This is a genomic window from Halosimplex aquaticum, from assembly GCF_028747785.1.
GTDB lineage: Archaea > Halobacteriota > Halobacteria > Halobacteriales > Haloarculaceae > Halosimplex > Halosimplex aquaticum.
In genome coordinates this window covers 1,514,128-1,569,117 of sequence record NZ_CP118158.1, presented here as the reverse complement: position 1 = coordinate 1,569,117, position 54,990 = coordinate 1,514,128, and the positions used below count along the sequence as shown (strand labels likewise).

Below are 54,990 nucleotides of genomic sequence, written 5' to 3'. Positions count from 1 at the left end.
AGAATGAGCGGACGGCGACGCCCGTCAGGGCGTTCGCCGTCCGCCTCCACCAAACCGGTTGTTCGCTCAGAGAAACAACAACGATTTTAGCTGAATTAGGCGTTCAACGCTCGCATGGCGCGGTCTGGAATTGGGTACATCGGCTAGCTGACAGCGGCTGCGACCCGCCGACGGCGCAGCCGTCAAGGGTCGCCGTCGACGAGACCGCTGTCAAAATTAACGGTGAGTGGTCTTGGCTGTATGCTGCAATAGACATCGAAACAAAGTTGATCCTTGATGTCGCGTTGTTTGGGCGGCATGGCACCGATCCAGCGGCTGCGTTTCTGCAGAAACTCCAAGAGAAACATGATCTCTCGGAGGCTGAGTTTCTCGTCGATCAATTCGGGTACCGGACTGCCCTTGCTCGATTAGGATTAAGCGGTCGGGTCAACTATACCGACCGAAACCGCATCGAGAAGTGGTTTCATACGCTCAAAATGCGGGTCGGCCGCTTCCATAACTCGTGGGTGGGCAGTCGGTCGAGCGTCCGCGAGTGGCTTGAACAGTTTATGCATTACTACAACCGCCACAGACCGCATCAAGCTCTCGATGGAAAGACGCCGATTGAGGAGCTTCAGAACTAGACAGTGCCCCTCAGATTTGTTCACCAAGTAGTAGAATATGTAGCGTCGATGTGGGTGGGTTAGCAGATCGAACGTGTCGTTCAGTTCAGTCGTGTCCAGAGATGCCATCACCTACTGTTTCGGCTGGGTACAGATAACCTCTTTTTTCTGTTAATTTTACCTATTTGATAATCCTGCGCCAAACCAGTGATTGGTTGAGTTTCCCAAGCAAGTTGGGGTGTCCCGGTCGGCGTCACGTCGATAAGTTTTCAATAGCCCAATGGCGGTACCTTACCGAACTACTCGTCATCACTCCCGATTTCGGAGGGAGTCTCCGCGTCTTCGCCAGCCAGTTCCTGATGGAAATGGTTCCACGGTTGAATGTGTTCTTCTGCCAAAATATTGCTACTGACGATGCGCAGGCCGAGCGCGTCCAACTGTTCGGTGCTTTCTTTCACGTCAGAGGTCGCTTCGGCCACGACTTCGACGTGGAGGTTTTCCTCGCCAGACAACATCTCTCGGACGTTGACGACGCCGCTGACTTCGAGAGCTTCTCTCGCCATTTTCGACCGTTGGGAGAGGTCGGTCGAACAGATGAATAGAACGCGCATCGGATACCCCGCTTCTTCGTAATTGATTTCTGGATTGTACCCGAGAATGACACCCTCCGCTTCCAGCTGCTCGATCCGGTTATGGATCGTGGTCCCAGTCACGTCGGTTTCGTCGGCTATATCGGTGTCACTGGCACCACGGGCATCTATCTGCAACAGGTGCAGGATACGGCGGTCGAGATTGTCGAGTGGGTCATCCGCCATATCGTATTTGGAGTGAGTGAGTCAGTTGGGTCCGTTGCGCGTACTGACAAGCAGCGGGAACAGTGCAGTGGGATGCGACATGGCGATGTCCCAAGAGGCGTGGATTAGTCGTCTGTCTCGTCATCTTCAGGGATGAGATCATCGATGTCTCGGGAGTACGCGGGTTTCTCAAGATACTGGCGGACTGCTTCACGCTCCTCGGGTGTTATCCAACTATCCTTCATACAACCCGTTTAGGAACAACGGGACCAAAACCCCCCTCTTCACCCGGATTATTACAAGACAGACCACAGACAATGAATGATCGCTACTTCCACTCTATTGAACATTCAATCACTTATCCGTTGTTTTTCGCGCGCACGCGTGAATGTAACAATTATGCATCAAAGGACAGATCGGGTTGAATAGCGCTTACCGTTCTTTGGGCCAGGGCACCGGGATCGTGATCCTGGATGGAAAGCGCCGCCGCTACGTCTCTAAATGTAGTAGCGGCCGATGATTTAGGTGCTGAGGTAAGCAGTGGATCACCTGTTTCACTCGCATTCCGAACGGCAACACTCTCTGGAATACTCCCAAGAACAGGACCATCGAAGTACCGTTCTGCTCGTTCCCGAAGTTGGTCCATATCCGAATCTGTCGTCACCTTGTTGAAGAGGATGCCGGCCGTCTCGGTGCCGTAGGAGCCGGCGTACTCCTGGACCTTCAGGCCGTCCGAGAGCGCGGGGATGGTGGGTTCGAGCACGACGACGACTCGGTCGGCGAGGACGACCGGGAGGACGGCCGCGCGACTCGACAGCGTGGCCGCCGAATCCAGCAGGATGACGTCGGTGTCGGCGGCGAGCGTGGCGACTACGTCGCGGAGGCGACTGGGATCGGCCGCCTCGAAGTCGGCCAGGCTCGTCCCGCAGGGGACGACCGACATGCCGTGGCGCTCGTAGACGGCCTCCTCGACGGGCGCGCCGCCCTCGACGAGCACGTCGTGCAGCGTCGTCTCGACCGCGGAGAGGTCGGCGTGGAAGAGCAGGTTCGCCATCCCCATGTCCGCGTCGACGACCGTCACGTCGTACTCCTCGGCCAGTGCCATCCCGAGCGCGAGCGTGCTGGTGGTCTTGCCGGTCCCCCCTTTCCCGCTAGCGACCGCGAACGCCTCGACCATTACGTCGCGGTGGTTCCCCCTCCCGTAAAAACGTTCGTGTCAGCGACAGGTCGTCGGATCGGCGTTCCGTCCGGGAGGTAACAGTCAAGGGGGCCATACGACTAAAGGCAGAGTGGATCGATAGTGTGAGGATCTGCGTTAACACCAATGTCTTCAGTGCCGCTGACAAAAATTCACATCCTGTTGCTTTCCGGGCGATCGGATGCGGAACGCGATGAGGCAACTTATGCAATCGAAAAAATCGGCCGTTACGACAGACGACTTGCTAGAGGCCGTCGCCGATTCGCGGCGCCGCGACCTCCTGAGGCATTTGCACGAAAACGAGGTGGACGTGATCGGCGTCGATCAACTGGCCGACGAACTGCGCGCCAGCGACGGCCAGCGGTCCTTCTCGGACGATCTCGAGAGGATCTGTATCCAGTTACGGCACGCCCACCTGCCGAAACTGGCCGACACGGGCGCCCTCGCGTTCGACTCCCGGACCGGTACCGTTCGCTGTTGTCGCGACGAGCGCGTCGAGAAACTCCTCTTGTTCGTCGCCGCAGAGCTCGAATAGGGACGTCAGCGCGACTGTCGCCGGCACGACCTCCTGCCGCACTCAGTCCCCGTCGGAGACCGGTCGAACGAAGATCTCGCCGGTCGCCTCGACGCAGACGTCGACACCCGCGTAGGTGAACGACAGTCCGACCGACGATCCCGCCGTGCGCAGGATCGCGTTCAACGCGTCGCCGTCGACGCTGTCCGTCAACGGGGGGAGCAGCGTCGGTTCGGTGCCGGTCACTGCGGCGACGGCTTCGACGACGGCCACGCTCGGCTCGATACTTCGCTCCGTGTCGTGTCGGACGGTCCACTTCCCGTCCGAGTGCTGGTTGAAATCGGTCATAAGTCCGGCGCCGTCGCCGCGGCCCGCGAGATCCGGGTCCCGCGCAGGCGGACGGGATCGCTCGGATACTCACACCGTTGTGCTTCTCACGGATATTGGTTGTGTGAACATCTGAGTGACAGACGCCGCGAGCCGTGATCGAGCACTTCGACCGGGTGAAAGTGCGGGCAGAGAATCCGACGGGGCATGCCCTACTCGCGGGTTCCGTCGAGTTGCCACGTGAACATCGCGCGCAGGACGACGACCAGGCTGTTGGTCGCCCCGGACCCCCAGATCGCCGTCTCGTCGCGCGGATCCCGCGGGCCGCCGCCGTTCTCGACGAGGACGCTCACCAGCGTCCGCTCCTGGTCGACCATGAGGAGCCGTCCCCCGGGCGTCTCCGACCAGACCCAGATGGACTCGAACAGTTCGACGCCGGGGACGCACTCGCGGAGGCCGTCCTGGACGCTGTTGGAGAGGCCGGCGAGTTTGATCGCGACGCCGCGCTCGCTCGCGGCGGCCAGGCGCTCGACCAGCTCGTCGGTGAGCAGGTCTTCGACGGTCATGAAGACGACCTCCTCCTCGGCGTCGTCGACGAACTCGATCAGCCGCTCGGTGACCGTCTCCCGGCCGGTGACCGTCCAGACCCCGCGCTGCTTGTCGGCTCGCGGGGCCGGTTCGATGTTGTCGAGCGCGTCGGTCAGTCGCCCGACCCGGTGGCGGTAGTAGCGCTCGAAGTGCCGGCCGCTGGTCTCGCCGGAGACCGGCCAGAACCGCTTGGGCGTCGACTGGCGCTCGTCGACCAGCCCGCGCTCCTGTAGCTCCGCCACCGCGTCGTAGACCCGCGTCCTGGGCACGTCGGCGGCATCGCTCACCTCCTGTGCGGTGGCGCCGCCGAGGCTCACCAGCGCCACGAAGGTCCGCGCGGCGTAGGTACTCAAACCGAGTTCTCGCAGCTATTCGATCGCAACGGAGCGGGCCGACTCGGAGGCATCGTGAGACATTGTATCGTCGTGACCGCGGCTTCGAACCCCACCGGAAGGGTGGGGGGGACACGCGGTGACAGCGTGGTTGGGACCCTACTGGTTCCGCGTGCCATCGAACCGTACGGCATAGGGGCATATATTCGTGTTGTGATAATGTGAGTGAATCCGCCGTCCGATGTCGTCCGACCGGGGCCGACGAGAGCGAGCGAGGGCGCCCGATCGATAGCGGAGAGCCAGCGGTATCGTCGGCTATCACGGCTGATATCGGTCGATTCCGCCGCTCGGGCCGCGGATCGGGCCGGTTCCGCCGTGAGTGCTCAAGGGGAAGGCGTATTCACGTGGGGCAGTTACACCCATGTCAGTGACCGGGAGACCGGAATCTGAGGTTGGGACCCTATGGACGATATTTCGAACACGGAACAGGCGATAGAATTGCTACAAGGGCTCGGGCTGAAGGAGTACGAGGCGAAGGCGTTCGTCGCGCTCACGCGGTTGCCGCACGCGACGGCCAAGGAGATAAGCGACATCTCGGAGGTGCCCCGGACCCGCGTCTACGACGCCGTCCGCGTGTTAGAGACGAAGGGGCTCGTCGAGATCCAGCACGCGAACCCCCAGCAGTTCCGCGCCGTCGGGATCGACGAGGCCGCCGAGACGCTGCGCGCCGAGTACGAGTCCAAGACGGAGACGCTCCGCGAGCGACTGCGGGCGATCGAGCCCGCGTCCGCCGACTCGGAGCCGGACTCCACCCACGAAGTGTGGGCGCTGACCGGGCGAACAGCGGCCGGGAACCGGGCGAAACAGCTGCTCGGCGAGGCCGAGCGGGAGATCGTCATCGTCCTCGGCAACGACGCCGTCACCACGGAGTCGCTGCTGGAGGCGCTCGCGGCCGCCCAGCGACGCGGGGTCACGCTCGTCGTCGGGACGGTCTCCGAGGCGTTGCGCGACCGCGTCGAGAACGCCGTCCCGGACGCCGAGGTGTTCGTCTCCGGACTGGAGTGGCTCCACAGGTCGGAGGAAGACGACACCGAGATCACGCGTATCATGCTCGTCGACCGGTCGACGATCCTCGTGAGTACGGCACACGACGCCCCCGGCGCGGACGTCGACGAACAGGCCGTGTTCGGCCGCGGGTTCGACAACGGCTTCGTCACCATCGCCCGCCGACTGATGGCGACGGGCCTGCTGCCCGTCGAAGACCCCGGGATCGACTGACTGCGCGACCGACACCGGTTCCGAGCCGAAGTCGCCACTGGGACGTCGCCGCCCTCCGTTCTCGCGGCTTCGCCGCTCGATATCGCCGCCGAACACTCCGTAGACTGCCGCGGTCTATCGCTCCGGATAGGAGTTTCACAGTATGAAATCGAGAGACGGGAGCCGATCGCGACGTTTCAGACGGTCGGGGTATTACGGTGGTGGCTCTCTTGGGGGAGGTCGCATGACGTCTGATCAGGGTGACGGGTCGGACAGTGGAGTGGAACCAATCGGTCGCACAGCGACCAGACGTGGGGTGTTGCACGCCACGGGCGTCGGGGCCGCGGGTCTCGCGCTCGGCGGACTGACGGGCACCGCGGCTGCCGCCGACGGCGAGACGGCCGAGGGCTGGTGGGCGTCCCACAGTTACGGCTCCGCCGGCGCCTACACCGTCGCGCTCACCGCGACCGACAACACCGACCACTCGACCACCCACGAGGTCGAGATCACCGTCGAGTAGGCCGATAACGACGCGCAGACGATCGCTTGCCACGGGCTGTCGGGACGGTCACCCGACCGCTCCTCTTCTGCCGCGACCGGATTCCGTCGACCGGGAGCGACCGCTCAGTCGCCCGCCGGCGCGGTGTCCGGGGCGACCGTCGGGCGGACGCGGTACAGTCGCTCGGCGAGCGCGACCGACCCCAGCGCGAGCGCGACGAAGACGACGAAACCGGTGGCGTACCCGGATGGACCGTGCAGGTCGACGAAGACGCCGAGCGCCGGCGGGATGACGAACCCGCCGAACGCGCCGAGCCCGCCGACCAGCCCCGAGGCGCCGCCGACGGCCTCCGGGACGTACGCGGGGACGAGCTGGAACACCGCCGCGTTGGCGACGCCGACGCCCGCGGCGAGCAGGAGCGTCGACGCCAGCGCGACGGTGTACCCCCGAGTTCCCACGAGGGCGACGGCCGCCGCGCCGACGGCGACGAAGCTCGCGACCGCCGTGATCTCGCCGCCGACGCGGTCGCTGAGATAGCCTCCGGGGAGCCGGATCAGCGCCGCCGGCAGCGTGAACGCGACGGCCGTCAGCGCCCCCGCCGACTGCACGCCCACGCCGTGGACCGCCGTCCAGTAGGAGGGGAGCCACACGGTCAGCGCGAGGAAGCCGCCGAACGACGTGAAAAACAGCGCTACGAGCGCCCACGTCCGCGGGATGGCGGCCGCGTCGCGGATCGACGCGGCGGCGTCCCCGCCCGGGAACAGCTCCTGCCCGTGGTCGGCCGCGCGCTCCCGCGCCGCGTCGGCGTCCATCCCCCGGTCGCGCAACTGGAACGACGGCGGGTCGACCGCCAGGAACGCGTAGACTATCGTCCCGACGACGAGGAACGCGAACCACGCGAGGTAGGCGGTCGTGAGCCCCAGCGCCGCCAGGGCGATGGGGAGCACGAGCGTGAACAGCCCCGGCGAGCTGTTGCCCAGCCCGGCGTACGCCGCCAGCACCGTCCCCTGTCTCGCGGTCGGGTACCAGTAGGAGGTCTGGGTCGTCCCGACGGAGAACGTCGCGATGCCGCAGCCGCTCAGCGCCCCGAACAGGAACACCAGCGGGTACAGCCCCGCCGTCAGCCCCTCCGGGTAGGCGGTCAGGAGGAGCGCCGACAGGCCTGCCATCCCGAGTATCGACAGCCCCAGGAGAACCAGGAACGGCTGCTTCGCCCCCACGTCGTCGACCCACGCGCCGAACGGGACGCGCAGGAGCGACCCGGTCAGCTGCGGCGCGCCGACGAGCAGGCCGAGCGCAAGCCCGGAGAGGTCCATCGCCGACTCGAACTCGCTGGCGACCGGGCCGTACACCACGACGCCGGCGAACCCGACGAAGAATCCCAGGGTCGCCGACGCCAGCCCGCGGCGCGGGCTCCCGCGTATTCGACTCTCGGTCATGTGTCAGAGGATCGGTCGCCCGTAGACTTCGTTCCGACCTTGTTTGCAATACTCGCACCTAAAAACCAATTCACACCACATTCGGCAACAAATAGAGGTGTGAGTTGTACATTCTCAACCCCCGTACCGCGAGGTCACAGCGAGGGACCGCCCGGGCCTGGGTCAGGGATCGCGGAGCCCCCGTCGCTCGCAGAGCCCGGAACACGCACCGCTCGGTCGGTGCTCGCCCCGAACATCGGTGACCAGTCGGTACTCACCCCGGGCGACAACCGTCCGATCACTCGCTGGTCAGCGAGTCGAGCCCGAGCGCCTCCGCGAACGCGTCGTCGCAGATCCCGGCGACGAGGTCGGCCGCCCGGTCGTAGGGGGATTCCGGGATGGCCCCGGCTGTCGGCCGCTCGACGCCGGCGCCCGCGAACGCCGTCGCGACGAACGCCTCCCGCGCGACCTCGTTCTCGAACAGCCCGTGGAGATAGGTCCCCAGAACCCGATCGGTCGCGGCGCCCCCGTCGGCGTCCGGGAACGGTCGGGTGACGTCCGCATCTGCGAGGAGGCGCGTCTCGCCCATGTGGATCTCGTAGCCCGAGACCGCGCCGTCGGCGCCGGCGAGCGGTCCGGTCCCGTCCAGCCGGCGGGTCACCCGCTCGACCCGTTTGTCCGGCGAGAAGCGCGTTTCGACGGGCAAGAGCCCGATACCTTCGACGGCATCGACGTCGTCGGTGCTCTCGACGCCGGCGTTCGCGATCCGTTCGCCGAGCAGCTGGTACCCGCCGCAGAGGCCGACGACCGGGCCGTCGAACGCCCGCAGTCGCTCGTCGAACCCCGCCTCCCGGAGCGCCCGCAGGTCGTCGACGGTGTTTTTCGTGCCCGGGAGGACGACGGCGTCCGCGCCGCGGCCGGTGTCCGTGCCGACCACGGCTGGGTCGGCGAGATCGGCGTCGAGCGGGAGGTAGACGACGCGGACGCCGGGTTCGCGGGCCAGCGGTTCCAGGTCGGTGAAGTTGGAGATTCGCGGCAGGCGCGGGACGGCGACGGTCACCGCTCGGTCGGCGGGGATGCCGTCGTCGGCGCCGCGAACCGAGCGCTCGTCCGCGGCGGGGAGGTCGACGCTGTCCTCGGCCGGCAGCCCGGGGTCGTCGTGGGGGAGCACGCCCAGGATCGGGACGCCGGTCCGCTCCTCGACCTCCGCGACGGCCGGGTCGAGCAGCGACTCGTCGCCGCGGAACTTCGTGAGGACGGCGCCGGCGACCCGCTCGCGCACGTCGTCGGGGAGGAGTTGCACGGTGCCGACGAGGCTGGCGAACGCGCCCCCGCGCTCGATGTCGACCACGAGCAGGACGGCGGCGTCGGCGAAGCGGGCCGTCTCGACGTTGGCCAGGTCGCGCTCGCGGAGGTTCGGCTCGGCGATCGAACCCGCGCCTTCCGCGACGATCACCTCGTGGTCGGCGGCGAGTCGCTCGTGGGCGCGGCGGGCCGTCTCGCGGGCGCGCTCCCAGTGGTCGTCGTAGTACTCGCCGGCGCCGTAGTGGGCGACCGCCTCGCCGTCGAGGACCAGCTGGGACTCGGCGTCGCCGCGGGGCTTGAGCAGGACCGGGTTGTGGTCGGTCGTCGGCGCGACGCGCGCGGCGCGCGCCTGAACGTACTGCGAGACGCCGATCTCCCCGAAGGCGGCGGTAGTCTCCCCGTCTCCGGTCCCGGCGTCGGCGGGTTCGTCGCTGCCGGCGGCGGCTTCCGCCGTCGGCACCGCGCGGGCGTTGTTGCTCATGTTCTGGGCCTTGAACGGCGCCGCGTCGACGCCCCGGTCGGCCAGCAGGCGACAGAGCCCGGCGGCGACGGTGCTCTTGCCGACGTGGCTGGCCGTGCCCGCGACGAGGATCGTCCGTGCCATCGACTGCCCACACGTCCGTGCGCCACCGTCTCGTGTCTTTCCATGTTCGCCGGTCGCCGGCGGACGCCGGACGCCGAGTGGCGAGCGCCGGACGGTCGATCAGTTCGGCTATCGGTCGCGCGGGAGGGCGGAGAACGGCAGAGAACGAGCGGACAACCGGCGCGAAACGGAGGTGTGGTCCGTCGACGCGGTGGCCGGGATCCGCCGCTCAGCTGCTCTCGGACTGGTCGTCGATGCTCTCGTCGTCGTTCGCCCCGCCGGCTTTGGTGGCCTCGTTGTGCATCTCCTCGATCACCTCTTCGACGATGGCCGTCCCGCCGCCGGGCTGGAAGCCGTAGGAGAACTCGCCCTCGCCGTCGATCGACGTCCCCTGCGTCCAGCGCTCCTGGGGGTCTTCGCGCTGCTCGCGGAACGTGGACATGAACTGGTAACTGTACTCCTCGTGCTCCTTCTCCTGCGGGAAGCTGGCGGGCACGGGCAGGGTCTCGCCCAGTTCTTCGAGGACCGCGTGCCACTGGTTCTGGTGCATCGTGTCGCGGGCGATGAGGTAGGCGAGCATGTCTTTCATTCCCTCGTCGTCCGTCATCTCGTACAGTCGAGTCGCCAGGAGCCGGCCCGTGGCCTCGGCGGCGATGTTGGCGTACATGTCGGCGGCGAGGTTGCCGCTGGCGATGACGTAGTTCCCGTTGAACGGCACGCCGTTGGCGTCGGTCGCCAGCCCGTGGAGCCCGGCGCTGAGCGCCTGCCGGGGCTGTCCGCTCTCCATCATCATCGAGATGAGGGGGTTGCCGTCCGCGATCTCGTCGATGATGCTCTGGGGCGCTCCCTCGAGGTTCTTCGAGATCGCGGTTGCGTACATCTCGATGTGGCCGAACTCCTCCATCGCCGTCGACATCAGCATGTTCCGGTACTTCGCTTTGCTCTTCGGCGTCCCGAACGCCTGGAACATGTACTGCAGGGCGACGCGCATCTCCCCCTCGATGCCGCCGATCCCCTCCTGGAGCATCTTGGCGAACTGCGGGTCCGGTTCCTCGACTTCGACCTCGTACTGTAGTTCGTTGTCGTGGTAGAACATCGGTCTCTCCGTTCTCGTTGTCGCCTCCAACGTCCAAAAACCGTCTTTCGGGTTTCCCCAACATTAGCTGTACTCGCGGACGAACTACAGCCACATTGTCACCTTTGGTGGCCGCGTTCCGAACAGTTAGTCACGCGAACGGAAAACGCGCTGGCGAGCGGAGCGCACTGCCGACACGGACCCGCACGCGGTCCGAGCGTTTCAGCGCCGCGCAGGGTCCGTCTCCCGCAGTGCGCGTCTCCGCTGGGAGGACGACCGGGTGTGCCGCCACGACCAAGTTCTTATACGCGGCCGACTAAATTTGGTGCCAATGGCATCCCCTGGACCGACACGAGACGTCACGAGAGACGATATCCGGGGGTTCTTCATCGAACAGGGTGGGTCGTCGACCCCGTTCTTCACCGAGGAAGTCGCCGAAGCGCTGGAGTGCCCGCCCGAAGCGGCACGCCGCTATCTGGAGGAACTCGCCGATCGGGGAGAGATACAGACGAAGCGGAGCGGCGAGTCGACGCGCGTCTGGTGGGCCCCAGAGGGGTCGTTCGCAGACGACGCGCAACCCGACGAAAAGCAGTTCCGCGACTTCGTGAGCGCCGTCAAAGACTACGCGATCTTCCTGCTCGACCCGGACGGGACGGTCGCGAGCTGGAACCAGGGGGCCGAGCGGATCAAGGGCTACTCGGAGGAGGAGATCGTCGGCCAGCACTTCTCGACGTTCTACACCGACGGCGACGTGGCCAACGGCGTGCCGGACCGGAATCTCGAAGTCGCCGCGGCCGAGGGCCGAGTCGAAGACGAGGGGTGGCGGGTCCGCAGTGACGGCTCGCGGTTCTGGGCGAACGTCACGATCACCGCGAGCCGCGACGACGAGGGCGCCATCCAGGGATTCACGAAGGTCACCCGCGACATGACCGAGCGGCGCGAGTACGAACAGCAGCTAGAGGAGCAGGCCGAGCGACTCGAACGGCAGCGCGACGAACTGGAGCGGGAACTCGACGACATCTTCGAGCGGATCGACGACGCGTTCTACGCCCTCGACGACGAGTTCAGATACGAGTACGTCAACGAACGCGCCGAGAGCTATCTCGGCAAATCGGCGGGGGAACTGCTCGGGCGCCAACCCTGGGAGGTGTTCGGCGCCGACGAGACGGAACCGCTCTTCCAGAAGTTCGAGGCGGCGATGGAGTCCCAGGAACCGACGAGTTTCGAGCGGTACTCCGACTCGATGGGGATCTGGGAGATGGTCCGGGTCTACCCCTCCGAGTCCGGGCTCTCGGTGTACTTCCGCGACATAACCGACCGGAAGCGGCGCGAGGCCGAGCTCGACCGGACGCGCGAACTGCTGGAGAAGGCCGAGCGCATCGCGAACGTCGGCGGCTGGGAGATCGACACGGACACGAGGTCGGTGTTCTGGACGGATCACCTCTTCGAGATACTGGACGTGCCGTACGACGAGGAACCGTCGCTGGACGAAGCCCTGGGCGTCTACCACGAAGACGACCGGCCGATCGTCGAACACGCGGTCGAGGAGGCGCTGGACGCCGGCGAACCGTTCGACGTCGAGGTCCGGTTCACGACGAGCGACGGCGATGTACGCTGGGTCCACGTCAAGGGCGACCCCGAGGTCGAGGACGGGGAGACCGTCGTGCTCCGCGGAGCGATCCAGGACGTCACCGGGCGCAAAGAGCGCGAGCGGGAACTCCGGCGCATCCGCGACCGGATGGAGTTCGCCCTCAACGCCACCGACGCGGTCGTCTGGGACTGGAACGTCGACGAGGACCGAGCGTCGTTCTACCCCTCGGCGGAGTCGCTCTACGGGACCACTGTCGAGGACTGGGACGACTTCGTCGAGGTGATCCACCCGGAGGACAGACAGCAGGCCCGAGAGAGCATCGAGCGGACCCTCGAAACGGGCGAGCCGAAACGCGAGGAGATCCGGATCCTCCGGGACGGGGACGTGCGGTGGATCGAAGCGCCCGGCCACCCCGTACAGGACGGCGACGGCTCGAGGCGAGTGGTCGGCGTGGCCCGCGACATCACCGAGCGCAAGACCTACGAGAGCAGGCTCAAGGAGTCCAACGAGCGCCTCCAGCAGTTCGCCTACGCCGCCTCCCACGACCTGCAGGAGCCGCTGCGGATGGTGTCGAGCTACCTCCGGCTCGTCGACGACCGGTACGGCGACCAGCTCGACGAGGACGGCCGCGAGTTCATCGAGTTCGCCGTCGACGGCGCCGACCGGATGCGCGACATGATCCAGGGGCTGCTCCAGTACTCGCGGGTCGACACCCGCGGCGACCCCTTCGAACCGGTCGACCTCGACGACGTCCTCGTAGACGTCCGCTCGGACCTCCAGGTGAAGGTCGCGGAGAGCGACGCCGACGTCACGGTGGCGGAGTTGCCGACCGTCCACGGCGACGGCGGCCAGTTGCGCCAGCTGTTCCAGAACCTGCTCGACAACGCCATCGAGTACAGCGGCGACGGCCCGCCGCGGGTCCACGTCTCGGCCGAGCGAGCCGGCGACTGGTGGGAGGTCTCGGTCAGCGACGAGGGCATCGGCGTCGACCCCGAGGACGCCGACCGGGTCTTCGAAGTGTTCCAGAGCCTCCACAGCCAGGGCGACTACGACGGGACCGGGATCGGCCTCGCGCTGTGTGAGCGGATCGTCGAGCGCCACGGCGGCGACATCTGGCTCGACTCCGAACCCGGCGAGGGGACCACGGTTACGTGTACGCTTCCGGCGGTAGAGGACGCCACGGAGTGAAACGACGGGGCCCTCGCACCCCGATCCGGCCGACCGTCGTCGCGCCTGCCTGGTCGCCGAGCGCCCCTGGCGACGCGGCCGGTCGTCGACGGCGCCCGCGCCGATAGTGCGCGACCCAACCGAACAGTCGATTCACTTACGGTTCGTTGCCGCCAGGAACCAGTGGAGACCCGGCATGTCAGACGAGTTCTACGACGCCCTGGCCGACGACTGGAGCGAGTACGCGCAGGTCCCCTGGCGCGAGCAGGTGCTCTGGCCCGTGCTCGACGAACTGCTGCCCGACCTCGACGGTGTGCGCGCCCTCGACGCGGGCTGTGGGGACGGCCACTACGCCGCGCGGGTGGCCGACCGCGGCGCGGACGTCCTCGGCGTCGACGCGAGCGAGGGAATGGTCGAGACGGCGCGAGAGCGACACGGCGACCGCGCGGAGTTCCACTACGGGGACCTCACCGACGGACTCGACGCCGTCGACGACGACGGCGTCGACCTCGTGGTCTGCCAGCACGTCCTCTCGCACGTCCCCGACCTCGATGCTGCGGCGGCCGCGTTCGCCCGCGTCCTCCGACCCGGCGGCTCGCTCGTCTGCTCGACGCACCATCCCTTCCACGAGTTCCTCGTCGTCCGCGACGAGGAGTATCCCGACACGCGGACCATCGACGGCCTCGACGCCCGCCCGGCCGTCCGCGTCGAGACGCACCCGCCGACCTACGGCGAGACCGAGCGCTACGAGATCTACTGGGGCGGTAGCGGGCCGGCGGAGGAACCCGACAACGACGGGGAACAGGCGGGAGCGACCCCGACGACCTTCTACCGGCGGCCGCTCGACGCGCTGACCGGTCCGCTGTTCGACGCGGGCTTCGCGCTGCGGGACCTGCGAGAACCCGACCTCACCGAACGACTAGACGACGACCTGATCGACGAGGACTCGCCGCTGGCACGTCGCCCTCCCCGGTCGCTCTGTCTGCGCGCCGATCTGCTCGGCGGAGCGCGCACGGTCCCCTCCCGATCAACTAAGCGTTAGACGCGTGAAACGACTGTATGGTTCCCGACGACCGTCTCGACGGGCCGGCCATCGAGACGACCGACCTGACGAAGCGCTTCGGCGACGTGCTCGCCGTCGACGGCCTCGACCTGTCGATCCCCCGGGGCGACGTGTACGGCTTCCTCGGCCCGAACGGCTCCGGGAAGACGACGACGATGCGCATGCTGACGACGCTGACGCGGCCGACAAGCGGCTCGGCGCGGGTGATGGGCGTCGACGTGACCGACCGGCGCGAACTGATCTCGGTCGTGGGCTACCTCCCCGAGGAGCCGCCGCTGTTCGACGAGCTGACCGCCCGCGAGCAGCTTCGCCACGTCGCCGCGCTCCACGACCTGCCGCGCGAGCGGGCCCGCGAACGCATCGACCGCTACCTCGACCGCTTCTCGCTCGCCGGCGAGGCCGACCGCCGGCTCGAAGGCTTCTCGACCGGGATGCGCAAGAAGGTCGGCCTGATCGCGACCGTGCTCCACGACCCGCCGGTGCTGTTCCTCGACGAACCGACGAGCGGGCTGGACCCCCGCGCGGCTCGCACGGTCAAGGACCTCATCGCCGAACTCTCGGGCGGCGAGACGACGGTCTTCCTCTCGACGCACATCCTCCCGGTCGTCGACGAACTGGCCGACACCGTCGGCGTGCTCCACCGGGGCGACCTCGTCGCCGAGGGGCCGCCCGACCGGCTCAAACAGCGCGCCGAGCGCGGCGAGGCCGGCTCGCTGGAGGACGTCTTCCTCGAAGTGACGACCGACCACGCCGGCGAGGCGAGCGCGGCGGCGGGCGAGTCGAGCGCCGCGGGAACGAGCGGCCCGACGGGGAGCGACACGAGCGAGGCGGACGCACAGCGATGAACCTCGCACACAGCACCCGTCTCACCAGGATCGACGTCCGGCGGATGGTCCGCAAGCGCACCGCGCCGGACAACCGGCTGTCCTCGGTCGTCTCGGTCGGGCTGTACGCCCTGCTGACGCTGGCGCTGACCGCTGGGGGCGTCTGGGGCGGGCGCGCCGTCGGCCGGGCGCTCGTCACGGGGTCGATCGAGTTCCTCCCGTCGGCGACCGCCGTCGCGGTGCGGGGCTTCGCCGGCGTCATCTGGGTCCTCCTCGCCGTCGTCTTCGCCGTCCGCGCGGTGGGACAGCGCGGCACCCTCACCAACGCCGAGGGGATCCTGACGGTCGTCCCCACTGACGAGGCGTACCTCGGCCTCGTCGCCAGCGAGTACGTCTATCTGCTGCTGTGGACGCTGCTGCCAGCGGTCGGCGTCGGCGTCGGGCTGGCGCTCGGCGCGAACGCCGTCTGGCCCGTGCTGGGCGTCCCGCTCGCGGTCGCGCTCGCCGGCACCACCGCGGTGACGACCTCCTTCGCGGTCGGGCTCGGCGTCCGCCACGTCGTCACGCGCTTCCCGTTCGTGGCGCGGCACAAGACCGGGCTGATCGCGCTGGCCTTCGTGGTCTACATGGCCGCCATCGTCTCGGGCTCGTTCAACCAGATCGTCGGCGCGCTGTTCGAGCCGATGGCGGCCTCCCCAGTCGGCTGGTACGCCGACCTCGCGATTTACGGCCTCCCCGGCGTCGCGTTCGACGCGACCAGAGCGGCCGTCGCCGCCGTCGGCTCGGTCGTCCTCGCGGGCGCGGCCGTCGCCGCCGGGACGTGGGTGGCCCGTCGCCACTGGTTCGCCGACCCCGCCCTCGCCGGCGAGGAGGACGACGAACCCGCGCCGACGGAGGCCGCGACGAGCGCGGGCGCGGGAGAGACGCCCCCGTCGACCTCCGAAGACAGGCTCGCCCGCTGGCTCGAAGCCGCCGTCGACCGGCCGACCGCGGCGCTGATCACCCTCGCGTGGCGCCGGGCCGCCCGCGCCCCGCTAAAGCTCATGTACGCCGCCTACCCGCTGTTCTTCGGGACGGGCGCGTTCGTCGAGATCCTCCAGACCGGACAGATCCCGGTCTACCTCCCCTACGGGTTGCTCGTGTTCCTCGCCTGGGCCGGCGGCGTCGTCTTCACGCTCAACCCGCTGGGCGACCAGGGGTCGGTGCTGGCGACGACGCTGCTGAGCGAGGTGACCGGCCACCGCTTCGTCGGCGCGCACGTCCTCGCCGGCCTGCTCGTCGTCGTCCCCGTCGGGACCGCCCTCGTCGCGGTCACGGCCGTCCTCAGCCCGCTCGACGCTCGGTCGGCCGCCATCCTCACCGGCCTCGCGCCGGTCTCGATGGTCGTCGCCGCGGCCCTCTCGGTCGGTATCGGGATGGCCTTCCCTCGCTTCGAGGCCACGAACGTCACCCGCTCGATGGAGGCCGTCGTCCCCAGCCCGTGGGCGTTCCTCCTCTTCAGCGTCCACGTCGTCCTGACGACGCTCTCGGCCCTGTTCGTCGGCCTGGAGGTCGCTCGCACCGTCGGCGCGGACCTGCTCTCGATCGTGCTCCCGTTCGGCCTCTCGGTCTCGGCGGACACCCTGTTCGCGATCAGCGCCGTCGCGCTGGTGGTCCTGGTGTTGCTCCCCGCACTCTCCTACCGCTACGCCGTCCGCTCGTTCGATCGGTACACCATCGCGTGAGGCCGGGGCCACCCGGCCGTTGCGCGCGGAGCCATCTTGGCCCCGGAGTTCGTCTGTGATCGTATGGCACACAGAGCCGACGCGGCGACCTTCGAGGGGGCCGGCGACCTCGACACCGAGGGCTCGACGGTCCTGGTCGGGCTGCCCGGACTCGGACTGGCCGGCGTCATCGCCGTCGAACACGTCACCGACGAACTCGGGCTGGAGTACCGCGGGTACCTCGCCTCCGGGGAGTTCCCACACGTCGCGACCTACGCCGAGGGACGGCTCCGCGAGTCCGTCCGGGTGTACGGCGACGGGGACGTGACCGCACTGCTCGCGGATCTTGTGTTCCCGCCGCGCTCGCACGGCGCGCTGGCCGAGGGCGTCGTCGAACACCTGACCGACGGTTGCGAGCAGGTAGTCGTCCCCATCGGCGCGCCGGCGGAGTGGGTCGACGAGCACGGCCGGGTCACCGCCGTCACCACGACGGATTCGCTCGGTCAGACGCTCCACGACGCGGACGTCCCGCCGGCGCCCGGCGTCGGCGCTATCGGCGGTCCGACCGGTGCCATCGTCGACGCGTGCGCTCGGGAGGGCGTGCCCACGGTCGCGCTCGTCGTCCGCGTCGAGCCGTACCGCCCCGACCCCGCGGCCGCGACCGCGCTCCTCCGGCACGGGATCGAGTCGGTCGTCGACGCGGCGTTCGACACGCGCGCACTCGAAGCGAGGGAGGACGCACTCATCGCGGAGATGGACGAGATGGCCCGGCAGATGCAGCGCATCGACGCCCAGGAAGGGTTCGAGCGCCCGCCGCCCGAGGACGACGAGCCGAGCATGTTCCAATAGCGCCGCCTCAGAACTCGGTTCCCTTCCGGGCGCTGTGACCGGTCTCGATGGGGTGGGCCTCCTTGCCGACCTCGGTCACCAGGTCCGCGATGTCGGTCACGAACTCCGGTCGCTCGTGGCCGCCGGTCAAGACGAGTTCCAGGTCGTCGGGCTTCGATTCGATCAGTTCGCGCACCTCGTCGGGGTCGACCAGACCGCGGTTGCCCGCGTAGCCGATCTCGTCGAGGATCAGCATGTGGACCCCCTCGTCGGCGGGCGCGTCGGCGTCGAAGGGCGTCGACAGATCCGCCTCGCCGGCCGCCTCGATCAGCTCACGCGCCCGTTCGAGGCCCCCCTTCGCGCGGGCGGCGTGCTCGTCGTCGTCTGTGCCGTCGTGGAAGCGGTGCCAGCCGTAGTGGCCGCTGTTCTCGTAGGAGAAGCCCGGCAGGGCGTGGACGGCGTTGTACTCGCCGCGGACGTCTTCGACGGTACCGGTCCCGCCCTTCATGAACTGGAGCATGTGGACGCGGTAGCCGTGACCCGCGGCGCGCATGCCCATCCCCATCGCGGCGGTCGTCTTGCCCTTGCCGTCGCCCCACCAGACCTGCACGAGGCCGAACTCCTCCGGTGCGGCCGGTTCGATCGGCCGCGGTTCGAGCGGGTCGTCGCCGGGCTGGGTCGCGTCGTCGGCGCCATCGTCAGTCATGCCCCGACCGACGACCTCCGGGACCGTAGCCGCTTCGACACGCCGGCCGGAACTTCCCGCGGACCGTCGGCGGCCCGCTACTCGTCGACGCGCGAAACCGTCGCCTCGCCCGCGGAGACGACGCCGTAGTCGGCCCCCTCGACGGTGTCGGGGACGGCATCCCCGTCCGCACCGGCGTACCGCGCGGCGAGACTCGCCCGGACCGCGTCCCGGACGCAGACCCGCGCCGCTCGGCCCACGGGCGTCGCGCTCCCGGCGAACGCCGCCCGTTCGCCCGACGGGTCACAGCCGACGACCACCGCGTCCGAGGTCGTGCCGGTGAATCCCGTCTCGGCCAGCATCGTCGCGGTCTTCGCCTCGACTGCCGTCGCCAGCAGCGTCGCGAGCGCGCCGTCGTCCAGCGCCCGCGTCGTCCCCACGACGAGGTTCACCGTCCCCGGCCGCGGCGGGCCGTCGCCGGAGTCGGATTCGAACGCCGCCTGCCGCTCCGAATCCCCGCCATCCATCGGGAGCGACGCGGGATTCGAGACGCCCGCGGTCGCGACGACTTCGACCCCGTCCAGCCGCGCGCGGCGGGCGTGACGCTGCTCGACGCCGGTCAGCATCGCCGGCCCTGGAGCGTCGAACCCCGCGCGCTCCCGGCGCTCGGCGACGTACTCAGCGAGGTCCGTCCGGTCGAACCCTTCGGGGACGGTGACGTTGTACGCGGCGTCGGCGGTCTCGTAGCCGCCCGAAAACCCCGTCGTCAGCCAGCGCGTCCCCGGCCGGCGCGCGCACAGCACGCCCGCCGAAATCTCACTCTCGAACATCCAGCGACTCCAGCAGTCGGTCGTGCTCGTCTGGCAATCGCACCGCGACGCGGACGTGCGAGTCCAGCCCGCGGAACGAGCGGGCGTCCCGGATCGCGATGCCCGCCTCGCGGGCCGACCTCAGCACTTCGTCGACCTGTTCGAAGGTGCCGCAGTCGAGCAAGAGGAACGGCGCGGTCGAGCGCTCCAGCGGCGCTGCTGACTGGAACACCTCGAAGCGGTCGTCCGCGTCGAAGGCCGCACGCAGGCGCTCGCGCTCGCTCGCCACCCGCTCGCGCGTCGCGGCGGCGAACTCGTCGGCGGCGAGACAGTGCGCCCCGACCGCGGCGGCCGGCCAGCCCAGCCCCCACGTGAGCGACGCCGTCTCGATACGGTCGCGGAGGTCGCCCGTCGCGACGGCGAACCCGGCGCGCAACCCCGGCAGCCCGAACAGTTTCGTCAGCGAGCGCGCGACGACGACGCCCTCCGTGCCCGCCAGCGACTGGCGGTCGGTGAACCCCAGGAACGCCTCGTCGACGAGCAGCGGCGTGCCCGCCGCGCGACAGCGCTCGGCGAAGGCCCGGAGTGCGTCCTCCGCGTAGGCGTCGCCCGTCGGGTTGTTCGGGTTGCAGACGACCGCGAGCGCGAACTCGCTCGGATCGCGGCCGAGAATCGCCTCGTGGGAGACGACGACGGGCTCGCCGCCCTGGAGTTTTACCTCGCGGGCGTACTCGCCGAAACTCGGCGCGGGCACGAGCGCCCGGTCGCCCGGGTCGACGGTGACCGCGACGGCCAGTCGAATGGCCGCGAGGCCGCCCGCGGTCGGGATCACGTCGGCGGCGTCGACGGACTGCGGACCGCCGCCCACGTACTCGGCGGCGGCCGCGCGGAAGTCGGGGTAATCCTCGGGCGGGTACGAGCGCGCGCCGTCGAGCGCGTCGGCGTACGCGTCCGCAGCGCCCGCGGGAATCTCCGGGTTCACGTTCGCGCTGAAGTCCAGCACGTCGGGGTCGTCGCTGCTCCCGTGGGTCACGTCGTCGCCCGCGAGTCGCGCGACGGCCTCCCTGTCCATGGTCCGTGGTCGGCCAGCGCCGGCAAGAATCTGTCTCTCCGGGCCTCGCGTCGGTCGCGTCGGCCCGCTCGCCACGGCTCCCGAGGCCTCCGTCGGCCCTACTCCCAGGTGTAGCCGAACGCCTCGGACCCGCGGTCGATGTAGCGGTTCTCCAGCACCTCGCTCGTGGTTCGGCCGAGTTCGTCCAGCGCTTCGTCGATGTCCTGGCGGTCGTTGCGGTCGAGTCGCTCGTCCCACGGCTCGGGCAGGTCGGCGGCCAGCGTCGGCGCGAGATACCCCACGTCACCCGCCGACTCGTTCCAGTAGAAGTCGAGCGCGGCGATCAGTCCCAGTTCGCGGGCGGCCTCGAACTGCTCGTCTGAGAGGTAGGCGTTGTCGGCCCACTCGCGGAAGGCGTCCTCCCAGGCGCCGTCTTCGAGGAACTCCGCGAGCGCCTCGCGCCGGCCCTCCTCGCCGGTCCTCGTCTCCGGTTCCTCGACCGCGTCGTAGTCGCCCGGGTCCTCCGCGGCGTCGAGTCTCGGCGGGTCGGGTACCTCGGGGTCGAATGCCATACCACACCTTCGTCGGTCAGCCCATTGAGGGTTTCCCACGGCCCGCCAGCGGCCCCGAGGCGACAAAGCACTTACCGGGCCCGGGAGTGGCGGCTGCCATGCCCTCCAGGCGGTCGGTACTCGCGAGCGTCTCGCTCGGACTCGCCGGTCTCGGTGGCTGTCCAACGCTGTCGGACACCGACGACGAGTCCGCGAGAACCCCCGCGCCCCGAACGTCGAGCCCGCCCCCGTCGGCAGTCGAGTCGACAGCGACGGCCACCGACAGCGAGCCGTCGGCTACCGAAGAACCCCTCGGGAACCTACCGGAAGAGTGCGTGACAGACGAGTTCACCGGCTTCACCGGCACTACGCCCCGGCCTGTCCCGGAGCGTCCGGACACCCCGACGCCGGACGCCGCGGTCGCCTACGCCCGGGAGTACGAGCGCTACTACCTCGCGTACCGGGCGATGTACGACCTCGGCCCGCAGACGCCCGACGGCCGAACCGGACTCCCCGCGCACGAGTTCCCCGACGTCCGACTGGCCGAGTCGACCGCCGAAGTACTCCGGAGCGGCGACGACCGAGTCGTCGTCAGACTGGCGTACGATCGCGTCTTCGAGGGAGAGTCCCGCGGCGACTTCACGGTCGTGTACTCCGTCTCGGCCGACCGCACCGTTCGGGCGGAGACCGACGGACGCGTCTCACCGGGTCCGGACCCTCTCGACGACGGCTTCGTACAGCGGTGCTGATCCTCGATCTACAGCAACAGTCGCTCGGCCACCGCGGCGTCCTCGCGGCGGTTGACGTTGACCGCGAGTCGCGCGTCGTCGCGGACGACCGTCGCGTCGCGCTCGTCGCCGACGACGTTGACCCCCGTCGGCGCGACTTCCTCGCCCTCGTGGACGAACCGCGCGTCGACGCTCACCCCGAGCGTGCTCTTGAGGAACGTCGGCACCGCGGCGGTCAGCGACCCGCCCTCGTGGGCGTCGAGGACGCCGTCGACGGCCTCGCCGTCGAGCAGCGGCAGGTCCGCGGCGACCGTCAGCACCGGCTCGTCGATCCGCTCGTCGGCGAGCGCGTCCTGCAGGTCGGCGACGTAGCCCTCGCCGGCCGTCTCGACGGTCGGGCAGTCGACGTAGGCGGCCGTCTCCGGCGCGTGCGGGGAGACGACGGCGTAGACGCTGTCGATCCGACTCGCTTCCAGCGCCGCGACCACCCGGTCGACCATCGGCTCGCCGTCGACCCGGAACAGGGGCTTCTCGACGTCGGCGTCGAGCCGCGTGCCCTCCCCGCCGCACATCACCAGGGCGTCCACTGGGTCACCTCCGCGAGTCCGACCGGCGCGTCGGCGCCCGCGTGCCAGGCGACGAGTCCGGTGTGGAGCGCGGCGACGCGCGCGAGTTCGTTCGCGGCGCCGATCACGTCGCCGGTCACCCCGTCAAGGCGCGCGCGGGCCCACCAGAGCACTCCGAGCGCGACCGCGAGCGCGCTCGCGAGCGCCGCCGCGGCCGCGAGCGACGGGAGCGTCAGGACCGCGGCTGGGACGGCCAGCGCGAGCGGGACGACGAGGCCGCGGGGCGGCGTCTCGTCGGCGACAGCGGCGCCGAATCCCCGTGGGCCGCGGAGCCGAGCGCGGTCAGCGTCGCCATCGCGAGCTTCGCGGCGACCTCGGCCGCGACGACGAGCCCCGCGGCCGCGGCGAGGGGGAGCGCAGCGAGGCCCGTACCGGCCAGGGCCAGCCCGGCGACGACGACGGCGAGCGCGAGCGTCCCGCCGACGCCGAGGACGGTGTCGCCCATCACCTCGCGCCGTCGCTCGGCGTCGCCGTGGACGACCGCCGCGTCGCCCAGGTCGGCGACGCCGTCGAAGTGGTTGATCCCCGTCAGCGCGACGACCGCGAGCACGTACGCGAGCGCGACCGTCACCGCGGGGACGGGGAGCGCGAGCGCGACGGCGACCGGGACGGCGACCAGCGCGCCGAGGACGTAGCCGGCGATCGGGAGCGTCCACGGCGCCGTCCGGAACGCCTCCCACGCGCGCTCGTCCCGGCCGACCGGGAGCCGCGAGAGGAACCCCAGCGCGCCGCGCAGCGCCGTCGGTGCCTCCCTCAGACCCACGTGACCACCCCCGCCGCGAGGTACGCCAGCCCGCCGGCGACGCCCGCACGGCGAACCGCCCGCTGGGCGTCGGCGACCGTCGGCAGCGACGGCCCTCCGGGGAGTTCGTAGACGCCTGGCTTTTCCAGACGCACGTCCAGAGCGGCGGCGATCGTTCCCATCGGCCAGCCGGAGTTCGGGGACGGCACCCCTTCGTTCCAGCGACGCGCGCTCGCGAGCGACCCCGGCGCCAGGAAGGCCGCGGCGAGCAGGACCGCGCTCGCTCGCGCGGGCACCCACATCACCGCGTCGTCGAGTCGCGCCGGCGCCCATCCGACGGGCTTCGAGCGGTAGCCCAGCATCGAGTCCATCGTGTTGACCGCTTTCACCCAGGCCGCGCCGGCCGCGGCGAGGGCCAGTCCGACCGCGGCGGGATCGACGCCCGGGGCGACGGCCGGCGCGATGCGCGTGCCGACGGCCGCGAGGGCGGCGAACGCGCCGAGCGGCGCGACCAGTCCGTCGGCGAGGTTCTCCGCGACGCTCTCGACGGCGGCGCTTCGCACTTCGCCCGCCGAGAGCGCCGAGGCGTCCCGGCCCGCGAGCGCCCGCAGCTGGTCGCGGGCCGCGTCGAGGTCGGTCTCGCTCGCGGCCGTCACCGCGCGGGCGACGCCGAGCAGTCGCCGGAGACTCGTCGTGACGAACAGTGCGAGCCCGCCGGCCACGGCGCCCGCCAGCGGTCGCTGGAGGGCCGCCACGCCGACGAGCCCGCCGACGGCCAGCGCCGCGCCGATCGGGAGCGTCCCGGTCGCGAGCGCGCCGACGATGCGCGGGCGCGACCAGTGTCGGTCGAGCGGTGCGACCAGCCGGCCGAACCAGGCGACCGGGTGGAGCCGCGTCGGCGGCTCGCCCGCGGCGGCGTCGAGCGCGAGGGCGACCCCGACCGCGGCTGTCGTCACCGCGATCGTATCGCCTCCAGCTCGGCCGGGAAGTCCCGGAGTGGGACGTCCGAGAGGAGAAGCGGCGTCGCGCCGGCCTCGCTCGCGGCGCCGTCGGTCGCCGGGTCGTCGCCGACGTGAACGAGGCGCTCGACCGGCGCGTCCAGCGCGCCGGCGACCGCCTCGAACGCCCGCGGGTCCGGCTTGCGCCAGCCCGAATCCACGCTGGCGACCACGGCGTCGAACCGCTCCGGGTCGATCGTCGACTGGTCGAGCGCCCGCTCGACCAGTCCTGTGACGCTACAGTTCGAAAGCACACCCACCGTTCCGTGTCGAGCGGCCGCGTCCACGGCCGCCTCGGCACCCTCGCGCGTCGCCACCGGCCGGTCGAACGCGGCGAGGACCGCCGCGCGGACCGTGGCGTCGTCGGCGTCGACGTCCCGACTCTCCAGCGCCGCGGAGACGTGCTCGGACAGCGGCGTCTCCCGACCGGGGTCGACGGCGACCTGGGGTTCCCGGTAGGCTCGCGCCCAGTCGTCCGGGATCGTGACCCCTCGCTCACGGAGCTCGTGAGCGACCGCCTCCGCCGGGTCGTCGGGCCGCTCGACGGTGACGAGCGTGCCGAATAGATCAAACGATACCACCACGGCCACCCCATCGCTACGGGCGCCCTTCAACGACACGGACTGTTCATCCGAGTTAGGACGGCTATCCGGTACCTCGCGGTCGTCACTACGTCCGCCGACTCGGGTCGTCGATAAAAATGAACCGCGTGGGCCGGATGGCCCCGGGTCACATGGGGTGGGGCCGCGCGCTCGGCTTCGGGCAGGCCTGAGTCGTCGCGGAGCCGCACGGACGGCCGTCGTCAGCGGTCCGCGCCGTCCGCGTCCATCCACTTGGCCCGTCGGATATCGTACTTCCCACAGGCCGGACAGGTGTGATACTGCACGTCGAACTGCGCCTCGCAGTCGACGCAGACGTACGGGTGCGCCTCCGAGTGCGACAACCCTGAAGCGCGTTTGGCCCGTTCCAAGACGCCCATCGTGACCATCTGATCACAAGCCGGCATCCACTAAAAAGAGCGAGGATAGTTTACATCCGCTGAGAACGCCGCCGTCGGACGCCCTCGGCGTGCTGACCCCCGTTATCGATCCTGGTCGTCCGCGAGCGGCGAGACTGGTGCCGTCGGCGGGTCGACCCGGTCCGCGCTCACCCCTCGTCGCGGTCCTGTCCCCCGTCGTCGGACTGATTCTGCCCCCCGTCACCGCCTTCGGTCACCGGGACGCGCGTCGGCCCCTCGTCGCTCCGGCCCGGTGAGCGGCGGTCGCCGCCCCGGCCCCGCGAGCCGCGGTCGCCGTCGCCCCCGACCGGGATCCGGTCGCGGACCTCGTTCGCCAGCGACTCGACGCGGTGGCGCACCGTCGACGCCTCCTCCTCGAAGCGCTGGACGTTCCGGTCGACGCGGTACACCCGGTCGCGAGGGATCTGTTTCATCAGGTCGTTGCCCTGGTCGTCCGAGCCAGACCGGAGCATCCAGTGGTCGCGCGCGTACACGACCTCCTCGTTGTCGACCGTGACCTCGGTCGTCCCCTCCTCGGGGTCCTCGTAGACGATCGTCGCCTGGCCGAGTTCTATCTCGTCCATACCCCCGGTTCGGGCCCCAGCGGTTTACGCTCGGCGGCGACTCCGGCGGCGCCCCGGGAAAGCCGGGGCTGATCGCTCTCGTCGGCCGCTCACGCGCCGACGAGGGCGGTATCTTCGACAGCGGGCTGCGGAGTCCGCGTCTCGGTCGGCTCGCCGGTCACCGTCCGTTCGGACTCGGTCCCGTTCGGGGCGATCGGTTCCGCGCCCGCGTCGTTGTCCGTCGTCGTTGTCGTCTCGTCGCCGCCGGCCTCGGTGACGGCGCCTCCCGGTTCCCCACAGCCGGCAACGACCACCAGCGCCGCGAGTGCGAGGACAGCGAAAACTGTTCGCAGTCGTGGTGTCATCGTCGCCACTACGGAGTGGACGGGATTGGCGTCCTGGCCCGCATTCGCAAGGGAGACGAACGGCGCTATATCGCCGGCATATGGCTTTTTTGTCCGGAATATCAACGTAGAGCGTGTCTCCCCGAACGCCCACAGAACTCTTCGAACACTCCGTCGAGGAGGGCGAGCGCCGCCTCGACCAGTCGCTGCTCGAACTCGCCTCGACGAGCTTCATCGCGGGGTTCACTATCGTCTTCGGCGTCGTCGCCCTCGGCATCGTCGAGGCCTTCGTCGAACCGACGCTCGGCCACGTCGCGAAGGTCGCCGGCGCGCTCGCGTTCGGGATCGGCGTCGTCTTCCTCGTCGCCGGTCGGACAGAGCTGTTCAACGAGAACTTCGCCGATCCGACGGCCGCCGCGGTCGAACGACCCGGATTCTCCGCAGTTCCCGCACTGGTTCGCCTGTGGGTCGTCACGTTCGCCCTCAACCTCGTCGGCGGCTGCCTCTTCGCGCTCGTCTTCGCGGTGGAGGGAGCCATCCCGCAGGCGTCGACCGAGGTCCTGCGAGCCATCGCCGAGGACACGGCCCACCGATCGACGATGGCCTGGTTCGCGCGCGGCATCGCCGGCGGGACGCTGGTGAGTCTGCTCTCCTTTCTCATCGTCGCCGTCCGAAGCGACGGCAGCAAGCTCTCCCTGACGTACGCCGTCGGCTTCATGCTGGCGCTCGGCCCGTTCGACCACGTCGTCGTCTCCGTCGTCCACGTCGTCCTCGGCATCTACCTCGGCGCACCGATCGGACTCGAAGCGCTGGTCACGATGACCGCCGTCGTCACCGCCGGCAACTTCGCCGGCGGCCTCGGCCTCGTAACGGTCACGCACATCACTCAGGCGATGGGCGCCCACGAGTCCGACGAGTGAGTGTTCGCGCGACTGGGCGGCGGGAGTACCGACCCCCGCTATCGACCGGCACCGTGGAGGGGGTGACCGGGAGCGCGCCGACGCCTGCATCGCGTCGGAGCGGGTCGGCCACCAGATCCGATAAGTACCGAGATTCTGTCGGTATCCGTATGGCGCTGCGTGTCGACGTCCGGATCGACTACGTCGAATTCGGCTACGTCGAGGGAGGGGTCGGTGTGAGGGTCGACGGCGTCCCCCTGGTTCGCTACGAGGGAGGAGAATCGAGCGAGTACCTGGGATACCTGCTAGATACGACGCTTTCCAATCTGCTCGAAGCCCTCGAAACGGTCGTCGAGGCAGGGTCGCCGGCCACGGCAGCAGCGGGAGGGGGAGTCGTGGAGATACGAGTTGAACTCGTCGAGGGTGATCGGATTCGGATATCACTGCGGGGCTCCGAACTGGTTCACCCCGAAAGCAAGCGAGGGTACGTCGTGGAGACCGACGAACTCTGTGAGCAGGTGATCGCCTGCGCCCGGAAAGTTGCGTGGGCCTGTGAGGCGGACGCCGAGGCAGCGGACTGGCCGGCGGACCTCGCTGAGTTCGACCACTCCGGGGAAGATCACCGTCTCCGGAACCAGGCCGCGTCGCTCCGTGAGACCTTGCGGCGGCATCGCTGAACGCCATCCTGCTCCCGAAGTAGCCCATCGGCGTCCCCACTGCGACGCGGAGGTCGGCGACGACGCGCTGATTCCGCCGACCACGCCGTTTCGACTACAAAATTCGCCAGACGGCGCTGACCCGCGGCTTGACTCCAGTTGAACTCACCAAATCGGCCCGATGTTCGCGAAACGGATTTCGGGAGTAGAACGGTCTGATAGCCGGAAAGCAGGCGCATAGCTATCTGTCGTGATTCAACGGGAAAGGAAGTCCGCCCTCCCCGATTTGAACGGGGGACAAGTCTCTGAAATAAAGAGACGACCCTCACGCCTTCTGGTGGTTCGAGGCAATCATGACGAAGGAACTCGAACCCCTCACGCCCTCGGAAGCCAAGGAGATGTTCTTGGCCGACCGGCGTGGACAAGTCTCAGAACGAACGGTACAGGCAGACGACTATCGACTCCGGCATCTCATTCGCTGGGCCGAGGATAACGGACTAAACAATCTGAACGAACTCGATGGTCGGACTCTCCACAAGTTCCGGCTCTGGCGTAAGGAGGATGGGGACCTGAACAAGGTCAGCCTCCGGACGCAGCTGAAATCGCTCCGAGTCTTCATCAAGTGGTGCGAATCCATCGATGCAGTCGAGGAAGGGCTTCACGAGAAAATTCTCCTCCCGACGCCATCGAACGAAGAGGAGCGCCGAGAGGAGACGCTTCGCTCCGGACAGGCCGAGGACGTACTGGAATATCTCCGCCGATTTGAGTATGCCTCTCGTTCTCATACGCTGGTCGAATTACTCTGGCATACTGGACTCCGAATCGGAGCAGTCTATTCGCTGGACATCGAGGACTTCGATTCCGAGGAGCAACGCCTCAGTCTTACCCATCGACCGGATACCGAGACGCCTCTCAAGAACAAATCCGAGGGGGAGCGGATGGTCGCTCTAAGCCAGTACCTCTGCGAAGTCCTCGAAGACTGGATTGACCATAATCGCCCCGAGGTCACTGATGAGAACGACCGAGAACCTCTCTTCGCCTCGGAGCAGGGCCGATTGACGATATCGACCATGCGCGAGAGAGTCTATACGGTCACTCGCCCCTGTTACTACGGAGACCATTGCCCGCATGACCGACGAGAACGGGACTGCGAGGCGACCAAATACGGATATCGTAGCAAGTGCCCTTCGAGCGTCAGCCCCCACTCAATCCGTAGAGGGGCGATCACTCACTTCCTGACCGAAGACGTTCCTGAGAAGGTCGTCTCCGACCGGATGGATGTGGGGCAGGATGTTCTGGATAAGCACTACGACCGGAGAACCGAGGAGGTGAAGGTCGAACAACGGAGAGGATACCTCGAAGATATCTAATCGGAGTCTTCTCCTACTTTCCCGGACTGACCTCGTTCATCGAGATGTCGCTCTAAGTCCTCGGAGTTGAAACTCAGATAGATGGAGTTCGGTCGGAAGCGTCCTATAAGCGCCAAAATCGCAGAAGGGAGAGCAATAATTAGGCCAAGAACGAGGAGAGGCCAAAGTCCTTGTAGATATGCAATTGGGATTGAAGTCACAGAATCTACGACGCTCAACCCGAAGAAACAGACGGCCAAGACAGCGGAAAACGCTGAAATCGTCAATAGCCAAAAACATTCTCCACTCGTACGCTTTGATTCAGTACTGATGGCTCCGAGGTATTCTCGAAACTCTACATCATCAAACTCCCCGTTAAGGTAGTTCTCGAAGACGGTTAGTTCTGGATTTAATGATGCCCGAGAAATAGTGAACGCACTCGTCGCCGCACCCACGGATAGTAGCCAAAAGACCGCTCCACCGAGCGTATAGAGATTTACCACGAATATCTCAAACTGATTGAGTCCTCGAAGTTGAAAGAGAACTGGAGCGGCGACCAAGATACTGGCTATGAGAAGGTCAATTTGTAGCAGTTTGAGGGCATGGTTCGCTTGTTCGGTTTTTCGGGTCTGATTATGGTTTAGATAGAGATGTGCTTCGTCCCCGATCTCAGGAAAGAGTTGGTCATCAGATGAACCATCTGTCATACCCAAGTCTCTGCCACCTTCTCAGATTATTCTTTGGAAGTTCTTGATTTGAGCTATCTCTCGCTCCTCCTCGCCACTCAGAGGCGATTTTCCCTTGCAGGCAACGGGAAATATCGAAGTGAGATTCCTCGCGCTCAGACTTGCGCTGAGGAGTGACTATCAGTCCATAAACCACTATACCACGAGAGAGGCTATCTGGTGCAAATGCCAAATGAAATCCACAATCAAGACCTCGCCGAGCTAATCGAAGGTGATGAGGACTACAGGAAGGAATTCAAGAGTGCGGAAGTTCTTCGAGAGCCTTCAGATAAACACCGACGAAAGATTGCAAGGGAGATGGTCGGCTTTGCAAACCGGCAAGGAGGTAAATTGATTTTTGGCGTTGATGATGAGACGCGGGAGGTAGAGGAACTGTCACTTGATGATGAGAGATCACTGAAGACAATTAGCGAAGTTGCCCACGATAGATGCGAGCCAAAAATCGAATTTACGCGAGAATTCTACGGTTCTGACCTTGGTGATGTAGACAATGGAAATGTATACGTCGTCGATATCAGCCAGCGTAGGGGGCCTCCCCATGCAGTTGTGGAAGCTTCTGGGCAAGACATAAAGACAAGAGAATACCGAATTCGGGCAGGGGATAGACCGCGTCTCGTTTCAACTGAGGAATTAGAGTGGTTGTTTGAGCGAGATTCACCAAGCGCAACTTTCGATTGCACGTCGTGGTTCGTATACCTCAAAACAGAGGATGGTCTTGGGCTTCCTAAACTACATTTACCGGACTCTCAGAGCTTGCTCAGTGAATTCTATTGGGACCTATCAGACGAAGATGAAGAGTTCCTGTTAGAGAATGAGGGGGAAAAGATGTCTGACTTCATCCGAGAAATAGCTCCTTTCGCCTTCGTCAGAAATCTATGTGAAGCCCATCGTGAGTCGTGGCTGATTGAGAAACGTCGTAAAGGAAAGATGGAGGCATCACCCTCTATTTCTTGGGGACACTACATGGTGGATAATAACGCGATATCCCCGAATCGTGATGTCCCTACCAATCAATTAGAGTTATCTGAGATTGAGGTGACGGGATTACAACAGAGTCTTTTAGCAGAATTGTCAGTTGACCCGGTGGAGTCTACCTTCGGTGGGATGTTTCAAACCCCTCCCGATGTAGAAGTAGCAATCGATCTCCATACTCAAGCTGAGAAATCTGAAGAGTATACGAGAATACCGACGTTGACTATTTCGAGACCAAATCGGTTTAATTTTGAAATTGAGTTTGGACGTCGGCTTGGGTGGGGGAGAGGGCCACCAGATGCTCATCCCATTCACAATCTCCGGACAGTAGAGGATAGCTTCAATAATATTAGTGAAGACATGGGTACGGTTGAACTCCAAATCGACTTTGACGCTGAATTTGAATTTCCCGATTCCCCCGACCCAGAAGTGAAATCCCATCAAGACTACGCGAGACAGTTAATTGAAATCCTCGAAAGAAACTGGGATGCTTACCTATTTCTCGACCAACTCCCGGACCATACCTCCTACCAGATTAATTATAAGCTGGATGCCATCATGCAAGCTCTTGGATTCAACCAGAGCTATTTCTAAGGCTGCGAGATACCAAATTCAAGCTACCCTATCCTTCTTTGGGACACCCGGCTCCCAGTTCCCTTGGTAGTCGGCATATATCGATTTTTGCCGCTCATCGCCCTCCTCAGGGAGTCTTGGGCCCCACGCCGCGTGATATGCCTCCTCATCAAATTCGATTTTAAGCGCGTCATCCAGCCTTCTATGGCGATGCCTCTCCTCTCCGGATTGCCGGACATGACTCCGGAGAGCGTCAGGGGAGCCGATGACAATTCGAGAGCATCCCTCGATGGGGCAGGTAAAGGTTTCAGGGCTATCCGTCGAGTCAACCTCTCCATCACGAGCCTTCCGAATTCGTTCGAGGTCCTGCTTCGCTTCCGAGCGTAGCGTCCCGCCATCAGTCATCAACTTCGGCTCAGTCTCCTCCTGCTCTGGATCGCGTTCCTGACTCCCGACCTTCACCCATCTGGCGTCATCAGGGTCCGGTAGGCCTTCGAGGTAGTAGACGTGGCGTTCTCCGTTCGGACGGTGCGGACAATATGCGTGAGCGATTTCCTCGGTTTCACGGCAAATCCGCTTGACGACCTCTGCGAAGTAGGAAGCAGTCCGTTCTGGATTTAATTCGGCGGCCAACTTCCCGACTTCACTTGCAGTTGGATACCTCCGGGAATCGCAAGCCGATATGATCCCGAGGGGGGTACATATTTCCCCACAAGAGGGAGAGGAGATAGATAAGTCAAGTCCAAATATATCCGCTACCTCCTCAGGTTCCTTCTCATAGGTCAATATCCACATCGTAGCCCGGACTGTGTCTTTGGTGACGAGGCTCGGAACGCCATCCTTCGATGGATCAGTCCATGGCTTATGTTCCTCAGGGTCGTATCCTCCCTCGTATTCGGAGCGTCGCCATTTGTGCCAGAGACCAAATTCAAATTCTCTCTGGACTGCATCCATTTGCTCTTGCAGGTACCCCTCTCCCTTTTGGAGCCATTTCCGAAGGTTCCCGGTCTTGTCATAGGGGTTTTCTCGGCAGTAGTGTTTGTATAGGTCGAGCGCAAAACATCGCCCCTCCTCTTCATTATCACCGCGATATAGAAACGCCCCATAGAGTCCGTCAAGAGCGTAGTAGTCTGCGGCACTTCGATTGATATCCCCTGACCCATCATCTCGCCGGAGGTCGTAAGTCCCAGTTCCCCCTTTGAGGAGGTCCATCATGTCTTTCTGGAAGCGTTTGGTCTTCGGAAGGAGGTCAGCACAGAGATAACGATTCGCCTCCTTGATGGTATGTTCATCCGGGAGAGTGATTTTGTCACCAGCGTGTTCCTCATTACTCCCCTCATTGTTGGACTTACAGGCCTCTCGAAGGTGTTCGAGATATTCCCCGGAGAGCGCCGCTATTGGCTTCAGAGAACCGACATTATATTTGCTCGTTCCTGTCTGGGGACAATTCTCCCCACAGAATACGTCATGGTCGATGACCGAGCCCGGTCCGAGAGCGTACCAGCCATCGTAACGGACGCTCCCCCAGTCCACTTCGCTATTGCTGATTCCAGCGTCTTCTTTGACGGTGTAGTAGAGGTGATATCCACCATGCGGAGATTCCGTGAAGACGGTCTCTGGTAGGTTAGCGACCCATCTCGGAAGGTCGTCTATGGGTACGTCAATGTCGAGGATGACCAGTCCGTCACCCCCATGAATCGTATAGTTCCCGTGATGATCGGAAGGTGGGCGCTTCTCCTCGTGATTGTAGCACTTCTTAGTGCCATCCTCGACGTTAGCGCATCGACCGATCTGAACGCCTGCCTCCCGAAGACGGTTCTCGATTATTTTGGTAGTAACGGTACTCTCGGAGCTTCTCGGCGCGGAACTATTTTCTTTATTCGAGTCAGATTTTCTCATGTCGAAGGTCATCTCCTTCGGCGTCGCCTTCGTTACTTCCCATGGTTCGGGGGTCCACGCCCCCGGATTCAATCCCTCTCATCGTTCTGACCTACTGGGCGAGGAAGTCGTCTAACGCCTCATCGACCAGCTCCTCGCACTCTTCCTCGAATTCGTCCCGGACTGATTCCGATATTAGTTCGTTAAGGCGCTCTTCCTGTCCATCCGTGAACGCCTTGTCCGAATCGAGGGATTCGACTGCTCGCTTGAGGAAACGCGACCAAGTTTCCCCTTCGGGCTTGGCTTTCTTGATTTCTCGATGCGTGTCTTTCTGAACGCCGATTGTCGTAACCTCTGTCTGTTCTTTCGCCATATATTCGATTGACCTCCGAACTGTCATAACTGCTGGCGAACACAAGTTCGACTCTTTGGCTCAGAAGTCGTTAGTACGCAATAGAAGACGTGAGTATCCAGATTTATCGAGGATGGTCGAGAAGGTCAGAGAATCACGCCATCTCCTACTCAAGTAGGGGTATATGAAGAACTCTACCTCAACCGCTTGATTTCGTCGGCCGGTTCATCGGAAATGCACGATGGAGTGGTACGGGAAACTGTGGGAGATGTGGTCAAAATGAACGAGGTTCTCAATAGTACGGTCCCGAAATCCATCCAGTGCCAGTTCTCGCCGCGAGGGCAAGCAGAGAGTGAATCGAAGGGCTTGGGCAACGGAAAGGGCCATCTCTTCGACAAATCTATTTGAGCGCGCCTCTCGCTCCTCTCAGTGCAGAGACAGTTTATCCCCCTCACAGTCGAAGGTCCGAATATGGCTGAGATTTGGCCCTGCCCATACTGTGAGAAGGTCTTCCTCGAAGAAACCCCACTCCGAACTCACTCCAGTCGGATGCATAACGAGTATCTACGCCGAGGAGACGCTGACCCCGAAGAACTCCCATCGATAGAGGGAGAATTCTCGGGATCGCCGGAGGTTGCAAAGTACAGTCTGAGAGGAATACCTTCCTCGGATTGAATCCGTCTCAAATCGTAGATAGCCGTCCTCTTCCTCCCGTTTGAGGCCATCTCCGGCGGAATGTTGTTTAAGTTGTTTCCCATATCCCCGAGTATGAGCAAAGCTATGCCCAGTGATGCGATGAAGCAGAAGGCTCGCGAGGAACTCAAGAAAGTTCTACAGGAGCGGTTCAACGAAAAGATTGTCTCGGAACTCTTCGACTCCGACCAGTCTCGGACGAACGCCAGCCGAGGGTCGGGGCCGAATACGGTGACGGAGGAAGTCGAAATTCCGGTGTCTGGATTCACAGAGAGCGATTCCCCTCATACCTCGACAGTCGAGAGGGAGCGAGTCGAACCAGGTAGAGACCCACGACTCAACGATGACATGAGCGCGGCTGAAATCTCTCGGGCTTCCCGTGAAGGCCTGACCGTGGAGGAAGAACTCCAGATTCAGGGAGGTCGTCGGACGAACAGCAAAGACGCCAATCCCGAGGAAGTTCCCGTCGGTGGCTGGGACCACGGGGGAAACGATGAGTGAATCTCAGGAGGTGACGTCCGAGGATGCAGATACAGTCGTGAAGATGGAGAAGTCCGTCACCAATCCCGCCGTCTCGACCGAGGAAGTCGCCGAAGAACTCGGAGTCAGTACCGAAGAGGCGTTCGAGCTACTGGATGAATCCCCACGCCCCTCAGGAAAGCCAGTCGGAGATACCCATATCTGGTGGTAGAGGATACCCCCATGTTTCCGATGGAGAACGGTCGAGACGATTTGATTCGTAGATTCCCCGTAGCCATCCCCCTCCCAAATGGTGGGGAAGGAATGCTCAACGCTCTAACGCTGACGCCCACCCCTCACATCATACATCAACTCCATAGACCATGACCATCGAGCAAGAAGAGCAGTACCTCGGCAACGAGCCTGACGAGGTTCCGAGAATAGAGCCAGATGAGCAGTGCAACGGGAAGAAAGTCGAGCGGGACGACGAGAGTGAGGAGACGGTCTTCGCTGGATACTGCAACGCCACGGCTGGGAAGGGAACAGACCATCTCGGTGAAGGGCGTTGTAAGTACCATGGAGGGGCTTCGACTGGAGCGCCGAAGGGGAACCAGAACGCTCAGACTCACGCCCTGAACGCTGACCCCCATCACTACTTCCAGTCACTCCCGCGAGAGCAGAAGGAGTATGTCCGGGATGTCGCCGCTTCAATTCAGGACCGAATTCGAGCACGTTCGGGAGACGTCGATTATCTCGATAGGGTGATGACCCGGCGAATCGCCATCGAACTCCACATCGTCAGTAAGGCCAGCGACTACGTCGAAAACGTCTCCGGCCTGACCGAGACTATCTTCACCGAACACGGAAGCCACGAGAAGGAAGCGGCCCTCCTCGATGAGATTCGCAAACGCGACAAGACGATATTCCGGATGCTCAAGGAAGTCGGCGTTCTGGATGACCCAGAGAGTCAGAAAGCGGATGCACTCGAATCGTGGAGAGCCTTCGTCGAGGATGGGAGTTCCTGAGATTCACTGAGCGCGGCGAGAAAGCGATTGAATAGCGAGCAATCGTCTTCTGCTCGACAGTTCTGGCATCGCCTGAGAGGAGCGAAGGGGAGCGAGAAGGATATCTCGATGATGACTCCCATCTCCGAGTGGGAGTGAGCCATCAAACCCTGCGGGGGTCTCTCGTACCTGAGCAAGCGTTGCTGAATTCCCGTATTCCGAGTTTCAGACGAACCCCAATTTTGGAACCACGACACGACTCATCTACTACGCTAAGGTCTAAGCGCGTTCCCCTCTTCGGCCACGATGAACCACCAGATGGCTACGACCGGACTTGATGACCAAGTGAACCCCGAGGCGTTTTCGGAGCAGTATAGCGCCGAATCGGGGCGCTATCCTGTGAATCTGGATAGCAAGGGTAGGAAGTCCGCCCTCCCCGATTTGAACGGGGGACAAGTCGATCTACAGTCGACTGCTCTACCAGTCTGAGCTAAGGGCGGGCGCACTTACAGGTAGCCGCCGTACTGGACTTAACCGTTTTGACTTCCGGCCGGAGTGAGAGTGTGAATCAGCCGCACGGCGCCCGTCGCGCGGCAGACGGGCGTCAGACACGCGGGAAGATTGAAATACCCGGAGGACAACGAGTAGCACGAGCCGAATGAGCAAGATCACCTTCCGCGCGGACGACGATCTCATCGAGCAACTCGAGGAGTTCGACGCCTCGAAGAGCGAGATCATGCGGGAGGCCCTGCGGGAGTTCCTCGACGACGCGTCCGACGCCCAGTCGGAGGCGACGGCGTCGACCTCGACCGCCGACACGACGGACCCGGTCGAGTCCATCGACGACCTCATCGCCGAGCGCGTGGACGCTATCGTCGGTGAGCGCCTGGACGGTGCGTTTACACCGTCCCAGCCGCAGGACATCAACGTAAACATCGCTCTCGACGGCGAACACGCCGCGTCAGCGGACGCGTCCGACGCGTCGGCGTCCTCGACGACAGACGCGTCTAACACGGATCGCACTCGTAAGACGGGCAGCGAGGCGGACGAAAACGTCCTCGAAAGCGAGGCCCGTCCGTGTACGCAATGCGGCGAAACCATCTCCGCTGGGCACGTTTACTGCCCGAACTGCGGGGAGAAAGCGTCCCACCGGGTCTTCTGTGACTGCGGGGACGAACTCCGCTCGGACTGGGCGTTCTGCCCGGGCTGCGGTCGACGCACCCCTGCGGCCGACGTGCTCGACCAGACGTGATACGCCGTAAACGCTACGCAGATCGCGTTAAACGCCGTAAACGCGCGGTCGTATGACGGCCGCCGCAACCTTTATAATGCCACACCCAGATGTAATGCTTGCGTAAGACGGTCGTCTTACACGGGCCGAAGCGCGGACGTGTGACCCGCGCCTTCGGGCGATTACGTCGAATCGGATGGCGCTGTCGCCGTGTAAGACGAACGGACGACTCGTCCGCGAACGCCGTCTTACCCAAGGGGAACGATCAAAAACATGGAGCGTGTGACACTACGGATTCCGAAGCAGCAGATCGAAGAGGTCGAGCGAATGGTCGAAACTGGGGAGTACCCCAACCGGAGCGAGGCGATCCGGGCGGCCGTCCGCGAGAAACTAAATGAGCAGGACGGGGGCAAAGAGCGCCCGTCGGAGAAGCGAAAGCGCCGTAGCTGGCAGCAGAGGGCCTGACCGATGCAGGACATCGTCAAGGAGGCCCTCGAGCGGGACGAGCAGGAACAGCAGCAGATGGACGAGACCGAGGGCGACGGATTCGGTGACCCGCGGATCGTCATCGTCGGCTGCGGTGGCGCCGGCAACAACACCGTCAACCGCCTGTACAACATCGGCGTCGACGGTGCCGACACGGTCGCCATCAACACCGACAAACAGCACCTGCAGATGATCGAGGCGGACACGAAGATCCTGGTCGGCAAGTCGCTGACCTCGGGTCTCGGCGCCGGTGGCGACCCCGAGATGGGCAAGCGAGCCACCGAGATGGCCCAGGGTACCATCGAGGAAGTCCTGGGCGACGCCGACCTGGTGTTCGTCACGGCCGGCATGGGCGGCGGGACCGGTACCGGTGCCGCCCCCGTCGTCTCGAACATCGCCAAAGACCAGGGCGCCATCGTGGTCGGCATGGTCTCGACGCCGTTCAACGTCGAGCGCGCCCGCACGGTGAAGGCCGAGGAAGGCCTGGAGAACCTCCGCAGCGAGGCCGACTCCATCATCGTGCTGGACAACAACCGCCTGCTGGACTACGTCCCCAACCTGCCCATCGGCAAGGCGTTCTCCGTGATGGACCAGATCATCGCCGAGACCGTCAAGGGGATCAGTGAGACGATCACCCAGCCCTCGCTCATCAACTTGGACTACGCCGACATGACCGCCATCATGAACCAGGGCGGCGTCGCGGTGATGCTCGTCGGCGAGACCCAGGACAAGAACAAGACCGAGGAGGTCGTCAAGGACGCGATGAACCACCCGCTGCTCGACGTGGACTACCGCGGCGCGACCGGCGGCCTGGTCCACATCACCGGCGGCCCCGACCTCGCGCTGAAGGAGGCCGAGGGCATCGCTCAGAACATCACCGAGCGCCTCGACGCGAGCGCGAACGTCATCTGGGGCGCGCGCATCGAAGAGGAGTACAAGGGCAAGGTGCGGGTCATGGCCATCATGACCGGCGTCAAGTCCGCCCAGGTGCTCGGTCCGACGACCCAGAAGCAGGCCGACAAGTCGCGGCAGGCGCTCGACGACGTGGACGACGCGTCCTTCGACGCCAGCCAGAACATCGACACCGACTTCGGCAACGAAGCCGGCGGCAGCGGCCGCGGCGGTGCTGGCGGCAACGCCGGCGGCGCCGGCGGCGACCCCGGATACGGCCACACGGACGGCGGCCGGGACAACCTCGAGAAGAACAACGGTCTGGACGTCATCCGTCCGGACTGACGGCTCCCGGGTCGACCGACTCCCGCTGGAGACCCCTCCACAACTCCAAAGGACTGCTCGACCCACTCTCTCTTCCGTTTTCGCCCGCCCAGTGACGACGTCGTCCGACGCCGGTCGGCCCGCGACGGGCCCGTCGGACGGCTTCGACCCCACCACTGGGTCGTCCGACGCCGTCTGACTCGTCGTCGGTTCGTCTCACTGTCCGACGGCGTCCGACTCCCGGCGGAGCGTCTGTCCGACTCGTCTCACGGTGGTACGGCTATCGCCGGATCCGTCGCGTGGCGAGAAGGGATCGGCCGTAGTCGTTCAGACCGCTTCGAGCGCGTCCAGCAGGTCGCACTTCCGACAGACCTCGCGACCCGTGGGCGCCCCGCAGACGTCGCACTCGCCGTAGTCGGCCGGCTCGGTCGCGCCGAACGCGCTCGCCGCGAGCGCGGCCAGTTTCTCGTAGCCGGCCATGATCGAGTGTCGCGTCCCGGGGTGGTTCTCTTCCATCCCGAGGAGCAGCTCCTGGACCTCGCCGCGGTAGGCCTCCTCGGCGTGCGGACACTCCGTGATGTGGGCGGGCAGGTCCTGCAGGTGCGCGTACAGCGCGACTTCCTTCTCGGGGACGTCGCGGAGGGGTTTCGCCCGCGGGACGTGGTGGTCCTGTGGCTGGCGCGGCCGCTCGGTCGGATCGACCGGGTCGTCGACGGGGTTCCCGTCGCGGTCTTCCTCCGGGAACGGCCCCAGCGAGGCGTCGTAGTGGCTGGCCATCTGCTGTACGTCGCCCTCGAAGAAGTTCATGAGGGCGGTCTGTGCCTCGTCGTCGAGGTTGTGGCCCGTGAAGAGCTTGTCCGCCCCCAGTTCCTCGGCGTAGCGTTCGAGGGCGTCGCGGCGGAACACGCCGCAGTAGGCGCAGGCGGCCATCCCCTCGGGGTCCGCTTCGACCACGTCGTCCATCTGCACGCCGTACTCCTCGGCGTAGGAGACGACCTCGTGGCGGATGTCGAGGTCGGCCGTGAGTTCCTCGCAGGCGTCGAGGGACTCGTCGCGGTACCCCTCGATGCCCTCGTGGATCGAGAGCGCGACGAGTTCGATCCGCGGGTCCTCCGCGAAGGTGTCGTGGAGCACCTGCGTCAGGACGACCGAGTCCTTCCCGCCGGAGAGCCCGATCACCCACGTCTCGGGGTCCTCCGGCGTGGCCGAACGCGGGATCAGGTTGTCCTCGCGGACGCGCCGGCGGACGCGGGACTCCACGGTCCGACAGAAGTGCTCGCCGCAGAGGTGCAGCCCCGAGTAGGCGGCGTGCATGACCGCCTCCGACCCGCACTTGTCGCAGTCCATCGGGCGAACGTATCGGGGCGAGCGGGGTCAGCGTTTCGCTCCAGTCGCGCGCGAGTGAGTCACGCTCGCTCGGCGTCCGTCCCCGGCTCACAGGGGACGGTCACGGTGACCGTCGTCCCGCCGTCGACGTCGACCGTCACGTCCCCGTCGGCCCAGTGGACCAGCCAGTTGACGAGCCACAGGCCCAGGCCGGCGCCGTGCTGGGTGGGCGTCTCGACGAACCGCTCGGTCAGGATGCGGCGTTCGACGACTGGCATTCCCGGCCCGTCGTCCGCGACCGTGAACCGGACGGTCCCGTCGGTGACCGCCGCCCCGATCCGCACGGTCGGCACGTCCGCGTCGTTGTGGACGATCGCGTTGCGCGCGAGTTCGTCGAGGACGACCAGCAACACGTCGCCGTTGGGCAACACCGCCGGGTCGTCCGGGCCGTCGGTCTCGACCAGCGCGTGCGGGAACTCCTCGACGAGGGTCGCCGCGACCTCCTCGGTCACGGCGTCGACCGAGCGGCGCACCGTCTCCTCGGGTTTCGCGCCGAGCGAGCCCTCGATGGCCCGCGCGTGGTCGGCCAGATCGAGCAGCGACTCGCCGCGCCGGCGGATGCGGTCGGCCTCGACGGCCGTCGTCTCCTCGTCGGTGCGCTCGGCGATGCGGTCGGCGTTGCCGACGACGACCGTCATCGCGTTCCGGAGGTTGTGCCTGAGCACGCGGTTGAGGACGATCACCTCCGTCCGGCGCTGGGCGAGCGTCTCGCTGAGCTCGTTGAACTGCCCCTCGAGTTCGGTCCACTCGGTCGCGCCGGTGAGCGCGACCGTCGACCCGTAATTGCCGTCGACGAGCGACCCGACGCCGCGGTGCAGGCGCTCGATGTTGCCGACGAACTCGCGGTAGAGCCACGCGCCGAAGACGGCGATCGAGAGGAGGACCAGCCCGAACGCCCCGGCCTGGGCCATCGTCACCTGCCACAGCTGCGATTCGAAGGCCGCCTGGGTCGTCGTCGCCGAGACGGTCCACCCGGTCCCGCTGACCGTCGCGTTCGCGCTGATCACGTCCGCGTCGCGGTCGACCGGTCCCGCCGCGTAGACGGTCGACCCGTTGGCGACGATGCGGATCCCCTGGTTCGGCCCGGAGTTCGCCCGGACGATCTCGGCCAGGTCGCCCGCGTCGAGGTGGAACGCCGCGTTGAACGCCGCGACCACCTCGCCGTCCTCGTACAGGGGCGTGCTCACCGTCACGATGAAGTTCCCCGTCTCCGCGCGCACCGGATCGCTCACGTACGTCTCGCCCGCCATCGCCCGCTGGAAGTACGTCCGTTCGGCGAAGTCGCCCCCGACGACTGTCTGCTGCTCCCCGATCGAGAGCCCCTGGGAGTGCAGCGCCATCATCGTCCCGTTGGCGGCGATCACCGACGCGCCGCTGAACCCGGTCGTCCGCACGAACGACGAGAGCCGCGCCTGCTGGGATATCGACCCGTGGTCGACCAGCGCGGGCGCCTCGACCCACAGCTGGACCTGCCGCTGTTTCTCTGCGAGCACGGCGTCGAGCTGCGTCGCGACCGACTCCGCCGACTGCGTCAGTTCGTCGTGCTCCTGTGCGGCGACCGCGTCGCGGTAGAGGACGAACCCGGCCAGAGTCGTCGCTGAGAGGACCAGCGCCAGCACGGCGAGCGCGACCGCGAACCTGGTCCGGAGTCGCATCGCCTATGCTTGACCGACGGGCATCTTAAATCTCCGTCCCCGCGACCCCCGGGACGGCACCGGGACGGCCCCGGGACGGCCCCGGGACGACCCGTCGAGAAACCGTTTTCCCCCTCCGGGAGGTACTCACCACCGATGACCGACCTCTCTCGCGACGAGGCCGTCGCCCGCGTCGAGGACCTCGTCGCCACAGTCGAGGACGACCGCATGCCCGTCCCCGTCCGCGAGATCTGGGTCTTCGGCGACGCGGTGCTCGGCCTCGACCCCGTCGAGCGCCTCGACGTCTACCTCACCAAGGACATCCTGCTCGGCGACGACGGCGACGGCGTCGACCCCGACGACCTCGCCCTCGGCGTCGAGGGCATCGGCGAGACCGTCCGCGCGGACTGGGCCGCGGAGTACCCCGAACACGTCCGGACCAATTCCAACGGCTACGCCGCCCCCGAGAAGTGCCTCGCGGCCCACCTCGTCGACGACGACGAACCGGTCCACCTGGAGGTCTGCAACGCCTCCTTCGACGACAACGTCACCCAGCGCCTGGAGGGCGCGCTGGCGCGCGAGAACTACGTGAACGTCCTCGACCCGCGCGGCGCCTGCCTGTGGGTAGACGGCCAGCGCAGCGAGGACGCCTTCCAGAAGCTCCGCGACGGGGAGTTCGTCCTGCCGACGCTCTCGGGCGCCCTCGAGATGCTCGGCGCCGACCCGGACGTCGCCGAGGAAGCCGCCGCGGCCGTCGAGCGGTATCGCGACCAGCAGGAAGGCGCCACCGTCCGCGGTGACGTGGTCTGATCGGATCGCTTCTCCCCCCACCGCGGCCCCGCCGCGGGCCCGTCGGCTCCCGCCCAACAACCGGATCAATTTGCCGCATTTTACGAGTTGATCTGTCCTTGTCGGGTATCAGGCGGTGAATAACAACGTAGTGTCCCAGTAATTGGCAAGTAGAGCGAACGTATGAGTCAGGCAACTCGACGCATGGACGAGACCGACCCGGGATTCGTAACGGCGGAGATCACCGACGACCGACCGATCACCCAGATCGTCGTCGAAACGGTCGCGACGGTCGAAGAGGTCGAACCGACTGACCTCTCGACGCAACTGTACGACAGCGTCGATCCGGAGGCGCTCGATGCCCTGTACGACAGCGCGGACGACCGGGACGGACCGCTGGCCGTCTCGTTCGGCTTCGACGGGTACGAGGTCTCGATCGTCGACGGCGACCGGATCACCGTCCGGCCTAACGTGACCGACGACTGCTCGTCCTGAGATCCGTCCGGATACTCGGACACCGCGAGTTCTCGGAGAGATCGACCGAGTAGCCCGGGGCTCGCTCCCGTGCACAGCGACCCCAGCGAACGGCGAGCGATCCGCTCCGCTGGTCACGACCGCACCAGTCGAAAAAGCAGTCGGCGAATCCGCGGTTACTCCTCGCGGGTCACTCCTTCCCCGCTCGGAAACAGTGGCCCTCACTTCCTTCGAGCCACTCACTCCTCACGGCTCCCTCCGGTCGCCGTTCGGATGTCGGAGGTCCTCGCTCCGCTCGCGGTTTCCGTCGGTCACCGCTCGCAATTCCGGGGCGCTCCAGTCAGTCGCACCTCGCTCCGCTCGGACCTCCCTACTCCTCACGGCTCGCTTCGCTCGCCGTTCGGATTTACGAGGCCTCCCTTCGGTCGGCCTCGCTATTCTTCGAACCGGAAGGTCCCGTCGCGCTGGACGACCTCGCCGTCGACCTCGATCCGGGAGTCCTCGCTCATGTCGACGATCATGTCCATGTGGACCGCGGAGTCGTTGCCCTCGCGGTCGTCGCGGTCCTCGGGGACGTTCTCGTCGATGGTCCGTCCGAGCGCCATGTGGACTGTGTCGCCCATCTTCTCGTCGAACAGCATGTTGTAGGTGAACCGGTCGATGTCGCGGTTCATCCCGATGCCGAGCTCGCCCAGTCGCTTCGCGCCGGGGTCGGTATCGAGGACGGCCGCGAGCACCTCCTCGTTCTTCGCGGCCTCGAACTCGACGACCTCGCCTTCCTCGAAGACGAGACGGACGTCCTCGACCTCGCGGCCCTGGGCCATCAGCGGCATGTCGAACAGCACCTCGCCCTCGACGCTGTCGGGGACGGGCGCGGTGAACACCTCGCCGCCGGGGAGGTTCTTCTCGGCGTAGTCGTTGACGGGGACCATCCCCTCGACGCTCATGGTCACGTCCGTCGTGTCGCCGGAGACGATCCGGACCTCCTCGGCGCCGTCGAGGATCTCGACCAGGTTCGCCTGGAACGCCCGCTGTTCGTCCCAGTCTTTCGTTACGGCGTCGAACACGAAGTCCTCGTATGCCTCGGTGCTCATCTCCGCGTCCTGGGCGTTGCCGGGCGCGGGGAACTGCGTGCCGACCCAGCGCTTGCCCATGATCTCGTCCTGGAAGGGCTTCATGATCTGCGCGAACGCGGCGTTTTTCTCCGGCGGGATGTCGCCGGTCTCGTGGGTGTTTCGCGCCGCTCGGATCGTGATCGCCACGTCGATCGCCTCGGCGACGGCCATCAGCGCCTCCGACGGTTCGTCGTAGTCCTCGGGGTCCATCGCTCGCATGAACGCCCGGCGAGTACGGCCGGTGCCGCCGAACGTGACGCTGTGTGCGCCCCGCTCGCCGATGCGCTCTTCCAGCGCGACGACCAGATCCTCGGCCTCGGGCGACGCCGAGATCAGCACCTCGTCGCCGGCTTCGATCCCCACCGAGTGGTCGACGATGACGTCCGCGTGGTCCTCGATTCGTGGGTCCATACCGGCGGGTTACCCGGCAGCCAATTAACAGTTTGCAGAACGGCCGTTCTGCAAGGGATCCGATAGCTCACTGCCGGCCAGGGGGACGACAAACCCCCCGATGTTGAGGGCGTCAGCCAATTCGTCGCGAGCGCCTACGTCGGGACGATGGATATCGCAGACGACATCGCCGCGGAGATCGGCGACACGCCGCTCGTGTGGCTGGACTCGTTCGCCGACAACCTCGCGGGCAAGGTCGAGTCGTTCAACCCCGCGAACTCGGTGAAAGACCGCATCGGCGCCGCGATGCTCGACCGGGCCGAGCGCATGGGCCGCCTCGACGACGACGCCACCGTCGTCGAGGCCACGAGCGGCAACACCGGCATCGGCCTCGCGATGGCCTGCGCCGCCCGCGGCTACGACCTCGTGCTCACCATGCCCGAGTCGATGAGCGAGGAGCGCCGCGCGCTCCTCTCGGCTCTCGGCGCGGAGGTCGTCCTCACCCCGGCCGACGGAGGGATGGACGGCGCCATCCAGGCCGCCGACGCCATCGCCGAGGAGCGCGACGGCGTGGTCGCCAGCCAGTTCGAGAACATCGCCAACCCCGAGGCCCACCGCGGGTCGACCGGCCCCGAGATCTACGAGGACACCGACGGCGAGGTCGACGTCTTCGTCGCCGGCGTCGGCACCGGCGGCACGATCACCGGCGTCTCCGAGTACATCGAGGAGGAGCGGGGCGACGACCTGGACTCCGTCGCCGTCGAACCCGCCGACTCGCCCGTCCTGTCAGGCGGCGATGCGGGCTCCCATTCGATCCAGGGCATCGGCGCCGGGTTCATCCCCGAGATCCTCCGGACCGAACTCGTCGACGAGGTCCGCACCGTCGAACACGAGCGGGCGGTCCAGACGACCCGGAAACTCGCCCGCGAGGAGGGGATCCTGACCGGCGTCTCGGCCGGTGCCGCGCTCGCCGCCGCGGCCGAACTCGCCCGCGAACGGCCCGACGACCTCGTCGTCGTCGTCCTGCCCGACACCGGCGAGCGCTACCTCTCGACCGACCTGTTCGAGCCGGCGAACGTCACCTACTGGGAAGAGAGCGACCCCGCGCCCGCAGACGACTGACCGCCGACTGAGCCGGTGCGGAACCGCCCTCATCCACCCTGCGACGGCCACGCGAACCGTTTTCCGGGCGCCGGACGACTCCCGCGCATGGACGAACCAGCCGACGACGAATCGACGCGCAGAGACTACCTGACCAGCGCCGGCGCGGTGGCGGCCGTCGCCGCGACCGTCGGGCTCGCCGGCTGCGGCGGCCCCGGCCCCGGCGTCGGCGAGGGCGAAGGAGAAGGTGGCGAGGGCGGCGAGGGTGGCGAAGGAGAAGGCGGTGAGGGCGGTGAAGGAGGAGGTGAAGGTGAGGGCGGTGAGGGTGGCGAAGGAGAAGGCGGCGAAGGAGGCGAGGGCGGCGAAGAGTCGCTCACCGGCCCGCGCGGCCGCCGGTCCTGATCTGACCGGGTCGGCGTCGGCGTCAGTCCGCGCGGCCGACGGTCACGAAGAACGGGACCGTCTCCGTTCGAACGTACGTCTCGTCGCCCATCTGGTCGACCACGTCGCGGCCCATCGCTCGCCACGCCGAGCGCAGGTCGTCGTACTCCCCCGCGGAGGTCTCTCCCGAGAGGATCGTCTCGCGGTCGTCGGCCAATCCTTCGCCGGTGACCTTCCTGCGGGCCGCCTCGACGGCCGCCTCCGAGTAGGGCGGGGAGACGACCCGCTCGTGGTCGTACCGGCGGGTCGAGACGACTTCGAGACCGGCATCCTCGAACAGGTCCCGGGCGCCGGCGCCCAGCGTCACGTCCGTCTCCACCCCGTCGAGGAACCGCTCGCGCGCCCGGCGGGCCAGCGGGGGTTCCGCGTCGACGGTCGAGTCCACCGTCACGGCGCCGTTGTCCGGCTCGACGGCCGCGACCAGGTCCGAGGACGCCCGCGCGAACTCCCGGACCGCCCCGACGGGGTCGGGCAGGTTGATGAGCAGCGCCTGGCAGACGACCAGGTCGAAGGCGTCCGCGGCGAACGGCAGCCGGGTGGCGTCGGCGCGCACGACCGGCGCGAACTCGCTCGCGACCGACAACAACTCCGGGTCCACGTCGGCGCCGACGACCTCGCCGCCGCTCTCCTCGGCGAGCACGCGGGTGAGTTCTCCCGTCCCGCAGCCCACGTCGAGGACGCGCTCGCGGCTGTCGAGTTCGAGGTCGGCGAGCGCCTCGCGGGAGTCGCTCCACATCCCCTCGCGCGTGGTCTCCAGGTAATCGGCGCTGAACTGTCGCACTGGGCGTTGGTTGGGCGGGCCGGCGGCAAATGCCCGTCGGTCCCGGCGGCGAGTGACTCGGTCGAGAAGTTCGGCGAGGGCCGAACGCGATCAGGACGAAGTTTTATTTCGCTTATGTTCGACAACCGGATCGTGCGGTTACCCCCTCGATATCCGGCTGTTCCGCTCGGGATACTTGTGATCGGCCTACTGGGAGTCGCCGCGTTTCAGGCGGGCCTGTTCGCGACCCCCGGTCACGTCGAGCGACAGCCGTATCCCGACAAACCGGCTGATCTGACGGAGCAGCGCGTCACTCAGTACGCGAAAGCGTGCGAGAACGCGACGGTCTGGAACGAGGAACTGACCGGGAGCGGCGAGACACCGACGCAGATCCTCGTCTCGATGGACGAGGTGATGGTCTCGAACAGATCCACGGGGTGGACAGTCCAGCTTTCGTACATGGTCGGCGTCCACTCCCCGAACCGGGTCGGAGACAGTACGGGCGCTGCCGCCTATTTCGTCAACGAAAGCACCACACTCCGGACGGTAGGGGCGAAGGCCGATCACGGAGAGCTAGATCCGCGTCGGAACGGTTCGGTCGTCACTCGCTGTTAGGTCGAATCGGTCTACGAGGCAGACGCGCAGGTACGGCGGGCGCCCACTCTCCCACTGCCGAAAGACGGTCCTGCGAGGCCACGTCTTCGTCGAGCGTGGGAACCCCGCTGGTCCTCCGCGAGAGACGGGGGAGTCAGGCATATGTAGACCGCGGGAAAAGAGGGGACAACAGATGCCAGCGGACGAGCCGGAGTTCGACACCGGGGTGGCGCTGTACGAGCGGATCCGCGAGCGACTGGGGTGGTACCCGACCGCAGACGTGGACGTGCTCGTCGTGGGCGGAGGGATCCAGGGCCTGCTCGTCCTGAACGAACTCACCGACAGCGGGTACGCCGCCGCGCTCGTCTCGAACGCGCCGCTGGGCGCCGGGCAGACGTTCGACTGGCCGGGAACGCTCTCGAAGGGCTATCTCGATCCCGACCCCGACCAGCGCCGGGCCGTCGAAGAGCGGTGGCTCCCCTTCGCCGAGGCCGAGCGCGTCCCCGTCGAGGGCGGCGAGTGGTACGTCTGCTCGACGGACCACCCCTACCAGTACCTCCCGCCTCAGTGGGACGAGGGCGGCTACGAGTACGACGAACGCGGGATCGACGGCCTGCCCGAGATCTACCGCGACGGGACGATCTTCGCGAAGGGCAGCGGCGAGCACGTCACCTCCCTCGACGAGTACACCGTCGACCGCGAGGCGCTCGTCCGCGCGCTCGTCGACGGCCACGAGGAGCGGATCGTCGTCGGCGATATCACCGAGTTCGCGTTCGACGAGGGCGGACAGGGGGGCGGCGACACCCCCGCCCTCGACGGACTCACCGTCGAGACGCACGAGGACCTGACCGTCCGCTTCGATCCCGAGTACGTCGTCGCCGCGAAGGGCACCGGTACCCACGGATTCGTCGACTCACTGGTCGGCGCCGCGGGGTTCGCCGAGGCCGGCGGCGACCCCGACAGCGTCCGAGAGTCGGTCGCGTCAGTCACCTACCGGAACGTCCTCGTGCTCGCGGTACGCGGTCCCGCGACCGAACTCCCGGCGGTCAGCGCCTACCTGCCCCACCGGGGGATGTCGGTCGTCGCCCGCCGCCATCGCCACCGCGAGGAGAACTACGTCACCTGGTACGTCACGAACGACACCGCGACCTCCGAGGTCGCCCCCGTCGAAGCCACCGACGACGCGACGGGGACGCTCGACCCCGAACAGGTCGAAGTCGGCTACAACAAACTGTTCGAACTCGCGCCGGCGGTCAAAGAGCGCGCGGCCGACGGCGCCGACATCGAGTTCTACGCCTACGCCACGCTCGAACAGCGGGTCGACGGCGAGTCGACGCGCCACCTCGCCGCGCCGGTCGACGGCCTCGCCAACGTCGGCGTCGCGCTCCCCTCCGGCGCAGCCGGCGTCTGGGCCGCGACCGACGAGACGCTCGATTACGTCGCCGACGCCGTCGATCCCAGCGGCCCCGTCGACGCGGTACCGACCGGCGGAAATCCGCCGATCGGCAGACTCGCGGACGACCGGCCCGGCGCTCGCTGGCTGGACTGGAAGGCGCTGGGCGTTCGGTATCCGCGCGTGCAGAACCGACCAGATGCCGTCGAGCGAAGCTGAGCGGGCCGCCACGCCGCGGCGACTCCCACCGAAGCCGATCGTCCGCTCGATCTCTCGCCCGGTCGACTCAACGCCGGATTTTAGCTTTCGGTAGCGCCTTTCGCAGGGAGGTCGTCGCGCCGATCGAATGACAGTTCGACTCGCCACGCGACGACTCGCCGTGTGTGCAGTGGTAGTGCTCGCGCTCGCCGCGACGGGGGCCGGCGTCGACGCCGGCCGCGTCGGCGGGACGGACCAGAACCGACCGGACAACGGCGCGGCAGAGAGCGAAGTGCTGATCGTCGACGACGACGGGAGCGCCGACTACGCCTCCATCCAGGCCGCGGTCGACGCGGCCGACCCCGGCGACACCGTGCGGGTGATGCCGGGGACCTACCGCGAGAGCGTCACCGTTGCTGAGAACCTGACGGTCGTCGCCCCGCGGGGTGCAACGCTCGACGGGTCAGGTCTCGGGGAGGAAGCGGAAGGAATCGTGATCGGCGACACCGCGGCGCCGGTCGTCGACGGGTTCACAGTCGACGGGTACCAGATCGGCGTCGAAGCCTCGAGAACGAGCGGCGACTGGACGCTCCGGAACGCGACCCTCGTGAACGTGAGTTTCATCTCCGTCTACGCGTCAGGGGCGAGCGGCGACTGGCGCATCCGGGACGTGACGATCCGGAACACGAGCAGCGGGCTCGATGTCACGGGTTCGACCGGCGACTGGCGGGCGACGGGCGTCGTCGTCCGGAACGTCACCATGGGCAACGGCGTCGACGCGTCGCCGTCAGGCGGCAACTGGACGATCGCCGACTCGACCTTCGCAACGGTCGACTACGTCGGTATCGCGGCGTCGTACACCAGCGGCGACTGGACGGTCGTGAACAGCACGGTACGCGATGCCATCGTTGGGATCGCCGCACTCGACGCCAGCGGCGACTGGACCGTCCGGCGGTCGGTCCTCGCGAACGTATCGGTGTCCGACAACCTCGACTTCATGCAGCCGCCCCTCGAAGAGGGCGTCGGCGTCTTCGCCCCGAACACGAACGGCACGTGGACGGTCCGCGGGAACCGGTTCGTCGACACCGAAGGCGGTGGCGTCGTCGCCCCCGACGCCGACCCGGCGGGCGACGCGACGCTGAACTGGTGGGGCGCCGGCGGCCCCACCGCCGACGACTGCTCCGGGAACGTCGACTGCGGCGCGCCGCTCTCGACCTGGCCGCCAGAGACCCCCGTCGGAACGCCGACGCCGGTCGACCCCGACGCCGCCGGCACGACGACCACCGGCCCGCAGACGACGGAGGGGACCCCCGCAAGCGGTGGGACGGACGTACCCGCCTCCGCGTCTCGGTCCGGCACGCCGACGGACACGACCGTGACGCCGTCCGCGGCCGGGTCCGACGCGGCCACCGACGCGGCCGAGTCGCCGGCGTCTCGAACGACCGCCGGGGGACCGCTCTCTCCGGTCGCCGCCGTCCTCGGTGTAATCGTCGGAGGACTCCTCGCCGGGCGCGGTCACTGGCGGCGGTGACCCAGTGCAGAACAGCACCTCAATCAGTACCTCTCGTTCCTCAGTCAGTCCCGCTCTCACGCCGGGGTAGCGGACGGATCGACCGCTGCCCCTCGGTCCGGATTACTCCCCGCGGAGTTCCCGCACGCGCTCGACGTTCCACGCGTAGCTCTTGCCGTCCTCCGTCGGCGTCTCCAGCACGAGCGGCACGTCGAGCAGGTCCTCGTGGTTGAGGAACGCGCGCATGCCGTCCTCGCCGATGAGCCCCTCGCCGATGTGGGCGTGTTCGTCCTTGTTCGTCCCGCACTCGTGTTTCGAGTCGTTGAGGTGGACGCACTCCAGGTGCTCCAGCCCGACGACCTCGTCGAACTCCGCGACGGTCTCCTCGACGCCCTCCGGCGTCGAGAGGTCGTAGCCCGCCGCGAACATGTGGGCCGTGTCGAGACAGACGTCCAGGTCCTGCGCGGAGCGGTCCAGCACCTCGGCGAGGTGTTCGAAGTCGCCGCCGAGTTTCGTGCCCGACCCCGCGTCGGACTCGACGAGGACGGTCACGCCCTCGGGAATGTCCAGTTCGTCCAGCGCGCTGGCGGCGTTGTCGAGGCCGCCGTCGACGCCCGCGCCCGTGTGCGCGCCGAGGTGGACGTTGACGTACTCGATGCCGAGTTTGTCGGCGGCGTCGACCTCCTTCTGCATGGAGTCGACGGACTTCTCGCGCAGGTCGTCTTTCGGCGTGCAGAGGTTCACGAGGTACGACGAGTGGATGACCCACGGCCCCAGATCGTTCTCGTCGATCAGGTCGCGGAACTCCGCGGCCTCGTCGTCGCCGATGTTCGGATCCTGCCAGACCTGCGGCGAGTGGGTGAAGATCTGTCCGCAGTTGCCGCCGATGTCCAGCTGCTCGTCGACGGCGTTCGGGACGCCGCCCGCGATCGATGTGTGTGCGCCGATCCGGATCATGCCAGACCCCTAGATACGGATCGGGAAAGTCGTATCGAAGCGATCCGCGACCGATCGGTACCTGTCTGGATACCGTCTGTTGAGTGCGGTGGCGCGCGCTGTCGCGCGTTTCATCGCGCGACAGTAGCCGCGCGAGGGATGAGCATCGGAGCGAACGCAGTGAGCGAGACGCGCAGTCGGTTGGGGAGGCGTGAGGCGCGGTGCTGTGCCATGCGGTGACGGTGTCGTTCCTGGTGGACTGAAAGGGCGAGGCGCGCGTGGCGGCGAAGCCGCCACGTTTTGCGGAGGTCGGCTCTGCCGACCTCCCTGTCGCGCGGTCTGCGCGGGCCCTATCCGAGGGAGCGCCAGCGACCGAGGATATCCCGCACAGACCGCGCGAGCGGGCCGAGGGCTTTCGTCGCTCGTGCTCGGCTGTGGCCACAACGCACCGCGAGCAGAATACATAGATGACGAGTCAGAAACAGTTACTCACTGCTAGCGAACTCGCGCCAGTGGTGGAGGCCCCAGACGGTGACGCCGGTGCAGATCAGCGCCGCCGCGGCGAAGTAGACGATCAGCTGCGAGGCGACAAGTTCGCCGGGGTTCTGCACGGCGTACACCACGCCTTCGCCGGCGAGGCCGACGAGGACGAACGCGACGACGGACACCGCGGTGACCGAGGTCAGCACGGGCGTCCCCTCGCGCTCGCGGTCGTCGAGGCGGAAGACGGCGGCGACGAAGACGACGGCCATGGCGAGGACGTAGTAGGGGAGCCGCGAGCCCACGTCGGGGCGGGCGCCGCTGACGAACGCGAGCAGGCCGACGAACGCGCAGGTCAGCAGGACGGTCAGCCCGGCGACGCCGAGGGCGGCCCGCGTGCCGACGACGCGCCGGAGTCGCTCGCCGAACCGGTCGGACAGCGCCATGGTCGGGGATCCGGCGGCGGCGGTAAAAGCTTGCTGGCGGGGCGGCCCCGCTCGGCAGCGACGAGTGAGAACGGGGCCACGAAGCATTTACGGGTAGCGCACATATCGACGGCGAGATGGCCGACACGCCCGACGCGATCACGCTCTCGGAAGACGGCTTCTCGATGCCGACGCTGGAGGTCCTGACCGGCCGGGGCTTCGTCACCGGCAAGTCCGGCAGCGGGAAGTCCAACACCGTCAGCGTGATCGCCGAGGAACTGCTCGCCGCCGAGGTCCCCCTCCTGATCGTCGACACCGACGGCGAGTACTACGGCCTCAAAGAGGAGTTCGAACTCCTGCACGTCGGCGGCGACGACCACTGCGACCTGCAGGTCACGCCGGCCAACGCCGAGCAGATCGCCGCCGTCGCGCTCGACCGTCAGGTCCCCGTGATCCTCGACGTCTCCGGCTACCGCGACCCCGACGAGGGCCGCGAACTCGTCGGCGAGGTGGTCGAGGAGCTGTTCGTCCGCGAGAAGACGGCCAAGACGCCGTTCCTCGTCATCGTCGAGGAGGCCCACGAGTTCGTGCCCGAGCAGGGCAGCCGCGACGGGGTGGGCGAGACGCTCATCCGGGTTGCCAAGCGGGGCCGCAAGCGCGGGCTTGGCGTCTGCGCGCTCTCCCAGCGGCCGGCCTCGGTCTCGAAGGACTACATCACCCAGTGCGACTGGCTCGTCTGGCACCGGCTCACCTGGGAGAACGACACCAAGGTCGTCGGGCGCATCCTCGGCGACCAGGCCGCCGACGACGTGGAAGACCTGGACGACGGCGAAGCCATCGTGATGACCGACTGGGACGACCGCGTCCAGCGCGTCACGTTCCGCCGCAAGCGGACCTTCGACGCCGGCGCGACGCCCGACCTGGACAGCGTCGACCGCCCGGACCTCAAGTCGGTCGACGGCGACCTGCTCGCGGACCTCCGGTCGGCCGTCGACGCCGACGTGACGAGGGACGCGACGGGCGAGCAGTCGACCGACGGCGATGCGCCGACAACCGGCACTGATTCGAAGGGCTCCGACGGGTCGGCCGAGAACGGGGCCGAAGACGAGTCGGCCGGCGACGACCTCACCGACGCGGACGGCACGACCACTGCGAACGCGTCGGCGTCGTCCACCGGATCGAGCGGCGGCCGGGCGAGCGGCGCGGCCGCGACGACCGCGGCGAGCGACGGCGGCGCCGAACCGGCGACCGACCCCGCATGGGAGGCCGCGCAGTTCCTCACCTACCTGACCGGCGGGCTCGTCGCCGGGGTCGGCCGCGGCGTCACGTTCCTCGCCCGGGCCGGCGGTCGAGCGCTCACCTGGACCGCCGACCGCCTCAGCGACACGCCGCGCGGGCGCCGGCGCGTCGAGGCGCTCCTCCCGAAGGTCCTGCTCGTCGCGCTCGGCCTCCTCGTCGGACTGGCCGTCGGACTCCTGGTCGTCTGAACTCTGTGCTCGCGGAGAGAAAATCCGCCGCTCAGGCGTGCCTGTATCGCTGGGCGACGTAGACGGGACCGGCGACGAGCGAGGAGAGCGGGAGGGCGACGACGAGTGTCCCGGCGTAAGTCGGGACGGGAGCGGAGACGGGCTGGCCGGCGACGGCGAACCGCACCGCCTGCAGGCCGACGAGGAGGAGTGCCGCGTTCGCGACGTACAGCCACGGGTTGGGTCGCCAGTCGCCCGCTGCCCGTGCCACCGTCCGCGCGTCGTCGTAGAGCCTGAGCGTACCGTGGGCGGCCACCGCGAACAGGGCGCCGAGTAACCCGAAGGCCACGCCGGCGCCCGGCAACGGCTGCCCCGTCGCGAAGACGCCTCCCCCCGCGACGAGAACGACGAGGCCGTACACTATCGCGAGCGCCGTCGGTGCGAGTAGCGAGAGCGCGTCTCGACGGTAAAACGGCGGAGAGCGACCGTCCCCACCGGTGCCCAGTGCCTCGGCGTCCGCCCAGCGGTCTGCCCAGGAGTCCGTCCGGTCGATGCGTGCTGCGTTCGATTCGCGTGAGTTGTCCATTTCCCTTGGGTTCCCCCCACGAACGGGCCCACCGTCGACCGGTGGCGCCGCTCTCCGTGGGTAAAGCTTATTTCGCCGGAGGGAGAAGGACCAGGCGTCCTACTTCCACGGTCTTCTCCACGATGAGCGATTGCTCTGTTCGGGGAAGGTGTGCCGGCACCGCCTTGAATCTTGTCCGCTCGAATAGATAGGTCAGATTCGATAGATCCCGGAGTTCAGATTTCACCGTGGAGAGCCGATTTTGGCCGCGGTTTCGAGGGGCGGAAATTATATTGACAGCACTCTGCCACTGGGTGACGCCGACGGATCACCGGGGAACACGGGGATGGCGCCGGGGTGAGCGGGCGCGCCCGGGGGACCGATTTAGTCCGTCGGGTCGTCGCGGTCGCGGTTCCAGCGTTCGGCCGCGAACTTCTCGTCCGCGCGCTCGCGAGCGGCGGCCAGTTCCGCGTCGGACCACGTGCCTTCGTGGGCATTGGCCCAGGTGCGGAGCGCTTCGGTCAAGTCCGCGACGGCCTCCTCGCGGGGGGTGCCGGACTGCTCGGCGACGCCGGTCACCCGTTCGTCGAAGTCGCCGGGCGTCGCCGCCGGGTCGGCGAAACACGAGAGGTGGCGCTCGGTCGTCCGCTCGAAGGTGATCGACCCGTGCTGGACGACGGCGTCGCGCTGTCGGTACTGGGCGTTGCCCGAGATCTTCCGTCCGTCGCCCGCCACCACGTCGTGGGCCGGGTGGAGCGCCCGCAGGTAACACGCGGGTTCGTACACCGCCGGTCGCTCCGACTCGGCGAACCCCGCGTCGATCCCCATGCCCTCGAAGGCATCGAGAAGCGGTTCGCAGAGCAGTTCGTAGGATTCGAGCAGGTCGCCGGGGAGCTCGTCGGCCGGCGCGACGATCGAGTAGGAGATGTCGCCCCGTTCGTCGTGGTAGATGGCGCCGCCGCCGGTGGGCCGGCGGGTGACCGTGATCCCCTCGCACTCGCAGAAGTCCCAGTCGACGGTCGCGGGGTCCTGGTGGTACCCCAGCGAGAGCGTGCTGG

At 66.8% G+C, this 54,990-nt stretch carries 57 protein-coding genes, 1 tRNA gene and 1 pseudogene (2 of these 59 cut by a window edge); 29 read left to right on the top strand and 30 right to left on the bottom strand.

Features of this window, described 5'->3' with window-relative positions:
• Positions 1–623, top strand: partial view of an IS6 family transposase gene (locus PSC72_RS07835; RefSeq protein WP_274322797.1) — the 3' portion only. It extends 55 nt beyond the left edge of the window; the window shows 623 of its 678 coding nt (coding positions 56–678); its start codon lies beyond the left edge, outside the window; its stop codon occupies positions 621–623.
• A 278-nt stretch (positions 624–901) separates the two neighbouring features.
• On the opposite strand, the gene PSC72_RS07830 is transcribed toward PSC72_RS07835, so the two are convergent.
• Together PSC72_RS07830 and PSC72_RS07825 are read right to left on the bottom strand one after the other, a co-directional pair.
• Positions 902–1,417 carry an Lrp/AsnC family transcriptional regulator gene (locus PSC72_RS07830; RefSeq protein WP_274325330.1) on the bottom strand — a complete coding sequence of 172 codons (516 nt, stop codon included), beginning with the start codon at positions 1,415–1,417 and terminating at the stop codon, positions 902–904.
• Between the two features lie 376 nt (positions 1,418–1,793).
• Positions 1,794–2,573 carry a nucleotide-binding protein gene (locus PSC72_RS07825; RefSeq protein ID WP_274325329.1) on the bottom strand — a complete coding sequence of 260 codons (780 nt, stop codon included), beginning with the start codon at positions 2,571–2,573 and terminating at the stop codon, positions 1,794–1,796.
• Positions 2,574–2,775: 202 nt separating this feature from the next.
• Here PSC72_RS07825 and PSC72_RS07820 point away from each other — a divergent pair, with 202 nt between their 5' ends.
• Positions 2,776–3,129 carry a DUF7344 domain-containing protein gene (locus PSC72_RS07820; protein ID WP_274325328.1) on the top strand — a complete coding sequence of 118 codons (354 nt, stop codon included), beginning with the start codon at positions 2,776–2,778 and terminating at the stop codon, positions 3,127–3,129.
• Between the two features lie 42 nt (positions 3,130–3,171).
• Here the strand turns inward: PSC72_RS07820 and PSC72_RS07815 are convergent, their stop codons facing one another.
• Positions 3,172–3,456 (bottom strand): HalOD1 output domain-containing protein, encoded by a 285-nt coding sequence (locus PSC72_RS07815; protein ID WP_274325327.1) that lies wholly within the window; start codon positions 3,454–3,456, stop codon positions 3,172–3,174.
• A gap of 191 nt (positions 3,457–3,647) precedes the next feature.
• Positions 3,648–4,376 (bottom strand): TrmB family transcriptional regulator, encoded by a 729-nt coding sequence (locus tag PSC72_RS07810; protein WP_274325326.1) that lies wholly within the window; start codon positions 4,374–4,376, stop codon positions 3,648–3,650.
• Positions 4,377–4,817: 441 nt separating this feature from the next.
• Between PSC72_RS07810 and PSC72_RS07805 the strand changes: the two genes are divergently transcribed.
• Both PSC72_RS07805 and PSC72_RS07800 read left to right on the top strand, forming a co-directional pair.
• Entirely contained in the window at positions 4,818–5,633 is an 816-nt protein-coding gene (locus tag PSC72_RS07805) for a TrmB family transcriptional regulator (protein ID WP_274325325.1), read from the top strand.
• Positions 5,634–5,856: 223 nt separating this feature from the next.
• Entirely contained in the window at positions 5,857–6,132 is a 276-nt protein-coding gene (locus PSC72_RS07800) for a PKD domain-containing protein (protein WP_274325324.1), read from the top strand.
• Between the two features lie 104 nt (positions 6,133–6,236).
• On the opposite strand, the gene PSC72_RS07795 is transcribed toward PSC72_RS07800, so the two are convergent.
• The 3 genes from PSC72_RS07795 to PSC72_RS07785 all read right to left on the bottom strand — a co-directional run bounded on the left by PSC72_RS07795 (position 6,237) and on the right by PSC72_RS07785 (position 10,513).
• Entirely contained in the window at positions 6,237–7,550 is a 1,314-nt protein-coding gene (locus PSC72_RS07795) for an MFS transporter (RefSeq protein ID WP_274325323.1), read from the bottom strand.
• Between the two features lie 277 nt (positions 7,551–7,827).
• On the bottom strand, positions 7,828–9,438 hold the full coding sequence (locus PSC72_RS07790; RefSeq protein WP_274325321.1) for a cobyric acid synthase: 1,611 nt from the start codon (positions 9,436–9,438) through the stop codon (positions 7,828–7,830).
• Between the two features lie 208 nt (positions 9,439–9,646).
• A complete protein-coding gene (locus PSC72_RS07785) occupies positions 9,647–10,513 on the bottom strand; it encodes a manganese catalase family protein (protein ID WP_274325320.1) in 867 nt (288 codons plus the stop codon).
• A gap of 310 nt (positions 10,514–10,823) precedes the next feature.
• On the opposite strand from PSC72_RS07785, the gene PSC72_RS07780 reads away from it, so the two are divergent.
• From PSC72_RS07780 to PSC72_RS07760, 5 genes are all read left to right on the top strand, one after another.
• On the top strand, positions 10,824–13,271 hold the full coding sequence (locus PSC72_RS07780) for a PAS domain-containing sensor histidine kinase (RefSeq protein WP_274325319.1): 2,448 nt from the start codon (positions 10,824–10,826) through the stop codon (positions 13,269–13,271).
• Positions 13,272–13,446: 175 nt separating this feature from the next.
• Positions 13,447–14,292 (top strand): class I SAM-dependent methyltransferase, encoded by an 846-nt coding sequence (locus PSC72_RS07775; RefSeq protein ID WP_274325318.1) that lies wholly within the window; start codon positions 13,447–13,449, stop codon positions 14,290–14,292.
• Between the two features lie 17 nt (positions 14,293–14,309).
• Entirely contained in the window at positions 14,310–15,158 is an 849-nt protein-coding gene (locus tag PSC72_RS07770) for an ABC transporter ATP-binding protein (protein ID WP_274325317.1), read from the top strand.
• Entirely contained in the window at positions 15,155–16,861 is a 1,707-nt protein-coding gene (locus PSC72_RS07765; protein ID WP_274325316.1) for a hypothetical protein, read from the top strand. The genes PSC72_RS07770 and PSC72_RS07765 overlap by 4 nt, the downstream gene beginning before the upstream one ends.
• A gap of 63 nt (positions 16,862–16,924) precedes the next feature.
• Positions 16,925–17,689: a proteasome assembly chaperone family protein gene (locus PSC72_RS07760; protein WP_274325315.1), complete on the top strand. Its 765-nt coding sequence runs from the start codon at positions 16,925–16,927 to the stop codon at positions 17,687–17,689.
• A 7-nt stretch (positions 17,690–17,696) separates the two neighbouring features.
• Here the strand turns inward: PSC72_RS07760 and PSC72_RS07755 are convergent, their stop codons facing one another.
• The 4 genes from PSC72_RS07755 to PSC72_RS07740 form a co-directional block, all read right to left on the bottom strand.
• Positions 17,697–18,374: a cob(I)yrinic acid a,c-diamide adenosyltransferase gene (locus tag PSC72_RS07755; RefSeq protein ID WP_274325314.1), complete on the bottom strand. Its 678-nt coding sequence runs from the start codon at positions 18,372–18,374 to the stop codon at positions 17,697–17,699.
• 77 nt (positions 18,375–18,451) lie between these two features.
• Complete coding sequence (locus PSC72_RS07750; protein ID WP_274325313.1) at positions 18,452–19,183, bottom strand: adenosylcobinamide amidohydrolase; 732 nt, start codon at positions 19,181–19,183, stop codon at positions 18,452–18,454.
• Entirely contained in the window at positions 19,170–20,234 is a 1,065-nt protein-coding gene (locus tag PSC72_RS07745; protein ID WP_274325312.1) for an aminotransferase class I/II-fold pyridoxal phosphate-dependent enzyme, read from the bottom strand. The genes PSC72_RS07750 and PSC72_RS07745 overlap by 14 nt, the downstream gene beginning before the upstream one ends.
• A gap of 98 nt (positions 20,235–20,332) precedes the next feature.
• On the bottom strand, positions 20,333–20,785 hold the full coding sequence (locus PSC72_RS07740; RefSeq protein ID WP_274325311.1) for a hypothetical protein: 453 nt from the start codon (positions 20,783–20,785) through the stop codon (positions 20,333–20,335).
• Between the two features lie 98 nt (positions 20,786–20,883).
• Here PSC72_RS07740 and PSC72_RS07735 point away from each other — a divergent pair, with 98 nt between their 5' ends.
• Complete coding sequence (locus PSC72_RS07735; protein ID WP_274325310.1) at positions 20,884–21,513, top strand: hypothetical protein; 630 nt, start codon at positions 20,884–20,886, stop codon at positions 21,511–21,513.
• 8 nt (positions 21,514–21,521) lie between these two features.
• Here the strand turns inward: PSC72_RS07735 and PSC72_RS07730 are convergent, their stop codons facing one another.
• The 7 genes and pseudogenes from PSC72_RS07730 to PSC72_RS07700 form a co-directional block, all read right to left on the bottom strand.
• Entirely contained in the window at positions 21,522–22,064 is a 543-nt protein-coding gene (locus tag PSC72_RS07730; RefSeq protein ID WP_274326156.1) for an NTP transferase domain-containing protein, read from the bottom strand.
• Positions 22,064–22,881, bottom strand: a pseudogene (gene cobS / locus PSC72_RS07725) (adenosylcobinamide-GDP ribazoletransferase). Before cobS ends, PSC72_RS07730 begins: the two are co-directional and overlap by 1 nt.
• Positions 22,872–23,816, bottom strand: a complete 945-nt coding sequence (gene cbiB / locus PSC72_RS07720) for an adenosylcobinamide-phosphate synthase CbiB (protein ID WP_382261433.1) — start codon at positions 23,814–23,816, stop codon at positions 22,872–22,874. The pseudogene cobS and the gene cbiB overlap by 10 nt, the downstream one beginning before the upstream one ends.
• Positions 23,813–24,442, bottom strand: coding sequence for an HAD family hydrolase (locus PSC72_RS07715; protein ID WP_274325309.1), 630 nt, complete (start codon positions 24,440–24,442; stop codon positions 23,813–23,815). Before PSC72_RS07715 ends, cbiB begins: the two co-directional genes overlap by 4 nt.
• Before the next feature lie 218 nt (positions 24,443–24,660).
• The gene (locus tag PSC72_RS07710) at positions 24,661–24,864 is read right to left on the bottom strand and encodes a hypothetical protein (RefSeq protein WP_274325308.1); all 204 of its coding nucleotides are present in this window, start codon (positions 24,862–24,864) and stop codon (positions 24,661–24,663) included.
• 140 nt (positions 24,865–25,004) lie between these two features.
• Entirely contained in the window at positions 25,005–25,439 is a 435-nt protein-coding gene (locus PSC72_RS07705; protein ID WP_274325307.1) for a hypothetical protein, read from the bottom strand.
• 89 nt (positions 25,440–25,528) lie between these two features.
• Positions 25,529–25,732 carry a hypothetical protein gene (locus PSC72_RS07700; protein ID WP_274325306.1) on the bottom strand — a complete coding sequence of 68 codons (204 nt, stop codon included), beginning with the start codon at positions 25,730–25,732 and terminating at the stop codon, positions 25,529–25,531.
• Positions 25,733–25,896: 164 nt separating this feature from the next.
• Between PSC72_RS07700 and PSC72_RS07695 the strand changes: the two genes are divergently transcribed.
• The 3 genes from PSC72_RS07695 to PSC72_RS07685 all read left to right on the top strand — a co-directional run bounded on the left by PSC72_RS07695 (position 25,897) and on the right by PSC72_RS07685 (position 28,687).
• The gene (locus tag PSC72_RS07695) at positions 25,897–26,682 is read left to right on the top strand and encodes a formate/nitrite transporter family protein (RefSeq protein ID WP_274325305.1); all 786 of its coding nucleotides are present in this window, start codon (positions 25,897–25,899) and stop codon (positions 26,680–26,682) included.
• A 149-nt stretch (positions 26,683–26,831) separates the two neighbouring features.
• Entirely contained in the window at positions 26,832–27,338 is a 507-nt protein-coding gene (locus PSC72_RS07690) for a hypothetical protein (RefSeq protein WP_274325304.1), read from the top strand.
• Between the two features lie 332 nt (positions 27,339–27,670).
• A complete protein-coding gene (locus PSC72_RS07685; protein ID WP_274325303.1) occupies positions 27,671–28,687 on the top strand; it encodes a tyrosine-type recombinase/integrase in 1,017 nt (338 codons plus the stop codon).
• Here the strand turns inward: PSC72_RS07685 and PSC72_RS07680 are convergent.
• Positions 28,684–29,373: a hypothetical protein gene (locus tag PSC72_RS07680; protein WP_274325302.1), complete on the bottom strand. Its 690-nt coding sequence runs from the start codon at positions 29,371–29,373 to the stop codon at positions 28,684–28,686. The genes PSC72_RS07685 and PSC72_RS07680 overlap by 4 nt on opposite strands.
• Before the next feature lie 204 nt (positions 29,374–29,577).
• Between PSC72_RS07680 and PSC72_RS07675 the strand changes: the two genes are divergently transcribed.
• Positions 29,578–30,978: an AlbA family DNA-binding domain-containing protein gene (locus tag PSC72_RS07675; RefSeq protein WP_274325301.1), complete on the top strand. Its 1,401-nt coding sequence runs from the start codon at positions 29,578–29,580 to the stop codon at positions 30,976–30,978.
• Positions 30,979–30,996: 18 nt separating this feature from the next.
• On the opposite strand, the gene PSC72_RS07670 is transcribed toward PSC72_RS07675, so the two are convergent.
• Both PSC72_RS07670 and PSC72_RS07665 read right to left on the bottom strand, forming a co-directional pair.
• The gene (locus PSC72_RS07670) at positions 30,997–32,868 is read right to left on the bottom strand and encodes a bifunctional DNA primase/polymerase (RefSeq protein WP_274325300.1); all 1,872 of its coding nucleotides are present in this window, start codon (positions 32,866–32,868) and stop codon (positions 30,997–30,999) included.
• 79 nt (positions 32,869–32,947) lie between these two features.
• The gene (locus tag PSC72_RS07665; protein ID WP_274325299.1) at positions 32,948–33,208 is read right to left on the bottom strand and encodes a hypothetical protein; all 261 of its coding nucleotides are present in this window, start codon (positions 33,206–33,208) and stop codon (positions 32,948–32,950) included.
• A gap of 450 nt (positions 33,209–33,658) precedes the next feature.
• Between PSC72_RS07665 and PSC72_RS07660 the strand changes: the two genes are divergently transcribed.
• The 4 genes from PSC72_RS07660 (at position 33,659) to PSC72_RS07645 (ending at position 35,364) form a co-directional block, all read left to right on the top strand.
• Positions 33,659–33,862, top strand: a complete 204-nt coding sequence (locus PSC72_RS07660; RefSeq protein ID WP_274325298.1) for a hypothetical protein — start codon at positions 33,659–33,661, stop codon at positions 33,860–33,862.
• Positions 33,863–33,955: 93 nt separating this feature from the next.
• The gene (locus tag PSC72_RS07655; RefSeq protein ID WP_274325297.1) at positions 33,956–34,381 is read left to right on the top strand and encodes a hypothetical protein; all 426 of its coding nucleotides are present in this window, start codon (positions 33,956–33,958) and stop codon (positions 34,379–34,381) included.
• A complete protein-coding gene (locus tag PSC72_RS07650; protein WP_274325296.1) occupies positions 34,374–34,571 on the top strand; it encodes a hypothetical protein in 198 nt (65 codons plus the stop codon). Before PSC72_RS07655 ends, PSC72_RS07650 begins: the two co-directional genes overlap by 8 nt.
• A gap of 151 nt (positions 34,572–34,722) precedes the next feature.
• Positions 34,723–35,364, top strand: coding sequence for a hypothetical protein (locus PSC72_RS07645; protein WP_274325295.1), 642 nt, complete (start codon positions 34,723–34,725; stop codon positions 35,362–35,364).
• A 405-nt stretch (positions 35,365–35,769) separates the two neighbouring features.
• Here the strand turns inward: PSC72_RS07645 and PSC72_RS07640 are convergent.
• Positions 35,770–35,843 (bottom strand) — tRNA-Tyr (locus tag PSC72_RS07640).
• 158 nt (positions 35,844–36,001) lie between these two features.
• Here PSC72_RS07640 and PSC72_RS07635 point away from each other — a divergent pair.
• The 3 genes from PSC72_RS07635 to ftsZ all read left to right on the top strand — a co-directional run bounded on the left by PSC72_RS07635 (position 36,002) and on the right by ftsZ (position 38,296).
• Entirely contained in the window at positions 36,002–36,595 is a 594-nt protein-coding gene (locus tag PSC72_RS07635) for a double zinc ribbon domain-containing protein (protein ID WP_274325294.1), read from the top strand.
• 252 nt (positions 36,596–36,847) lie between these two features.
• Complete coding sequence (locus PSC72_RS07630; RefSeq protein WP_274325293.1) at positions 36,848–37,039, top strand: ribbon-helix-helix domain-containing protein; 192 nt, start codon at positions 36,848–36,850, stop codon at positions 37,037–37,039.
• A 3-nt stretch (positions 37,040–37,042) separates the two neighbouring features.
• Positions 37,043–38,296, top strand: a complete 1,254-nt coding sequence (gene ftsZ / locus PSC72_RS07625) for a cell division protein FtsZ (protein WP_274325292.1) — start codon at positions 37,043–37,045, stop codon at positions 38,294–38,296.
• Positions 38,297–38,602: 306 nt separating this feature from the next.
• Here the strand turns inward: ftsZ and ncsA are convergent, their stop codons facing one another.
• On the bottom strand, positions 38,603–39,622 hold the full coding sequence (ncsA, locus tag PSC72_RS07620) for a tRNA 2-thiolation protein NcsA (RefSeq protein ID WP_274325291.1): 1,020 nt from the start codon (positions 39,620–39,622) through the stop codon (positions 38,603–38,605).
• 59 nt (positions 39,623–39,681) lie between these two features.
• The gene (locus PSC72_RS07615) at positions 39,682–41,316 is read right to left on the bottom strand and encodes a sensor histidine kinase (protein ID WP_274325290.1); all 1,635 of its coding nucleotides are present in this window, start codon (positions 41,314–41,316) and stop codon (positions 39,682–39,684) included.
• Between the two features lie 135 nt (positions 41,317–41,451).
• Between PSC72_RS07615 and PSC72_RS07610 the strand changes: the two genes are divergently transcribed.
• Both PSC72_RS07610 and PSC72_RS07605 read left to right on the top strand, forming a co-directional pair.
• Positions 41,452–42,105, top strand: coding sequence for a DUF7095 family protein (locus tag PSC72_RS07610; protein WP_274325289.1), 654 nt, complete (start codon positions 41,452–41,454; stop codon positions 42,103–42,105).
• A 162-nt stretch (positions 42,106–42,267) separates the two neighbouring features.
• Positions 42,268–42,579 (top strand): HalOD1 output domain-containing protein, encoded by a 312-nt coding sequence (locus tag PSC72_RS07605; RefSeq protein ID WP_274325288.1) that lies wholly within the window; start codon positions 42,268–42,270, stop codon positions 42,577–42,579.
• 413 nt (positions 42,580–42,992) lie between these two features.
• On the opposite strand, the gene PSC72_RS07600 is transcribed toward PSC72_RS07605, so the two are convergent.
• Positions 42,993–44,084: an aminopeptidase gene (locus tag PSC72_RS07600; RefSeq protein WP_274325287.1), complete on the bottom strand. Its 1,092-nt coding sequence runs from the start codon at positions 44,082–44,084 to the stop codon at positions 42,993–42,995.
• A gap of 147 nt (positions 44,085–44,231) precedes the next feature.
• On the opposite strand from PSC72_RS07600, the gene cysK reads away from it, so the two are divergent.
• Together cysK and PSC72_RS07590 are read left to right on the top strand one after the other, a co-directional pair.
• Positions 44,232–45,185 (top strand): cysteine synthase A, encoded by a 954-nt coding sequence (gene cysK, locus PSC72_RS07595; RefSeq protein ID WP_274325286.1) that lies wholly within the window; start codon positions 44,232–44,234, stop codon positions 45,183–45,185.
• Positions 45,186–45,272: 87 nt separating this feature from the next.
• Positions 45,273–45,566, top strand: coding sequence for a hypothetical protein (locus PSC72_RS07590; RefSeq protein ID WP_274325285.1), 294 nt, complete (start codon positions 45,273–45,275; stop codon positions 45,564–45,566).
• Positions 45,567–45,588: 22 nt separating this feature from the next.
• On the opposite strand, the gene PSC72_RS07585 is transcribed toward PSC72_RS07590, so the two are convergent.
• Complete coding sequence (locus tag PSC72_RS07585) at positions 45,589–46,386, bottom strand: class I SAM-dependent methyltransferase (RefSeq protein WP_382261421.1); 798 nt, start codon at positions 46,384–46,386, stop codon at positions 45,589–45,591.
• Positions 46,387–46,563: 177 nt separating this feature from the next.
• On the opposite strand from PSC72_RS07585, the gene PSC72_RS07580 reads away from it, so the two are divergent.
• The 3 genes from PSC72_RS07580 to PSC72_RS07570 all read left to right on the top strand — a co-directional run bounded on the left by PSC72_RS07580 (position 46,564) and on the right by PSC72_RS07570 (position 50,081).
• Positions 46,564–46,980, top strand: a complete 417-nt coding sequence (locus tag PSC72_RS07580; protein WP_274325284.1) for a hypothetical protein — start codon at positions 46,564–46,566, stop codon at positions 46,978–46,980.
• A 172-nt stretch (positions 46,981–47,152) separates the two neighbouring features.
• The gene (locus PSC72_RS07575) at positions 47,153–48,571 is read left to right on the top strand and encodes a hypothetical protein (RefSeq protein ID WP_274325283.1); all 1,419 of its coding nucleotides are present in this window, start codon (positions 47,153–47,155) and stop codon (positions 48,569–48,571) included.
• 127 nt (positions 48,572–48,698) lie between these two features.
• The gene (locus tag PSC72_RS07570; RefSeq protein WP_274325282.1) at positions 48,699–50,081 is read left to right on the top strand and encodes a right-handed parallel beta-helix repeat-containing protein; all 1,383 of its coding nucleotides are present in this window, start codon (positions 48,699–48,701) and stop codon (positions 50,079–50,081) included.
• A gap of 102 nt (positions 50,082–50,183) precedes the next feature.
• Here PSC72_RS07570 and PSC72_RS07565 read toward each other — a convergent pair whose 3' ends face one another.
• Positions 50,184–51,017, bottom strand: coding sequence for a deoxyribonuclease IV (locus PSC72_RS07565; RefSeq protein ID WP_382261418.1), 834 nt, complete (start codon positions 51,015–51,017; stop codon positions 50,184–50,186).
• Positions 51,018–51,481: 464 nt separating this feature from the next.
• Positions 51,482–51,922: a hypothetical protein gene (locus PSC72_RS07560; protein ID WP_274325281.1), complete on the bottom strand. Its 441-nt coding sequence runs from the start codon at positions 51,920–51,922 to the stop codon at positions 51,482–51,484.
• Positions 51,923–52,038: 116 nt separating this feature from the next.
• Here PSC72_RS07560 and PSC72_RS25465 point away from each other — a divergent pair, with 116 nt between their 5' ends.
• Positions 52,039–53,388 carry an ATP-binding protein gene (locus PSC72_RS25465; protein WP_328518180.1) on the top strand — a complete coding sequence of 450 codons (1,350 nt, stop codon included), beginning with the start codon at positions 52,039–52,041 and terminating at the stop codon, positions 53,386–53,388.
• 31 nt (positions 53,389–53,419) lie between these two features.
• Here the strand turns inward: PSC72_RS25465 and PSC72_RS07550 are convergent, their stop codons facing one another.
• Together PSC72_RS07550 and PSC72_RS07545 are read right to left on the bottom strand one after the other, a co-directional pair.
• On the bottom strand, positions 53,420–53,953 hold the full coding sequence (locus tag PSC72_RS07550) for a hypothetical protein (RefSeq protein WP_274325280.1): 534 nt from the start codon (positions 53,951–53,953) through the stop codon (positions 53,420–53,422).
• A gap of 363 nt (positions 53,954–54,316) precedes the next feature.
• On the bottom strand, positions 54,317–54,990 hold the 3' portion of the coding sequence (locus tag PSC72_RS07545) for a lipoate--protein ligase family protein (protein ID WP_274325279.1). The gene runs 139 nt beyond the window's last position; 674 of the gene's 813 nt are visible here — the last part of the coding sequence; the start codon falls outside the window, past its right edge — the gene reads right to left on this strand; it ends in the stop codon at positions 54,317–54,319.

Excerpts from the sequence above, each read along its gene's own strand:
- PSC72_RS07635 (WP_274325294.1), top strand. The coding sequence starts at position 36,002 with ATGAGCAAGATCACCTTCCGCGCGGACGACGATCTCATCGAGCAACTC.
- PSC72_RS07630 (WP_274325293.1), top strand. The coding sequence starts at position 36,848 with ATGGAGCGTGTGACACTACGGATTCCGAAGCAGCAGATCGAAGAGGTC.
- PSC72_RS07645 (WP_274325295.1), top strand. The coding sequence starts at position 34,723 with ATGACCATCGAGCAAGAAGAGCAGTACCTCGGCAACGAGCCTGACGAG.
- PSC72_RS07795 (WP_274325323.1), bottom strand. The coding sequence starts at position 7,550 with ATGACCGAGAGTCGAATACGCGGGAGCCCGCGCCGCGGGCTGGCGTCG.
- PSC72_RS07570 (WP_274325282.1), top strand. The coding sequence starts at position 48,699 with ATGACAGTTCGACTCGCCACGCGACGACTCGCCGTGTGTGCAGTGGTA.
- PSC72_RS07615 (WP_274325290.1), bottom strand. The coding sequence starts at position 41,316 with ATGCGACTCCGGACCAGGTTCGCGGTCGCGCTCGCCGTGCTGGCGCTG.
- PSC72_RS07550 (WP_274325280.1), bottom strand. The coding sequence starts at position 53,953 with ATGGACAACTCACGCGAATCGAACGCAGCACGCATCGACCGGACGGAC.
- PSC72_RS07690 (WP_274325304.1), top strand. The coding sequence starts at position 26,832 with ATGGCGCTGCGTGTCGACGTCCGGATCGACTACGTCGAATTCGGCTAC.
- PSC72_RS07650 (WP_274325296.1), top strand. The coding sequence starts at position 34,374 with ATGAGTGAATCTCAGGAGGTGACGTCCGAGGATGCAGATACAGTCGTG.
- PSC72_RS07710 (WP_274325308.1), bottom strand. The coding sequence starts at position 24,864 with ATGCCGGCTTGTGATCAGATGGTCACGATGGGCGTCTTGGAACGGGCC.
- PSC72_RS07565 (WP_382261418.1), bottom strand. The coding sequence starts at position 51,017 with ATGATCCGGATCGGCGCACACACATCGATCGCGGGCGGCGTCCCGAAC.
- PSC72_RS07740 (WP_274325311.1), bottom strand. The coding sequence starts at position 20,785 with ATGGCATTCGACCCCGAGGTACCCGACCCGCCGAGACTCGACGCCGCG.
- PSC72_RS07705 (WP_274325307.1), bottom strand. The coding sequence starts at position 25,439 with ATGGACGAGATAGAACTCGGCCAGGCGACGATCGTCTACGAGGACCCC.
- PSC72_RS07800 (WP_274325324.1), top strand. The coding sequence starts at position 5,857 with ATGACGTCTGATCAGGGTGACGGGTCGGACAGTGGAGTGGAACCAATC.
- PSC72_RS07660 (WP_274325298.1), top strand. The coding sequence starts at position 33,659 with ATGGCTGAGATTTGGCCCTGCCCATACTGTGAGAAGGTCTTCCTCGAA.
- PSC72_RS07680 (WP_274325302.1), bottom strand. The coding sequence starts at position 29,373 with ATGACAGATGGTTCATCTGATGACCAACTCTTTCCTGAGATCGGGGAC.
- ftsZ (WP_274325292.1), top strand. The coding sequence starts at position 37,043 with ATGCAGGACATCGTCAAGGAGGCCCTCGAGCGGGACGAGCAGGAACAG.
- PSC72_RS07745 (WP_274325312.1), bottom strand. The coding sequence starts at position 20,234 with ATGGACAGGGAGGCCGTCGCGCGACTCGCGGGCGACGACGTGACCCAC.
- PSC72_RS07600 (WP_274325287.1), bottom strand. The coding sequence starts at position 44,084 with ATGGACCCACGAATCGAGGACCACGCGGACGTCATCGTCGACCACTCG.
- PSC72_RS07665 (WP_274325299.1), bottom strand. The coding sequence starts at position 33,208 with ATGGCGAAAGAACAGACAGAGGTTACGACAATCGGCGTTCAGAAAGAC.
- PSC72_RS07605 (WP_274325288.1), top strand. The coding sequence starts at position 42,268 with ATGAGTCAGGCAACTCGACGCATGGACGAGACCGACCCGGGATTCGTA.
- PSC72_RS07780 (WP_274325319.1), top strand. The coding sequence starts at position 10,824 with ATGGCATCCCCTGGACCGACACGAGACGTCACGAGAGACGATATCCGG.
- PSC72_RS07805 (WP_274325325.1), top strand. The coding sequence starts at position 4,818 with ATGGACGATATTTCGAACACGGAACAGGCGATAGAATTGCTACAAGGG.
- PSC72_RS07730 (WP_274326156.1), bottom strand. The coding sequence starts at position 22,064 with ATGTGCGGCGGGGAGGGCACGCGGCTCGACGCCGACGTCGAGAAGCCC.
- PSC72_RS07785 (WP_274325320.1), bottom strand. The coding sequence starts at position 10,513 with ATGTTCTACCACGACAACGAACTACAGTACGAGGTCGAAGTCGAGGAA.
- PSC72_RS07590 (WP_274325285.1), top strand. The coding sequence starts at position 45,273 with ATGGACGAACCAGCCGACGACGAATCGACGCGCAGAGACTACCTGACC.
- PSC72_RS07685 (WP_274325303.1), top strand. The coding sequence starts at position 27,671 with ATGACGAAGGAACTCGAACCCCTCACGCCCTCGGAAGCCAAGGAGATG.
- PSC72_RS07765 (WP_274325316.1), top strand. The coding sequence starts at position 15,155 with ATGAACCTCGCACACAGCACCCGTCTCACCAGGATCGACGTCCGGCGG.
- PSC72_RS07815 (WP_274325327.1), bottom strand. The coding sequence starts at position 3,456 with ATGACCGATTTCAACCAGCACTCGGACGGGAAGTGGACCGTCCGACAC.
- PSC72_RS07655 (WP_274325297.1), top strand. The coding sequence starts at position 33,956 with ATGAGCAAAGCTATGCCCAGTGATGCGATGAAGCAGAAGGCTCGCGAG.
- PSC72_RS07830 (WP_274325330.1), bottom strand. The coding sequence starts at position 1,417 with ATGGCGGATGACCCACTCGACAATCTCGACCGCCGTATCCTGCACCTG.
- PSC72_RS07670 (WP_274325300.1), bottom strand. The coding sequence starts at position 32,868 with ATGACCTTCGACATGAGAAAATCTGACTCGAATAAAGAAAATAGTTCC.
- PSC72_RS07770 (WP_274325317.1), top strand. The coding sequence starts at position 14,310 with ATGGTTCCCGACGACCGTCTCGACGGGCCGGCCATCGAGACGACCGAC.
- PSC72_RS07610 (WP_274325289.1), top strand. The coding sequence starts at position 41,452 with ATGACCGACCTCTCTCGCGACGAGGCCGTCGCCCGCGTCGAGGACCTC.
- PSC72_RS07750 (WP_274325313.1), bottom strand. The coding sequence starts at position 19,183 with ATGTTCGAGAGTGAGATTTCGGCGGGCGTGCTGTGCGCGCGCCGGCCG.
- PSC72_RS07775 (WP_274325318.1), top strand. The coding sequence starts at position 13,447 with ATGTCAGACGAGTTCTACGACGCCCTGGCCGACGACTGGAGCGAGTAC.
- PSC72_RS07560 (WP_274325281.1), bottom strand. The coding sequence starts at position 51,922 with ATGGCGCTGTCCGACCGGTTCGGCGAGCGACTCCGGCGCGTCGTCGGC.
- PSC72_RS07755 (WP_274325314.1), bottom strand. The coding sequence starts at position 18,374 with ATGACTGACGATGGCGCCGACGACGCGACCCAGCCCGGCGACGACCCG.
- PSC72_RS07675 (WP_274325301.1), top strand. The coding sequence starts at position 29,578 with ATGCCAAATGAAATCCACAATCAAGACCTCGCCGAGCTAATCGAAGGT.
- PSC72_RS07575 (WP_274325283.1), top strand. The coding sequence starts at position 47,153 with ATGCCAGCGGACGAGCCGGAGTTCGACACCGGGGTGGCGCTGTACGAG.
- PSC72_RS07820 (WP_274325328.1), top strand. The coding sequence starts at position 2,776 with ATGCGGAACGCGATGAGGCAACTTATGCAATCGAAAAAATCGGCCGTT.
- PSC72_RS07760 (WP_274325315.1), top strand. The coding sequence starts at position 16,925 with ATGGCACACAGAGCCGACGCGGCGACCTTCGAGGGGGCCGGCGACCTC.
- PSC72_RS07825 (WP_274325329.1), bottom strand. The coding sequence starts at position 2,573 with ATGGTCGAGGCGTTCGCGGTCGCTAGCGGGAAAGGGGGGACCGGCAAG.
- ncsA (WP_274325291.1), bottom strand. The coding sequence starts at position 39,622 with ATGGACTGCGACAAGTGCGGGTCGGAGGCGGTCATGCACGCCGCCTAC.
- PSC72_RS07735 (WP_274325310.1), top strand. The coding sequence starts at position 20,884 with ATGCCCTCCAGGCGGTCGGTACTCGCGAGCGTCTCGCTCGGACTCGCC.
- cysK (WP_274325286.1), top strand. The coding sequence starts at position 44,232 with ATGGATATCGCAGACGACATCGCCGCGGAGATCGGCGACACGCCGCTC.
- PSC72_RS07790 (WP_274325321.1), bottom strand. The coding sequence starts at position 9,438 with ATGGCACGGACGATCCTCGTCGCGGGCACGGCCAGCCACGTCGGCAAG.
- PSC72_RS25465 (WP_328518180.1), top strand. The coding sequence starts at position 52,039 with ATGGCCGACACGCCCGACGCGATCACGCTCTCGGAAGACGGCTTCTCG.